This is a genomic window from Nonomuraea sp. NPDC049269 (assembly GCF_043197155.1).
In the GTDB taxonomy this organism is placed as follows: domain Bacteria; phylum Actinomycetota; class Actinomycetes; order Streptosporangiales; family Streptosporangiaceae; genus Nonomuraea.
This window is the reverse complement of the sequence record NZ_JBICSO010000004.1, coordinates 284,951-341,434: the sequence shown is the minus strand read 5'-3', so window position 1 is coordinate 341,434 and position 56,484 is coordinate 284,951. Positions and strand designations below refer to the sequence as shown.

Sequence of the window (56,484 nt, the reverse complement as noted above, 5' to 3'; positions counted from 1 at the left end):
CGTCGCGGACGTGGTCGCCGGCGCGGACCTGGTCATCGCCACCGCCGACAGCCCGCAGCCGCAGATCCGCCGCTGGACGAACGCCGGTTGCCTGGCCGCCGGGGTGCCGTTCCTGCCGGGCGGGTTCACCCAGCACCTGGGCATCGCGGGGCCGTTGGTCGTGCCGGGGAGCTCGGCCTGCCTGGCCTGCCTGGACGAGGAGCTGCGGGTCCGCAATGGCGGGCGGGAGCTGCCCGCCGTACAGAATCAGGGGCGGATCATCCCGGCGTTCGGCCCGCTCTGCTCGATCGTGGCCGGGTTCCTCGCCGCCGAGGCGATCCGGTTCCTCACCGGAGTGGTCCCGGCGGCCCTGGCCGGCCGGGTGGTCCACTTCGACCTCCTGACGATGATGACGGCGGAGCAGTCCGTCACCCGGCTTGACACCTGCCAGGTCTGCGGTGCTCCGGCCGAGAGTGCGTAACGTCCTGCATCAGGCACGTGACGTGGCGGCGCGCGCTTGAGAGGCTTCCCCCATGCGCGAGATCCCGACCATTGACGACATGGCCGCGTTATTGCGGGAGCTGTGCGAGCGGTTCCCCGCGATCTGCAGGAGACGCCTCATCGGCGCCTCCCGCAAGGGCGAGCCGCTGGAACTGGTCTCGATCGGAGACGGCCGCCAGAACGCCCTGGTGTTCGGCGGTCCGCACGCCAACGAGCCCGTCGGCTTCCTGACCGTGCTCCGCCTCGCCTCGGCGCTGTGCGAGAACGCGGCCGAGCGGCAGGGGTTCACCTGGCACTTCATCGCGTGCGTGGATCCGGACGGCGCCCGGCTGAACGAGGGCTGGTACGGCGGGCCGTACACGATCAGCCACTATCACCGGCACTTCTACCGCCCGTCCATGAGCGACCAGCCCGAATGGACCTTCCCCATCCCCTCCGGGCGCAAGCGGTTCGACCGGCCGCTGCCGGAGACGCTGGCCCTGATGCGGGTCATCGACGAGCTGCGGCCGGCGTTCATGCTGTCGCTGCACAACGCCGACTTCGGCGGCGCGTACTTCCAGATCAGCCGCGACGTGCCCGGCCTGCCCGCCGAACTGGCCGCGATCGCCGCGGGCCAGGGAGTCCCGCTGGACCTGGGGCCCATCGACACCGTCGGCTACCAGGTCGCGGGGCCGGGCGTCACGCTGCTGCCACCGGCCGAGCACATCGACTTCGTCGAGACCGGCGGTGACGCGCGCACCCCTCGTACGTACGGGGCGTCGAGCTGGCACTACGCCGACCGCTACGGCACGTTCACACTCATCGCCGAGGTGCCCCTGTGGACCACTCCGGGGTGCGACGACCCCTCGGACGCCGGGCTCTCCTTCGGGCACCTGGTCAAAGCGGCCGCGGTACGGCTGCGCGAGGAGCTCGAACCACTGGCCCGGGCGCGTACGGACATCCGGTCCCAGTGCGTCGCGCACAGCCCGTTCCACGCGGCGGTCGACGACACGCTCGCCGTCTCCCACCTGCTGATCGCCTCGCTGGAAGGCGCCGTGGACCGGGAGGACGCCGCCAGGACCGTCACGCGGGCCGAGGCGAGCGGCATCCACGACACCGTGCGCCGCCTGCCGCTGCGGGCCTGCGCCATGTTCCTGCGGCTGCTGGAGGCCGAGACGGCGGCGGGCAACCACCAGGCCGCCCTGACGGCCGTCCGGGCCACGCTGGAGGAGCGCCTGCGGCGCCTCTGCGCGGCTGCGGAGGAAGAACTCGTCCCGTCCGCCGATCCGATCGGCAGGATCGTCACGATCCAGACGGAAGCGGCGCTGGCCACCGCCCGCCGCCTGCGCTTCGCCCAAGGGTGAGGGGCGAAGGGTGCCGATGCCCTCCGCCCCTCCGGCCCCTGGGAGTGCGGACCGGCCGTCGCGCCAGGCCAGGTGGGGGACCAAGGTCGACCGTGCGCGACACCCCTGACGCTAACCCGGCGCCACCTCCGGGTCTGCGCATGATTACTCAGAACGGCCCGCGGATGGGGCCGGTCAGATCTTCACCGAGAGTGAAGCCGGTGGAGGCGGCAGCATGTGCACCCTCGCGGAGCTGATGTCGAAGTACAGTCCCACCAGTTCCAGTTGCCCGGCTCGTACCTGTTCGTCGACCTTGCGATAGGTCCGCAGGTTCTCCAGTTGCTGCTGCACGTTGACCTTGCACAGCCGGTCCAGCGCCCCGGCGTCGAGCGGTTCGTCCGCCGTCTCGATGAACGTGGCCAGGCTGTGGTAGCCGTGCCGCAGCCAGCGCCGCAGCCCCGGCAGGCTGCCCGCCTTCACCCCGCCGCTGAGCAGCCCGGACATCGCCCCGCAGCCCGAGTGCCCGCACACCGTGATCGTGTGCACGCCCAGCACCTGCGTCGCGTACTCGATGGCGGCCACGACGGAGTCGTCATGCGGCTCGGCGCCCCTGCGCGGCACCAGGTTGCCGATGTTGCGCACAGTGAACAGGTCGCCGGGGCCGCTCGCGGTGATCAGGCTGGGGATGACCCGTGAGTCGGCGCAGGTGATGAACAGGTGCGTGGGCTGCTGCTTGCGGGCCAGCTCGGTGAAGATGGGCCGCACCAGCGGAGCCGTACGCCGGTGATACTCCCGCGCACCCGCCGTCAGCTGGCACTCCACGCTGGCCGGACGGGGGCCGCCCGGAACGGGCATGCCGTGCCGGGCGGGGCGGCTGTGGCGGTGCGACCACGGCAGCCACCACCGGTCCGGCGCCCTCGGCGGAGTCTTGGACCGGGACCGGCGGGTTCCGCTGGCCGCCATGGCGTACCACTCGTCGTGTATCTCGTCGATGTCGACGCTGCCGCCCAGCCGCTCATGGTTCAGCCGCCAGGAGTGGATGGCCTCGAAGGCGGCATTGTCCATGAAGTCGATGTTCAGGTCGAGGTCCACGGCCGCGCCGGGCGGGATGGCGCGCAGCTCATGGGTGAGCCGGGGCACACCCAGGAAGGTGAGCGAGCCGGAGATCGTCGCGTGGAAGCGCCCGTCCTGCTCCGGCCGCGTCTTGACGGTGACCCAGGTCAGCCGCCGCAGCGCGAGCAGCGCGGCCAGCGCGAGACCGGCCAGCACGCCCTCGGCGAGCCCGAGGACCAGCACGCCCCCCATCGTCACCAGGTAGACCGGCACCTCGCCGTGGCCGTGCACCTTCCTGACATGGCCCAGGTTGACCATCTGCACGCCGATGAAGACGAGCAGCGCCGCCAGCGCCTCCATCGGGATCAGCTTGATCATCCAGCCGAAGCCGAGGGCGAACACCAGCACCCACACCCCGTGCAGGAACGCCGAGAGCCGGGTGCGCCCGCCCGCCTGCACGTTCGCGGTGCTGCGGACGATCACGCCCGCCACCGGCAGCCCGCCGAGCGCTCCGGAGACCATGTTGGCCACGCCCTGCCCGCTCAGCTCCTGGTCGAGGTCGGCACGGGGGCCGTTGTGCATGCCGTCGACCGCGACCGAACACAGCAGCGACTCGACCCCGGCCAGCAGCGCGACGAGCAGCACGGACGCCACGATCCGGTGCCAGTCGCCGGACGGCAGGACGGGGACGGTCCATGAGGTGACGCTGTCGGACAGGTCGATGCGGGTGACATCCCAGTTGAACGCCCACGCGGTCACAGCGGCCACCAGCAGCGCGGCCAGCGGCGCCGGCACCGCCTTGACTCGCTTGGGCAGGCGCGTCCACAGCGCCAGCATCGCGATCGTGAGCAGGCCCACCACGACTGTGTGGCCCTGCATCTCGGCGAGCTGCGCGGGCAGCTCCACGATGTTGGCCAGCGCCGAGCGCTGCGGCTGGCCGCCCAGCACGATGTGCAGCTGGGAGAGCGCGATGGCCACGCCGACGCCCGCCAGCATGCCGTGGATGACGGCCGGTGAGACCGCCAGCGCCGCCCTGGCCGCCCGGAACACCCCGAGCACCAGCTGCACCAGCCCGGCCATCAGCGTGATCATGCAGGTGGCCCGCCAGCCGTACGTCTGCACGAGATCCGCGACCACCAGGGACAGGCCCGCCGCGGGCCCGCTCACCTGTACGGCGGAGCCGCCGAGCGCGCCCGCCACGATGCCGCCCACCATGGCGGCGATCAGCCCGGCGGCGAGGGGGGCGCCCGAGGCCATCGAGATGCCCAGCGAGAGGGGCACCGCGATGAGGAACACCACGAGTGAGGCAGGCACGTCGTACCTGAGCGTGCTCAGCACGCGACGCAGAGTGTCGCCGATCATACGGCAAACCCTATTGCCCCGCGCGCCGGGGCCTTGAGGGGTCCTTGGCGGCTTTACAGATTAATGAGTGGCCGCCTCACTCAGCCGCTGGTCAGCGGTAGTAGTCGGGGAATTCCTGCTCGGGGGTGGTGGCGCGACGACGCCCGCCTTGGCTGCCGCCACCGGGGGCGCCCTGCCGGGCGCCTGCGTCGGGCGCGCCGCCGTAGTTGGGCCAGGCGCCGCTGCCCGCCGGCGGATCATTCCAGCCCGCCGGGAGCTGGCCGGGCGGAATGCTGGTGATGTCGCCGGTCTCGTACGCGAAGGTCTGCGCGATCTGACCGGGCGGGAGGCTGGTGATGTCACCCGTCTCGTACGCGAAGGGCGCCGGCTGCACGGGCGGGGCCGACAGCACGTCGTCGTAGGCCGAGACCGAACGCGCGGGCGCCGTGGGGGTGCCGGTCGCGGGGGAGGGGCCGGTCAGCGGGTCGGAGTCGTCGGCCACGGCCCAGCCCGCGCGGACCTCGTAGGACGCCGGATAGGAGGCGCGGGGGGCGGCGGCGGGCTGCTGCGGCTCGAACGCCGGCCAGGAGTCGCTCGACGGGGCGCCGGGCGCGGGGTCGTCGAGGATGTCGTGCTGCTGAAGCGCGGGCCACGAGCCTGACGCCGTCGGCACGATCGGCGGGTTGGTCCAGGTGGTCTCGAGCGGGTCGGTGTTGGCGCCGTAGATCGTGAACGGGGCGCTCGTCGGCGCGCCGTTGATGGGCGAGACCGGCGTGGCGGGGAACGAACCGCTGTTGGCGGCCGGAGTCGCGGGGAAAGCTCCGCTGTTGGAGGAGGCCGGCGTGGCGGGGAACGAACCGCTGCCGACGGCGGGGAACGCGCCGCTGGAGGTCGCCGGGCTGTTGGTGCTCAGCGACGTGGCGCTGCCGACGGCCGGGAAGGAGCCGGTGCCGGATCCGGGCTGAGGCCGGTTCGGCGGCGGCACCTGCTGGGCGCCCACGCCGAGGATGCTCATCACGTCGGGCGGGGTCGGGGCCGAGAACGTCACCGTGCGCTGGTCGGCCATCTCGGCGGCCGTCGGGGCCGGACGCTGCGCCGACTCCACGAGATCGGCCAGGCCGGACGAGGCGGCGGCGGCCGCGGGGGTGGGCCGCTGGGAACGCGAACGGTTGGGGCGGTTGGGCAGCGGTGCCTGGACGGTCGCCGCGTTGGGGTCGGCGGTGACGGGCTCGCGCTTGGCGGGCCGCTGCTCACGCTTGGCGCCGGGCCGCTGCTCGCGCTGGGCCGCCGTCGGCTGCTTCTCGCGCTCGGCGGGTCGCCCGGCGGGCCGTTCGGAAGGACGTTCGACGGGGCGAGAGGCGCCCTTGCGCGCCGCGACCGTGCCGCCGGCGCCGAAGCCGCCTTCTTCCGCGTCGCTGCGGATGTTGGCCCAGAACTCCTCGTCCTCGACGTCGGTGTGCGGGTTGCCCCACTCGTCCACGCCACGCTTGCCGCGCTGACCCGTGCGTACCGGCTTCGCCTTGGCCTCGCCGATAGGACTGAAGTCAGGGCTGAAGTTGTTCATGCGCGGTTCGCTCTTGGAGAACTCGTCCGTGGAGCGCGTCTGTGTCCTCTCATCCTTCTCGGCCATCTGCTTCAGCCGCTCAGGAGGGAGAGAGCTCTCCCGACGGTTCATAGAACGCATGCCCAGTGCCACGACGACGAGCACGAGGAGCACGACAGCGACCAAGCTGACTACGACCGCGATCATTGCACCACCCTCAAAGCCATGGCCTCCCTGCGGCACCGGTGAGATCGCGCGGCCATCGACGCGACCTTCCCCCTTTGATCACCAGCACCTAGCAATTGGATCTGATTGTGTCGGACCACTATGAGCGTTGTCACACCCTACGTGAAGAATTGGTAACTATTACTACGTTTAGTGATTGGTGTCTCACTGGATGTTCACCACCGTGAGCCGGCCGCGGGCGATGGTCAAGTCCGCGATCTTCTTCAAGACATCGGAGAGGGGGGAGCCCTCCGGGAGATCGACCTTGCCGCTCAGCGAGTAGACGCTGAACCGGTAACTGGCGTTCTTCACACATGGCGGCTGATAGCCCGCCTTGCCGCTGGTCACCTTCGCCTGGCTCGCGCCTTCCGGCGGGCTCGCGGCGGCGTTCGGCCCCAGCTCGGTCGTCGTCGCGGGGATGTTGTAGAGCACCCACTGGACGGCGGATTCTGATGGTGAGTGAGAGTCGACCACGATGGCGATCGACTTGGCGTCGGACAGGGGTTCGCTGGACCAGCGCAGCGGCGGGCTGCCCTGGGCGCCATCGCAGGAGAACTCGCTCGGCAATGGTTCGCCCTCGCGCAACTCCGGACTCGAGACGTTGATCTCAGCGATCTCCTTGGCCTGGGACCTTCCGACGAGGAAGTTGCAACCGGACGACGCGAGCATGACGGTCACCACTGTCACAGAGACAGCGATGCGTCTCACGCGTCTTGCCGTGTTACACAGCCCCATGCCGCATGATGCTACGCGGCTATCGGCCGTGCGCCGACCGTTTCGCGAGGGTCGGCGGTCGGTAAAGGACGGCAAAGCCGCCACAAAGCGGGCATGGGGGAGTGAACTTCGCCACATCCTGAGCGCCGCTGTTCTCGGCCCGCAGGCGGTTCGCCGGGGCGGGGTGGTCGCGGACGGCGCCGGAGAATCCTGCCGCGGCCTGCTGGTTCTCGAGGCCGGGGAGGCCGGGGCGGTTCGCCCGGCGGTTCGAGAGGTGCGGGGATCGCGAGTGTGGGCACCGTGTGCGGGGGTTCCGCCTCCGCCACCCCGGCGAAATCGGGGCGCCAGGTCGTCAGCCGCGGACCCGGCCTTTACCTGAGACGGCCTGTGCGCGGTGCCCGGTCAGGGCGGGAACACCTCGTCGAGGCTGGACATGCGGCAGCGCTCCCACTGTGGCCTACGGCACCGACACTTCTCCGATGACATCCGCCGCCTCTGGGAGATCACTGACGCGGGCGGGAGTCATAAGCTGGCCCTGTGACGACTTCTGGCCCGTTGCGTGATCCGGAACACCGTGTGTCGCCCAAGGCCGTCCGGCTCTGGCTGGCCGAGGCGTTGTTCGGGTTCGTGCTGCTGGTGGGCTGCTCGATCCTGGTCGCGCGCTGGGTCGGGGGGAGCGGGTGGGCGTGGGTGCCCGGCTGGTTCGCGGACGATCCGTGGCTGTTGCCCGTGGGGGTGGGGGTGCTGACCACCCCGTTCCTGATCGCTGAGCCGTTCGTGCGCTATGCGGTACATCGGTGGGAGTTGTCGGGCGATGTGGTCTACACCCGGTCGGGGTTCCTGACCCGGGAGTGGGTCTTCGTGCCGATTAGCCGGATCCAGACGGTCGACAAGGCGCAGGGATGGGTCGAACGGCTGCTCGGGCTGGCGACGCTGGAGATCCGTACGGCGTCCCACGCGGGGTCGTCGACGATCAAGGGGCTGGACTACGAGGTGGCGGCGGGGCTGGCGGAGGAGCTGGCGCGCCGGGCGGAAGAGCTCAGGGACGATGCCACATGACCGAACCTCCCCCCCACCCCACCGCACCACCTGGTCCCGAGGGCCCGCCTCCACCACCCTCGGCACCCCCGGTGCCCGGGCGGGCGCCGTTGCGGCTGAGTCCCAAGGTGCTGCTCATCCAACCGGTGCGGATGATCCCGTCGCTGCTTCTCCCGCTGGTCGGGCTGCTGTTCGTCGGCGGGTTCTCCGGCAGGTCGTACCTCTGGGCGGCGGTCGGGGTCGGCGTCACCTTCGCCTTCGCCGTCGTCCGGTGGGCGGTGTTCAGCTACGAGATCGTGGGCGACCGGCTGGAGATCAAGCGTTCCCTGATCAGCCGGTCGGTCCGTACCATCCCCCTGGAACGGGTACGCGGCGTGGACGTCTCCACCCCGCCCATGCACCGGCTGCTCGGCCTGGCCGTACTGAAGATCGACACGGGGGCGAGCGGCGACGCCGAGGAGGGCAAGCTCGACGGCGTCACCCTGGAGGAGGCCGAACGCCTGAAGTCGGTCCTGCTCCGCCGCACCCGCGCGGCCCGCGCCGCCGAGCACCCCACCGCCACCGGCCCGGCCCCCGCGTCTGACGGCGCCTCCCACTCCGTCGCCGTCACGGATTCGGCCGGCCCACCGCGCGCCACCGCACCTGGGCACACGGCGGAGGCCGATCGGGAGATCATCAGCGTTCCGTGGACCTGGCTGCTGTACGGCCCGCTGTCCGGCGCGTACCTCCTGACCCCGTTCGCGCTGGCGGGCGGCGCCGTGGGGTTGGCGTTCCAGTGGGGGGACGACCTCGGCTTCGGCCGGGACGCCGCGCTGACAGTGGGGGAGTGGCTGTGGGAGCACCCCTACCTGCTGCTCGCCGTGGTGCTGCTGCTCGTGGTGGCGATGCCGGTGGTGGGCGGCGTGATGTACGCGGTGTTCAACTGGAACTTCCGGCTCACCAGCCGCGACCGCTACCTGGTGGCGGAGCGCGGGCTGATCAACCGGCGCAGCGTGTCGCTGGAGGCCCGGCGCGTACGCGGCTACGAGATCGTCGAGGGACTCGCCGAGCGCTGGGCGGGCGTCGCCCGCGTCTGGGCCATCGTGACGGGACTCGGCGACACGCAGACGCGCGGTCAACTCCTGCCGGACGTCCCGCGCGCGGTCGCCTTCAAGGTCACCGGCGACGCCATCGGCTCCTACCAGGCCGAACTCCGCCCCCACCCACCCATCGCCCGCAACCGCCGCCTCTTCCGCGCCATCGCCCCATGGCTCCTGCCGGCCGCCGTCACCGCGCTGACGGCTCTGCTGACCGCCCAGTCGGCCTGGTGGATCGCGGCCGTGATCGCCCTCCTCCTGGCGGGCGCGGGGATCCCCCTGGGCCTCGACCGGTACAGGTCTCTGGGACACGGATACGACGGCGTACGCCTGGCGGTCCGCTCCGGCTCCCTCCGCCGATCACAAGCCGTGGTCGAACGCCGCGCGGTGGTGGGCTGGCACCTGAGGCAGACCTGGTTCCAGCGGCGGGCCGGCGTGTATACGCTCACGGCCGGGGTGGGAGCAGGCAAGGGCGGCTACTCGGCGATCGACGTCTCCCAGTCCCAGGCGATCGGCTTCCCGGCCGAGGTGACGCCGGAATGGCTGGCTCCGTTCATCGAGAAGGGGGAGTAGGCGGGCGCGCGTTGCGCACCGCCGCTCCCGGGGGGCTTGCCGCTCACCGGGCCGTGGAGATCCTGCCTGGTTTTGAGACCACCGACGAGCCGCCGGGCGACCGGTGTCGGTTCGGCGACGGCGGGTCCCAGCGTCGGCAAGGGGCCGGGGCCGGGTAACCGGCGTGGTGGGTCGGCAGGGTCGGTCACGACGGCGCCTGGGTGGCGCTCGGGCAGGTGTGATGGCGTGTCCAGCCGTCAGTGCGGGACGGCGCGTTCCGGCGTCGGTACAGGAACGGCGCGTTCAGGCACTGGTACGACGGGGCGAGGCCGGGGCCGGGCGCCGGTGCGGTCGGTGGCTGGTCGGTTAGTCCTGGCGGCGGGCGCCGAACATGATCTCGTCCCAGGTCGGTACCGAGGCGCGACGCCCCCTGGAGCCCTTGCGCGGCTGACGGGCCGCAGGGGCAGGCGGGGGAGAGGGCACCGGGACCGGGGGCTCCTCCTTGGCCGCCGGCTGCTCGGGCTTCGCGGTGCCGTCCTTGCTCGTCCTCGCGGCCGGCACGGCGGGCTCAGGCGCGGCCGGCTCAGCCTTGGCCGCCGCCGGTTCAGCCTTGGATTTGGCCACTGCGGGCTCGGGCTTGAGTTCGGCCGCTGCGGGCTCAGCCTTGGGCACGGACTTGGGTTCCGCCGCTGCGGGCTCAGCCTTGGTGGCCGGTGTTGGGGTGGGTGCGGGTGTCGCGGAGTCGGCCTTGGGCTCAGGCTTCGTGGGCTGAGGCTTTGGCTGTGGCTTGGGCGCGGCTGCGGTGGGTGCGACTGCCGACTGCGACGTTGCCTCGGGCGCGGCCTTGGAGGGCTGCTTGGAGGTGTCGGTTGCCGTTGCGGGGGCGCTGGTGTCCGTCGCAGCCACCGCCTCGGGGGCAGGCGGTGTCGTGACGGCGTCCGTCTTTGCTGGGGTCTCGACCGCTGTGGCGGCTTCCTGCCCAGCGGCTTCCTGCACCGGGGCTTCGGTCTTGCCCTCCGTGGCCGGGGACGTTTGCGGCGTGGTCACCGTGGCGGGGCCACCGGACTGCGACTCGATAGCGGTGTCGCTGGACTGCGACGCGATGACGGCCTCGTCGGACTGAGGCTCAGCGACCGCCCCGACGACCTTCGACTCGGTGAGTGCGCTGCTGGTTGGCGTCTCGGGGACGGCGATGGTCGCCTGCGACTCGGCCGTGACACCCAGGGCGGGCTGCGACTCGGCCGTGACTCCCGTGGCGGGCTGCGATTTGGCCGCGACCTCCGTGGCGGGCCGCGACTCGGCTGGGGGTGGTGTGGCCGGCTCCGGGACAGTGCTGGGCTCCGGAGTCTCGGAAAGGCGTGCGTTCTCCGCTGCCGGGGTGTCGGTGCGTGCCACCGTGGGCACGGCAGACGGTGAATCCGCAGCCGAGGACGCATCGGTGGTGGGCGCCGACTGCGCAGAGGCCTGCGCGGCGGATGCGGGCGCCGAGTCTGCGACATCGGCGTCGGTAACGGCAGCGTCTGAGACGGCATTACCCGTGATGGCAGTCTTCGGGACAGAAGTGTCCGCGACAGCAGCGTCCGTGACTGGGGCGTCCGAGATGGCAGCCTTCGTAGCGGCGGTGTCCGTGGCAGGGGTGTCCGAGACACGGGCGGTCGCTGTGGCGGGTTCGGCTATGGCCGGGGCCGTTGTGGCAGCGGCGTCAGACGCGGGGGCTGAGGTAGCAGGGGCAGGCGGCGCGTAGTTCGCCGGCTCTGTAGCGCGGTCAGCCGCCGCAGGAGCGCTCGAAGCCGGGTTTCCGACGGCGGGGGCGCCAGTGGCCGGGCCGTCTACGGCGGGTGCGTTAGCGACCGAGCTGTCCACGGCGGGCGCGCCGGCGGCAGGCCCGTCCACGGCGCGGGCGCTGGTGGCCGGGGCCTCAACAGCGGGCGCGTTGGCGACCGGGCCCTGTACGGCGCGGGCGCTGGTGGCCGGGTCTTCAACGACAGGCGCGTTGAAGACCTCGCCCTGCACGCCGGCTGCGCCGGTGGTCGAGCCCTGCACGGCGGGCGTGCTGGCAATTGGCGTCTCTACGGTGGGTGCGCCGTAGGCCCCAGCACGCGTACCAGGGGTCGTGGCCGGGGGCAGCGTGAAAGCGTCCTCGGTGGGACGGTTACCCGAAGGCGCGACGTCACGGGTCGCCGGGGCGTAGATGGCCTCGCCGTCCCGGCCCGCCGGGCGGTCGGGAGTGCGGGGAGTGTCGTAGCCCGGGAGCCAGGGCGAAGGCTCGCCGGGGCGGCCGGCGTCCTGTGCGGGCGGCTCGGCACGGTAGCCGGTGTTGTGCGCGGGCGGCTCGGCGCGATAGCCGGGGTCCTGCGTCGATGGCTCGGTACGGTAGCCGGTCTCCTGCGCGGGCGACTGGGTACGGTAGCCCGTCTCCTGAGCGGACGGCTCGGCGCGGTGGCCGGTTTCCCGGGCGGCGGGCTCGGTGCGGTAGCCGGGCTCCCCAGCGGGCGGCTGCGAGCGGTAATCCCGAGAGGGAGGGTCTGAGCGGTGGCCGGGCTCCGCCGTACGGCCCGAAGGGTCGGCCGGGGCACGGTCGAAAGGGGCCTCGCGGGCGGGGGTGAAGGGGGCCTCGCGGGACGGGGTACGGCTGTAGGACGGCTCCGTGCCCCTCGGCTGGTAGCCGACCGCCGGCTCCTGCGACTCGGGCTCGTGCCGGACCATCGCGGGGAACGGCAGCGGGTCCGACGCGAGCGGTGGCACCGGCTGCAGCTTGGCCACGCGCGGCGTGAACGGCGTGACCGTGGTGTCCTCCACCACGGGGCTGGGGTCGAAGTCGGCGGCCGAGAGCCGCATCGACTCGTCGTCGTGCGGCGTGACGTGCCGCCTGCGCGGGTCGAAGAGCCACTCCGCGTGCCTGGTGTGACCGTTCCAAACGTAACCGAGCTTGACGCGCCAAAGGCCGTCGTCGCGCTTGGCGGAGTCCCAGTCGATCTCGTCGGTGGGCACGCCGCGCCGGGTCAGCCGTTCGGCGACGAGCTCGCCGAGCGTCGGGCCGGCCGAAGATTCTCCGGGCATGCGTACGGACACGCGCTGCGCCTGTTGGGCCACGTACTCGCGCTCCTGGAGCACGGGGCCCTCGAACCAGCGGACGCGTTCGACCGGGATGCCCGCTGTCGCGGCGATCTCCTCGGCCGTTTCTCCGGCGCGAATGCGGGCCTGGATCTCCTTGGGGCGCAACGGACTCTCCACTTCGATCTCGTACTGGCCGAGACGGGAGAAGTTGCCGCGGACGGCAGCACGGAGCCGGTCGTCCACGGGAAGCGTGAACCGAGTACCTCGCCCTGCTGTCGCCAGCACGAGATAGGTACCGTCCTCACTTACCGCGACGAGTCGGAGCTCCTGCATGCGAGTCCCTTCGTCAGCGTGCTGCTCATTCTTCCCCCGGACCCTTGAGTCTCTCGCGTGTGCCGGTTGCCTGCCAGCACCGTACCCGGCATGTCCGAACATCGCCTTCATGGGATAGCCCAGTGGCGTTGTGACGCCGGTCACATTTGTAGATTCCATCATGTTCAGGGTCTGCCGGTGCGCATTGCCCTCGACGGATTCTGGCGAATAGTGTCCCGCGCCGCCGTGCACTTCAGCCAAGACGCCAGAACGGATGGGTTGGCACCCGGATGGAGCTCCAGGTAGCGGGCGGCGGCTCCGGCCAGGTAGGGGGATCTGGTGGAGTACGTCTCGCCGGTGGGGGCCAGCCGGCACCCGCCCGTGTCCGCGGACGCGACGACGAAGACGCCGGACCGCGCCAGGCGGGCCATGGCGGTCCGCAGGGCCGGGGAGCGGGCGCCGTCGATCGAGAGATTGGCGACGGCGGAGCCATGGGCGTGTCGGCGTACCCAGTCGAGACCGGCCAGGACGTCCGACAGGCTGCCGGAGCCGCCGCAGCCGAGCACCCGTACGGAGGCGATGCGGGCCCGCGGCGCCACGCCGTGTGACCGGCCGGCTATGACGCGCGCCACCCGCGTGCCGTGGCCGCCGCAGTCGTCGCCGGTACGACCGGTGGCGTCGAAGGCCCGCCAGGCCCGATCTCCGAACCCGCCCGCCCTGCGCGGGCCACCCATCGGCTGCCCACTGACGCCGCTGTCCACGATATAGACCGTGACACCTCTCCCGCGGGCCCGGGAAGGCCCGGTGATCGGCCTGGCGTGGATCGGGCGGGCGGCCCCGGTGATCGGCATAGGGTGGATCTCGCGGTCGGGTTCGATCGCCAGGACCCGCGGATCCGCGCGGAGCTCCGCCAGTTCGGTCGCGTTCACCCAGGTGGCGAAGCCGGGGATGGCCGCGGTGTAGAAGCGGCGCACCCGCCATCGCATCGCGCCGACCAGGTCACGGGCCGCGGCCCGGTTACGGGCGGTGACGATGTACGGGCGCGTAGGCTCGATGACCGGCGGCCGGAAGGCGAGACCGGAAGCGGGCGCCATGGCGAGGGGAATCGCGGTGGTCACGGCCGTCGCCACGGCCGCGGCGAGGTACAGGGAGGGCAGGCCGATTCGTCGGGGCACGAGCGACGAGGGTGTCTGTCGCACACGTCACAGGAACAACAGGACACGCGCTCGCGTCTATTCACGAGAAAGCTCTTTACCGAACACAGGCGAGCACAGGCGAGAAAGGACTGATCCGAGGGGATGAGCGGCGAGCAGCGGAAGTTCGAGCTGAGCGTGCCGCAGATCGCGGGTAGTGCCCTGGCGGCCGTCACGGCCGCGGTCGCGGCCTCATACCTCGGTGTGGGGGGAACGGTGATAGGCGCGGCACTGATGAGCGTGGCCAGTACGGTCGCCACCGCCGTCTACACGCACTACCTGAAGCGCACGGGCGACAAGGTCAAGCAGCACACGGTGATCGCCTGGCGCGAGTACGGCCCTGAGCGGCCGCCACTGGAGCGGGACGAGGGCCAGGGCGAGCTGGCGACGGCCGTACTGACAACGGTGCGGGAAGGCGAGGAGAGCCGGGGCGAGTCCACGCTGGTCATGGCGCCGATCGAGGTGCCGGCGCCGAGGCGCGTGCCGTGGGCGAAGACGGGCGTGGCCGCGGCGCTGGTGTTCGGGGTGAGCATGGGCGGCATCCTGGCCTACCAGACGATCGCTCAGACGACCGTGCACGACCAGCTCACCGGCGCCAAGCCGGGGACCAAACGCGACGAGGCGCCCGCCAAGGAGAAGAAGCGTTCCGAGGAGCCCGCGTTCCAGCCTCGGACGACGTTCTCCGGCACCCCGGCGACACCCAGCGACACGCCGACCGGATCGCCCACGCCGACCGCCTCGCCGACCCGCACGTCCCAGAGCCCGACGCCGGCGCCCACCGCCACGGGCAAGCAGACGAGCAAGAACACGGTGGAGCCGTCCGCCCCGTCCGCGACCACGACGGCCCAGGACCCCGGCGACCTGACCGAGGAGACGTCCGTGCCGACCGAGGTGCCGCAGTCGCCACCGGTGCAGCAGGACAAGGAGACGCCGTGATGGTGGGCCCCTATCCCAGCACCGTCTCCAGGTAGGCGTTGCCGAACAGCCGCCCGGGATCCAGCCGATCCCGCAGCGCCACGAAGTCCGCGAACCTCGGGTACACCTTCTCGAGGTAGGCCGCGTCCCGGGTGTGCAGCTTGCCCCAGTGCGGCCGCCCGTCCAGCCGCGTCATGATCTCCTCCACCCCGGCGAAGTACGCGGGGTTGGGCGTGGGCCGGTACATGTGACAGGCGATGTACGCCGACTGGCGGCCGTACGCCGTGGACAGCCAGGCGGTGCCGGGCGGCGTGACCCGCACCTCCACCGGGAACGTGATCCGCCACCCCATCCGCTCCACCAGCGCCCGGGTCTCCCGCAGCGCCTGGCCGAGGTGCTCGCGCGGCACCGCGTACTCCATCTCCAGGAAGCGCACGTCCCGCCGGGAGGTGAAGATCTTGTACGACGCGTCCACGGCCTCCGACTCGCCGAGCGCGGCGGCGCTGACCCCGTTGATCCGCGGGATCAGCCCGGGAAATCGCGCCCCCACGGCGCAGGCGGCGCCGAACAGCGTGTTCTCCAGGAACACGTTGTCCAGCCAGTACTTGACCGCGCCAGGCGGCCGGGCCGGGCCGGGATCGCGGTTGTTGGTCTTGACCAGGCAGGCGTCGGTGTGCGGCAGCCAGAAGAAGTCGAGATGCTCGTTCTCCGAGGTCAGGGAGTCGAGCGAGTCGAGGATGGCGCTGAGCGTCATCCTGCGCCGCCGGTTGCGCAGCAGGAAGGCGGGCTCCACCCGGAACGTCACCGAGGTCAGCACCCCGAGCGCGCCCAGCCCCACCCGGGCCGCGTCGAACAGGTCCTCGCCGGGGCCGGCCGTCACCACCGAGCCGTCCGCGAGCACCAGCTCCAGCGCCACGACCTGATCGGCCAGGCCGCCGCTGTCGCGTCCCGTGCCGTGCGTGCCGGTCTGGATGGCGCCCGCGACCGTCTGCTCGGTGATGTCGCCCATGTTGGCCAGCGCCAGCCCGCGCGCGGCGAGCAGCGAGTTCAGCACCCGCACCGGCGTGCCGGCGAGCACGGTGACGCGGTCGCCGGTGACGGACGTGAGTCCGGTCAGCGCGGAAGGGCGGAGCATGATGCCGTCGGTGAGGGCCACCCCGGTGAAGGAGTGGCCCGTGCCGATCATGCGCAGGCGCCGGCCGCCGGCGGCGGCGTCCCCGACGGCGCGTACGACGTCCTCGGTCGACGCCGGGGTACGCACCTCGGCGGGCGCGGCCGTCTGGTTGCGGGCCCAGTTCGTGAAGGCCATGGCCGCCCTTGCGCTAGAGCTTCGTTCCGTTAAACGTGAACGATACTCAGTTCTCCCAGCCTTCGGGAACCGGGAAGGCGTCCCCGGGCTGCAGGTTCTGCGACTTGATGACGTCGGAGACCTTCACCAGCGTGTAGCCGCGGCTCTGCAGCAGCTTGACGAGCGACGGCATCACGTCGACGGTCTGCTTCACCCAGTCGTGCATGAGGATGATGCCGTCGCGCTTGGCCACGGCCAGCGTCTGCTTCTTGATCTCCGCGGAGTTCTTGGTCGCCCAGTCGCGCGAGCCGGCGGTCCACAGGATCATCGGCATGCCGAACTCGGCCGCGACCTCCGAGGTCTGCACGTCCAGCATGCCGTACGGCGGGCGCAGCAGTTTGGGCTCGACGCCCGCGGCCTTCTTGACGGCGTCCTGGGTCTTCTGGATCTCGTTCTTGACGGCGTCCGGCTCGATGGTGGTGAAGTTCGGGTGCGAGTAGCTGTGATTGCCGAGCTCGTGGCCCTCCTTGGCCATGCGCTTGACGAAGGCGGGGCGGCTCTTCACGTACTGGCCTTCGAGGAAGAACGTCGCCTTGGCGTTGTACTTCTTCAGCGTGTCGAGGAGCGTTCCCGCGTACTTGCCCGGCCCGTCGTCGAAGGTCAGGGCGATGCACTTGAGCTGCGCGCAGTCGACTGCCTTCGCCTTGGCCTGGGCGACGGCAGCGGCCTGGACGGGCGCTTTCGGGGTGGGGGCGGCGGATGCCGCCGTTGGTGTCAGAGTGACGGCAACAGTCGCGATAGCAAGAAGTGAAACGATTTGTCGGGACATGCGAAAGCTTTCGTGTGTGAAGGGTGTTGCGAGGGTTGTCCCGACGGTAGCGGATCAGTTCCCGGCAGGTGAAGGCGCCTCGGGAAGTCTCAGCAAACCCGAACCTCCGATGCCCACGACGACCGCGACCGCCGCGGCGGCGAGCGTGAAGCCGTACGCGTTGGACGCCCCGAACGCCTCCGTGAGCCGCCCACCGGCCCAGGCCCCGATCGCCACCCCGAATCCGATCGAGGTGGAGATCCACGCCAGCCCCTCGGTGAGCACCGCGGACGGCACGAGCCGCTCGGTGAGCGAGAAGCCGGTGATGAGCGTCGGCGAGATCGACAGCCCGGCGAGGAACAGGCCGAAGGCCATGATCCGCGCGTCACCGATGAACATGATCGGCAGCAGTCCCACCACGAGCAGCCCGAGCGCCCGCACGAACCGGCGGCGCAGCGAGAGCCGCCAGTGCCGCGAGCCGAACCAGAGCCCCGACACCATCGACCCGCCCGCGATGGCGGCCAGCAGGAACCCGGAGGCACCCTTGACCCCGTGCTCCTCGGCGAAGGCCACCGTGATCAGGTCGATCGACCCGAACACCGCTCCCAGTGCCAGGTAGACGCAGGACAGCAGGGCGATCCCCGGGATCAGGATGGCCGCCCCACCGCCGCCGTCACCCGGCCGCACCGCCGGCTGGGTGCGCCGCTGCGCCGCGAGCGCGAGGGATCCGCCGAGCATGCAGATCAGCGCTACGAGCAGTCCCATGTACGGGTTGACCGCCGTGGCCAGCACGGTGACCAGCGCGGGCCCGGCAACGAAGATCATTTCGTCGGCGACGGACTCGAACGCGAACGCCGTGTGCAGCTTGGCCGAGCCGGCGTGCAGGGTCGACCAGCGTGCCCGCACCATCCCGCCCAGGGACAGGGAGGTCGCGCCGACCGCCAGCCCGGCGGCGTACAAGGTCCATTCGGGCAGCCCGAAGCCCGCGGACAGCATGAGCGCGGCCAGCGAGAGCCCGTTCACGATCGAGAAGGGCACGATCACCCGGGCCTGCCCGAACCGGTCGACCAGCCGCGCGGTCAAAGGGGCGGCCACCGCGAAGGAGACGTTGGTGGTGGCCGCGACGGCGCCCGCGGTCGCGTAGGACTCGGTGAGGCCGGAGATCAGCAGGACGATGCCGATGCCGAGCATGGACATCGGCATCCGGCCGATGAAGCCGGCCAGCACGAATCCCTTGACGCCGGGCCCGTTGAACAACCCCCGGTAAGGCCCGACCACGTCTGTTCCCCTCCCCAAGTGCGTCCCAACCTTTACGCACGCGCTGACCGGACAGCAAGTGATTTTTCCGGCAACTCGGCTAACGTGTGCCGGGTGTCCGGTCTTCCCTCCTTCCGTGCCGTCCTGATCGTGATCGCCTCGGTCATGGCCGTTTCGGTCGTGGCCGTGGGGGTGGCGCTGTCCACGCGGGACGACCTTTTCGCCAGTACGGCCGACAAGCAGCCGGTACGGAAAGCGCAGAAACCAGCCCAGAAGCCGCAGCAGCAGACCGCCGGTCTGGACAAGATCGTGCCCACCACCGAGCCGGTGAAGGACTTCGGCGAGGGCGGCCCCAGCGTCACCCCGACCCCGCCCCGCGTGCTCGCGATCGCCCGCGCCGAGGTGCCCAAGCCCACCCGCTTCGCCCTGGCGAAGCTCAAGCACGTGCAGAAGGTGGCCGTCGTCGACGCGGGCTCCGTCAAGGTGTCCGGCACCGGCCTGAACCTGCTCGCCGTCGACCCGGCCGACTTCCGCTCCTGGACGCCCAAGGCCGTCGCCGACCAGCCCGCCGTGTGGAGCGCGCTGTCCAGGGGCGAACTGGTCGCCGACACCGCCACGGTCCGCAGGCTCGGCATGATCCTGGGCGCCGAGTACCAGGTGGACGGCGGCCCCCGGCTGCGCGTCGCGGCCTCGGCCACGCTTGGCCTGACGGGGATCGACGGCCTGGTGGGCGCCGACATGGGCAAGGCGCTCGGCCTGGCGCCGGGCGTCGCGGTGCTGCTGCACGGCAAGTCCGCCATCAGCGAGCCGGGCGTACGCAAGCTGCTCGGCAAGGGCGCCCAGGTCGTGACGCTGGGCGCGCGTCCCAAGGCGAAACCGAAGCAGACGGCCACGGCCACTCCGCAGCAGCAGGTCAACGTCGGGCGGCCGAGCAGCTACCTCGACCTCTACAAAGCCTCAGCCACCCACTGCCCCGGCCTGTCCTGGACGGTGCTGGCGGCGATCGGCCAGGTGGAGAGCGGGCACGGCCGCAACAACGGCCCGTCGAGCGCGGGCGCGCTCGGCCCGATGCAGTTCATGCCCGCCACCTGGAAGCACTACGGGGTGGACGGCGACGGCGACGGCAAGGCCGACATCTGGAGCCCGTACGACGCGGTGCCCGCGGCGGCCAAGTACCTCTGCGCCAACGGCGCCGGCCAGGGCGGCCAGAAGCTCCGCAAGTCGATCTGGTTCTACAACCACTCCTGGGACTACGTGAACAAGGTGATGGGCATCGCCGAGGCGTACGCCCGCGCCTACACCTGACGCCGCCGGGGCGGCGGGCAGCAGGTGAGCGCGCAGGGCTGCGGCTCGGGCTCGTCCATCAGCTCGCGGACCATGCGGACGAAGGCCGGGTGGACGCCCGCCGTCGCGGCCCGCTCCATGGGCAGGCCCAGCTCGGTGGCGACCTGCCTGGCCTCGGTGTCGAGGTCGTAGACGACCTCCATGTGGTCGGAGACGAACCCGATCGGCACCAGCACGACCGACCGGGCGTCGGTCTTGCGCAGGTGGTCACAGACGTCCGGCTCCAGCCACGGCACCTCGGGCGGCCCGCTGCGCGACTGCCACACCAGGTCCCAGGGCTGGGTGCGGCCCAGCGCCGCGTTGACCAGCTCGGCGCTCCTGCGCAACTGCGCCTCGTAGAGGCCGCCGTACGGGCCCGCGGTGCGCGCCATCGAGACCGGCACGCTGTGCGCGGTGAACACCAGCCGGGCGTCGTCGCGGCCGAGCCGGTCGAGCGCCTGCCGGACGTGGTCGGCCATCGCGGCCACGAACCCCGGATGCTCCCCGAAGTGCCGCATCTTGACCAGCTCGGGGCCGCCCTTGACGGAGATCCTGGCGATGTCCTCGTAGTACTGGCGGCAGCTGGAGTATCCGGCGAAGGCCGAGGTGGCGAACACCGCCGCCTTGCGGACCCCGTCGTCCTTCATCCGCAGGACGGTCTCCTCGCCGAACGGGTGCCAGTTGCGGTTGCCCCAGTAGACGGGCACACCGACCACGGGTCGCAGCGCCTCGATGAGCTCGCGGTTCTGGCCGTTGATCGGGCTGACCCCGCCGAACCCCTGGTAGTGCTCGGCCACCTGCAGCAGCCGCTCACGCGGCACCCCTCGGCCGCGCACCACATTCTCCAGAAACGGCAGCACGTCGTCAGGACCCTCGGGCCCCCCGAACGACAGCACCAGCAGAGCGTCGTAAGTCCCCACGTACCAACCCTATTCCCGCTAGGGACCGCCCTCGCCCGCGAGGGAGGAAGTGCCGTCGCTTGGCTCACGGAGGGGGGCAACAAGCAGGTAGGTTCGATGGAGTGAGCGCATTCGACGATATTCGTGATTACGTTGCCATCCCCCGGGTTCTCTCGCTGAAGCTCTCGCCCGACGGTTCCCGGTTGGTCTCCGCGGTCCAGTCCCTCAATCCCGACGGCAAGTCGTACGGCACCGCGCTCTGGGCGATCCCAGTCGACGGCGAGCCGTACCGGCTGACCCGCTCGGCCAAGGGTGAGAGCGCGGCGGAGTTCACCGGCGCGGGCGATGTGCTGTTCACCTCGGCCCGTCCCGACCCGACCGTCAAGGACGCCACCGACGAGGTGGCCGCGCTGTGGCTGCTGCCCCGCTCCGGCGGCGAGGCCCGGCAGGTGGCCGCCCGGCCCGGCGGCATCGGCGCCTTCCGTACGGCCGGCGACGTGGTGGTGTTCGCCTCCGACGTGCTCACCGGAGAGGAGGCGGCAGAGGAGGAGCGCCGCAAGGCGCGCAAGGACGCCGGCATCAGCGCGATCCTGCACGAGAGCTACCCGATCCGCTACTGGGACCACGACCTCGGCCCGGGACGTACCCGGCTGTTCGCCGCGAAGCTCGGCGGCGACCGGCTGGAGGACGTGCGCGACCTCACTCCCGACCCGGGCGAGGCGCTGCGCGACGTCACCTTCGCGCTCACACCTGACGGCGCCACCGTGGTCGCGACCTGGCGTACCTTCCTCCCGGGCGGCGAGCAGCGGGTCGACCTGGTCGCCATCGACGTGGCCACCGGCGAGCGGCGCACGCTCTTCACCGACGAGGGCCACGACTTCGGCGGCCCGCTCGCGATCTCGCCCGACGGCACCCGCGTCGCCTGCGTCCGCGAGCGCGTCGGCGGCATCGAGGTCTCCGTCCGCAACGAGCTGTGGATCGGCGACCTGGCCACCGGCGAGGCCCGCGGTTACGCGCCCGACCTGTTCCCGATGGACGTCGAGTGGGCGCCCGACTCGTCGGCCGTCTACCTCGTGGCCGACCACCAGGGCCGCCGCCCGATCTTCCGGGTGCCGCTGGACGGGGAGGTCGCCCGGCTGACCCAGGACGACGCCGCCTATCTCGGGCTCAACCCCTCGGCCGACGGCCGGTTCGTCTACGCGCTGCACAGCGGCGTCGACCGCGCCCCCGGCCCGGCCAGGATCGACACCGCCACCGGCGAGATCACCGACCTGCCCTCGCCCGCCCCGCGCCCCGAGGTGCCCGGCACGCTGACCGAGATCTCCGCGACGGCCGACGACGGCGCCACGATCCGCGGCTGGCTCGTGCTGCCCGAGGGCGCCTCGGCCGCCAGCCCGGCGCCGTTCCTGCTCTGGATCCACGGTGGCCCCGTCGCCTCGTGGAACGACTGGCAGTGGCGCTGGCAGGCCTGGATCATGGCCCAGCACGGCTACGCCGTCCTGCTCCCGGACCCGTGCCTGTCCACCGGCTATGGTCAGGAGATGATCGAGCGAGGCTGGGGCGACTGGGGCCCGCGCACGCTCGCCGACCTTGACGCGATCGTGGACGTGGCCGTGGCCAGGGACGACATCGACGGCGAGCGGATCGGCGCGATGGGCGGCTCGTACGGCGGCTACATGGCCAACTGGATCGCCGGCCACAGCGACCGCTACAAGGCCCTCGTCACCCACGCCGCCCTGTGGAACCTCGACCAGTTCGCCGGCACCACCGACGCGGCCATGTACTGGCAGCGCGAGTTCGGCGCGCCCGGCTCCGAGCGCTACGCCAAGCTCTCCCCGCACCACGGGCTCGGCGACATCACCACCCCGATGCTCGTCATCCACGGCGACAAGGACTACCGGGTGCCGATCGGCGAGGCCCTGCGTCTGTGGTGGGACCTGCAGCGCAGCAACGTCGAGTCGAAGTTCCTGTACTTCCCCGACGAGAACCACTGGATACTCAAACCCGGCAACGCCGTCGCCTGGTACGAGACCGTGCTGGCCTTCCTCGCCCAGCACGTGCTCGGCCAGGAGTGGAAGCGCCCGGACTCGGTGGCGTGATGAACGATCGACGGGCTCTGCTCGAACTGGCCGAGGACATCGCGCGCGAGGCGGGCGACATGCTGCTCGCCAAGCGGCCCACGATGTCGGAGGTCGTCGAGACCAAGTCCAGCCCCACCGACGTGGTCACCGCCCTGGACACGGCCTCGGAGCGGCTCATCCGCGCCCGCGTGCTGGAGGCCAGGCCGGACGACAGCATCCTGGGCGAGGAGGGCGGCGAGGCGGCCGGCGGCTCCGGCGTGCGCTGGATCGTCGACCCCATCGACGGCACGGTCAACTTCCTGTACGGCCTGCCCGAGTGGGCGGTGTCGATCGCCGTCGAGGTGGGCGGCGAGATCGTCGCGGGCGTGGTGAACGTGGTGCCGCGCGGCGAGGTGTTCACCGCCTCGCTCGGTGGCGGCGCCTGGCTCGCCGGCGAGCGGCTGCGCTGCAACACCGGCGTGCCGCTGTCACAGGCGCTGGTCGCGACCGGCTTCGGTTACCTGCGCGAACGCCGGGCCGTACAGGCCCAGGTGCTGGCGTCGGTGCTGCCGCGGGTACGCGACATCAGGCGGGGCGGCTCTTGCGCCGTCGATCTCTGCTCGGTGGCATCGGGCCGGGTGGACGCCTACTACGAGCGGGGCACCAACTACTGGGACTTCGCCGCGGCCGGGCTGGTCGCGACCGAGGCGGGGGCCAGGATCGGCGGGCTGAACGGCAGGCCGTACAGCAACGACTTCGTTCTCTGCGCGGCGCGGGGGCTGTTCGAGGAGCTGCACGACCTGCTCGTACCGCTGGATCCGCAACGCGACGCCTGACGCCGTGACGTGACGGCGCGAAACGGCCGGAGCCCCTCTCCAGGGCTCCGGCCGTTCTGTCACATCAGGCACCGATCAATGAGGCAACGAGACGCCGTTGTCATCCGCCAGGCGGCGCAGGTCCTCGATCTCGGCGGTGAGGGTGTCGGCGAGGAAGTCGTCCCCGGCGCACCGGGCCTCCCGGAGGCCCTTGTAAGCCTGGTCGAGGCGGCTTTCGATCGTGGTCGTGAACTCGCCCATCTCACCTACTCTCTTCAGGGGTTGCGGGGCGAAGCGCCCAGCGCGCGTGGCACCCAACGAGGCACACGGCGATGGGTGTCCACCAGGCATACCCCGGCCTGTCGCATACCAAAACATGAATTTGGCTGTGCCTTGCAGCACAGCCGCCGCACATGCCTTACCGTGCGCTTATCGCAGGTGTGGGCAGAATGAGGCAGCGGATCCGGAGAGAGGTGCCAGTCGTGCGAGTGCTGGTTGTAGAGGACGAGCGAGTGCTCGCCGACGCGATCGCGACCGGTCTGCGGCGCGAGGCCATGGCGGTGGACGTGGCCTATGACGGTGGTGGCGCGCTGGAGCGCACCTCCTACATCGACTACGACGTGATCGTCCTGGACCGCGATCTGCCGGTGGTGCACGGGGACGAGGTCTGCCGCCGTCTGGTGGAGCAGCGTACGGCCTCGCGCATCCTGATGCTGACCGCGTCCGGTGACGTCGACGACAAGGTGGAGGGGCTCGGCCTGGGGGCCGACGACTACCTGGCCAAGCCGTTCGTCTTCGTCGAGCTGGTCGCCCGGGTGCGCGCGCTCGGCCGCCGATCCGCGCCCGCGCTGCCGCCCGTTCTGGAGCGGGGCGGGGTCCGGCTGGACCCGGGCAAGCGGCTGGTCGAGCGTGAGGGCAAGGAGATCGTCCTCACGAAGAAGGAGTTCGCGGTCCTGGAAGAGCTGATGCGGGCGGAGGGCGCCGTCGTCAGCCAGGAGGACCTGCTGGACAAGGCGTGGGACGAGAACATCGACCCGTTCACCAACGTGGTGCGGGTGACGATGATGACGCTGCGCAAGAAGCTTGGCGATCCGCAGGTGATCGAGACGGTGCCCGGAGTGGGATACAAATTGTGACAGAACGGCCGGAGCGCGAGGCTATGCCGACGCACCCGATGATCAGCCCCCATTCGGAGCGGGCGGTGTCGCGGAGCAAGCTGATGCCGCCGGTCCCGCCGCCGAGCGGGCCGCCCGTCTGGGACGGCCCGCCGCCACCGTCGTACACCCGGCCGCAACGCACCACGATGGAGCGGGTCAAGGCGCTGCCGGGCAGGCTGAGCATTCGATGGCGGCTCACCATCACCTACGGCTCGCTGTTCTTCGTGGCCGCGGCCGTGCTCCTCGTCTCCATGTACGTCATCGTCGGCACCGCGATCAACGTCGTGTGGCCGGAGCTCAACACCGACAACATCGACGCCATCGACGCGGCCATCGTGCACGCGCGGTGGTACGCCGCGAAGGACCAGACCGTCGCCAGCGCCCGTGACGCGCTGCTGCAGAGCTCCTTGATGGCGCTGGCGGGCGTCGGCATCCTCGCGGTGATCCTCGGCTACTTCGTCGCCGACCGGGCGATGCGGCCGGTCAGCCAGATGACGGCCACGGCCAAGAAGCTCTCCGAGAGCACTCTGGCCCATCAGCGCATCGACCTGGAGGGCCCGGACGACGAGCTGAAGGAGCTGGCCGACACCTTCGACGCCATGCTCACCCGGCTCAATCTCGCTTTCGACACCCAGCGCAGGTTCGTCGCCAATGCCTCGCACGAGTTGCGGACCCCGTTGACCATCAACAGGACGGTCCTGGAGATCGCGCTGTCGGATCCCGAGGCGTCGCAAGATCTCAAAGCGCTGGGGCGTACCCTGCTCGAAGTCAACGCGCGCAACGAGAAGCTCATCGAGGGTCTGCTGCTGCTCGCCAGGAGCGAACGCGAGCTGGCGGTACGCAAGCCGCTGGACGTCCAGGAGGTCGCCCAGACGGCCGTCGAGCAGGTGACTCCATTCGCCGAAGATAACTCTGTAACCATCACCACCGAACTGGTCAGCGCGCCTACCATAGGCGATCCGGTGCTCTTGGAGCGCTCGGTGAGCAACCTGCTCGAGAACGCCATCAAGTACAACATTCCAGAAAACGGAAAAGTATGGATCCGAACGGGAATGGTGGACGGGGCACTGGTTGTTCAGGTGGCCAACACGGGGCAGCACGTCCCGGCGTACGAGGTGAACACCCTGTTCGAGCCCTTCAGGAGGCTCCACGCGGACCGCGTGGATTCGGCCAAGGGATCAGGGCTGGGGCTGTCCATCGTTCGTGCTGTTGTGCAGGCTCACGGTGGAAATGTGACCGCCGTGCCTCGGGAGGGCGGAGGACTTGTGGTGACCATTCGGCTGCCGAGCCGCTGATCCGGCGTGTTGCACCACGGCGGGCGTCTCGTTCTCGCCGCACATGTGGTTGGATGTGCCGTCGAACACGGTGGTGCATGCCGCCAAGGCTGTGGGTTTGGCCATATTTGGCTAACCATTGGCGATGGCAGCAGGCCCTGACGTGTTGGGAGGTTCGTGCTTCCTTCCTGCTGGGTACCGATGCAAAAATTCCCCCGGCGGAACGGGCACAAGATGAGGCTCCTGGACGTTAGAAGACGCGCGATGAGCGCGAAGACTTATAGATGAGGGGGATGGAGCAAGCACAATGGCTACCGATTACGACAGCCCGCGCAAGACGGACGACGACCTGGGGGAAGACAGCCTCCAGGAGCTCCAGGCGCGGCGTACCGACAAGTCGTCGGGCAGCATCGACATCGATGAGACGGATCTGGCCGAGTCGCTCGAACTACCCGGTGCAGACCTGTCGAACGAAGAGCTGAGCCTGCGCGTGATCCCGCGCCAGGCTGACGAGTTCACCTGCTCGCGTTGCTTCCTGGTGCATCACCGCAGCCAGCTGGCGTCTGAGAAGAACGGCCAGCAGGTGTGCCGGGAGTGCGCCGCCTGACGAAGGAGGCTCCGCGTGGCCGCACCTGAGAAGGACCGGCAACCAGGAAACGAGATCGCCGACCCCGATCAAGAGGTCGGCGAGCTCGTAGGCAGGCTCGCCGACCCCGGTGAGCTGGAGCCGGCCGAGCGGCGTCGGCTGCTCGGCCGTCTAGCCCGCACTCTGGCCTCTGGCGCGAACAAGGCGCGTGAGACCGGGGTCGGGCGCGGACGCTGGCTGGCGGATGTGTTCATGAACATCGCGCCCCGCATCCCCATCAGAGATCTGCACACGCTTTCCGAGCATCATCACGGACTGACCGGCGAGCAACTCGCCGACGACCTGGTGCGCACCGCCCAAAAGGCGACCATGACGGTAGGCGCCATCGGCGGAGCGCTCGCCGCGGCCGAGTTCGCGGCACCACCCCTTCTCCTCTCCGCCCCCGCGCAGCTCGTCGCCGAGACGATCGTGGTGGCCGCCATCGAGGTCAAGCTGCTGGCCGAACTGCACGAGGTCTACGGCGTGCGCGTCGAGGGCACCGGCACCCAGCGCGCGGCCGCCTTCGCCGCGGCCTGGGCCAAGCAGCGCGGTGTCGACCCCCTCAGCCCCGCCTCCGTCTCACTCGCCCTCGGCGCGGCCACCAAGACCGCCGTGCGCAACCGCCTCCTGCGCACCCTCGGGCGTCACCTGACCACGCTGGGCCCGTTCCTCACCGGCGCCGTCGCCGGCGGCGCGCTCAACCGGATCGCGACCAAGAAGCTGGGCCAGGCCATCCGCGAGGACCTACGCGGCAAGCTGCCGCCCGGCGGCCGGTCGCGGGAGCTGGACCAGGGTTAGACCCGCAACCCGTCGAACGTCATCTTGAGCAGCGCGTCGGCCAGGTCGTCCGCCGATCCGCCGCGCGGCGGCCGGTACCACTCGGTGATCGAGTTCACGGTGCCGAACAGCAGCCGCGTCACCAGCGACGGGTCCACGTCGGGCCGGATGCCGCCGGCCGCCGCCGCCTCCTTGACCAGGTGGCTGACGAACCTGTCGATCTCCCGCCGCCGCTCCAGCGCCGCCTGCTCGGTCGCGCTGTTGCCCCGCACGCGCAGCAGCAGCGTCACGTACGGCAGGTGGTCGACGAGGATGCGGACGCTCTGCCGTATCACCCATTCCAGGCGGGCGATCGCCGGGCCCGAGGTGGCGCGCTCGTCGGCGATCATCGCGAACAGGCCGCCGAGCGCCCGGTCCAGCGCCCGCGCCAGCAGCTGCTCCTTGCCGGGCACGTGGTAGTAGATCGCCGACTTGGTGACGCCGAGCGCCCTGGCCAGGTCCTCCATGCTGGTGCCGTCGTAGCCGCGCTCGTTGAACACGTCCACGGCGATGGCGAGCACGGACTCGGGATCGTGTCCGCGTTTTCCCCGGCGGGTCGTACTGGTCGCCATATGGCTAAGTATCCCGCTCATCCATGACTCGCCGGAGTTTGCCCACCGAGCGCTCCAGCGTCTCCGGGTCCACCACCTCGACCTCGACCTGCACGCCGATCGTGTCCTTGACGGCCCGGCGCACCGCCTCCCCGGCCGCTGCGCGGGCCTCTGTGCCCGCCTCAAGGCCCCGCCGCGCCTCGACCTTCACCGTCATTACGTCGAGCCGCCCCGGCCTGGTGAGGTGCACCTGGAAGTGCGGCGACAGTCCCGGCACGCGCAGCACGATCTCCTCGATCTGGGTCGGGAAGACGTTCACCCCGCGCAGGATGATCATGTCGTCGGTACGGCCCGTCACCTTCTCCATCCGCCGGAACGCCGGCCGCGCGGTGCCGGGCAGCAGCCGGGTCAGGTCGCGGGTCCGGTAGCGGATGATCGGCAGCGCCTCCTTGGTGAGGCTGGTGAAGACCAGCTCGCCCGTCTCGGCCGGGGCCCCGGTGAACGGGTCGACGGTCTCGGGGTAGAAGTGGTCCTCCCAGACGTGCAGGCCGTCCTTGGACTCGACGCACTCGTTGGCCACGCCGGGGCCCATCACCTCCGACAGGCCGTAGATGTCGACGGCGTCGAGGTCGAAGCGGTCCTCGATCTCCGCGCGCATCTCCTCGGTCCACGGCTCGGCGCCGAAGACGCCGATCCGCAGCGAGGACGCGCGGGCGTCGAGGCCCTGGCGGTCGAACTCGTCGAGCAGCGCCAGCATGTACGACGGCGTGACCATGATGACGTCCGGCCGGAAGTCGGCGATGAGCCGCACCTGGCGGGGCGTCATGCCGCCGGAGACCGGTATCACCGTGCAGCCCAGCCGCTCGGCGCCGTAGTGGGCGCCCAGGCCGCCGGTGAACAGGCCGTAGCCGTAGGAGATGTGCACGATGTCGCCGGGCCGCCCGCCAGAGGCGCGGATCGAGCGGGCCATGACCTCGGCCCAGATGTCGAGATCGTTCTTCGTGTAGCCGACCACCGTGGGCTGCCCGGTGGTGCCGCTGGAGGCGTGCACCCGCGCCACCCGCTCCCGTGGCACGGCGAACATGCCGAACGGGTAGCAGTCGCGCAGGTCCTGCTTCGTGGTGAAGGGGAACTTCGCCAGGTCGCCGAGCTCCTCGCAGTCGGCGGGGTGGACGCCGTGCTCATCAAACTTCTGCCGATATTTCGGTACATTTTGGTATGCGTGGTGGAGTGTCCATTGGAGGCGCTCCAGCTGGAGCGCCATGAGCTCGTCGCGCGACACCCGCTCGATCGGGTCGAGCTCTCCGGGCCGAGGGGCGGCGCCGAGTCTCATCGCATCTCCCTGCTGCGGCCACGGAACTCCGCGACCACCTCGCCGTCATCCTTCTTCACCGTGATGTCGTAGATGCCGCTCCGCCCGTAGCGAGTGCGTTCGGCGGCCTCGGCCACCAGCACGTCGCCCGCGTGGGCCGGCGCCACGAAGGTGATCTCCGCGCCGGCCGCGACCGTCACCGGGCCGTGGCTGTTGCACGCGCAGGCGAACGCGGTGTCGGCCAGCAGGAAGACGTAGCCGCCGTGGCACAGCGCGTGCCCGTTGATCATCCGCTCGGTGACCTTCATGCGGCACACCGCCCGGCCGGCCCCCAGCTCCGTCAGCTCGATGCCCAGGGCCGCGGAGGCGGTGTCGGCGTCCATCATGCGGCGCGCGCTCTCCAACGCAAGTCTCCCTTGTCAACTGACCGAATGTTCGGTAAACACTTCACCGTCCGGCCCGATCCCTGTCAAGAGACGGACGGAACCCCCCGAGGTACGCCTGAACGGGAGGAAACCATGGTCAAGCCGTTCGCCTCGTCCGCCGATCGCGGCGAGAAGCGGCAGTCGCTGGAAGTGCTGGCCGAGGGCGTCTACGCGCTCACCGCCGAGGGCGACCCGAACGTCGGCGCGATCGAGGGCGAGGACTTCCTGGTCTGCTTCGAGGCGCTGGCCACCCCGGTCGCCGCCCGCGAGTGGCTCGCGCGGCTGCGCGAGCACACGGACAAGCCGATCAGATACCTCGTGCTGTCGCACTATCACGCGGTACGGGTGCTGGGCGCCTCGGCGTTCGGGGCCGACGTGATCGTCACGCACGACAAGACCAGAGAGCTGATCGCCGAACGCGGCGCCGAGGACTGGGCCAGCGAGTACGCCCGGATGCCCCGGCTGTTCAAGGAGCCCGGCTCCATCCCCGGCCTGACGTGGCCCACGGCGACGTTCAGCGACCGGTTCACCATCGCGCTCGGCGGCGGGCGCGGCGACCTGGTGCTGGCCTACTGCGGGCGCGGGCACACCGAGGGCGACCTGGTGGCCTGGCTGCCGGAGCGGCGCATCATGTTCGCCGGCGACCTGGTCGAGTCGCAGGCCGCCCTCTACACCGGCGACGCCTTCCACCGCGACTGGTCCACCACGACGCTCGACCGGGTCGCCGCGTTCGGCGCGGAGACGCTGGTGGGCGGCAGGGGAGCCGTGGCCCGCGGCGCGCGGGGGGTGGAGGCGGCCATCGCGCAGACCCGCGACTTCCTGGCCGTGATGCTGCGCGAGGTCGGCCGGGCCCACGAGGGCGGCGGCACGCTGAAGGAGGCGTTCGCGAACACCCACCGGGCGCTCGAACCCCGTTACGGCGCCTGGCCCATCTTCGAGCACTGCCTGCCGTTCAACGTCTCCCGGCTGTGGGACGAGCTCGACGGCGTCGAACGACCGGTCATCTGGACGGCCGAACGCGACCGCGCGGTCTGGGAGCAGCTCCAGTCATGACCGGCACCGGCTCTGGGATCGGTCCCGGCGCTGAGAGCGGGACGAGCGTCGGGGGCGGGGACGCGACCGCCGCGGTCATCGTCATCGGGGCCGGGCCCGTCGGGCAGACGGCGGCGCTGCTGCTGGCCCGCTGGGGACTGCCCGTGCTCGTCCTCGACCGGAGTCCCGCGCGCGCCGCCACGGGTTCCAGGTCCATCTGCCAGCAGCGGGACGTGCTCGACATCTGGTCGGCCGTCGGCGCGGGCCGGATCGCCGAGGAGGGCCTGGCCTGGACCACCGCCCGCACCTACTACCGGGACCGCGAGCTGTTCTCGTGGACGTTCGGCGGCCAGGGCCCGCTGCCGCCGTGCGTCAACATCTCGCAGTCGCGCACCGAGCGGATCCTGGACGACGCCATCGCCGCCCAGCCGCTCATCGAGGTGCGCTGGGACCACGAGGTCACCGGCCTGACCCAGGACGCCGAGGGCGTCACGGTCCGCTGCGGGGAGCGGGTGCTGCGCGCCCCCTACGTGCTGGCCTGCGCGGGCGCCAAGGCCCAGCCGGTACGCCGGGCGCTGGGCGTCACCTTCGACGGGGAGACCTTCGACGACCAGTTCCTCATCTGCGACATCAGGGCCGACCTGCCCGGCTGGGAGCACGAGAGGCGCTTCTACTTCGACCCCGAGTGGAACCCCGGCAGGCAGGTCCTCATCCACCCCTGCCCCGGATCGACGTTCCGCATCGACTGGCAGGTCCCGCCGGACTACACCCCAACAGAAGCCGATATTTCGCGAAAAATCAGGCAAATCATTGGTGAGCGGGACTATGACCTGCTCTGGCGGACCACGTACCGCTTCCACTCCCGCATCGCCTCCCGCATGCGGGCGGGCCGGGTGCTGCTGGCCGGTGACTGCGCCCATCTGGTGGCCCCCTTCGGCGCCCGGGGCCTCAACTCCGGCGTGCCCGACGCCGAGAACGCCGCCTGGAAGCTGGCCTTCGTCGCTCACGGCTGGTCCCCGGAGGAGCTGCTGGAGACGTACCACATCGAGCGGCACGCGGCCGCGCTGGAGAACCTGGAGGTGACCGGCGCCACCATGCGCTTCCTGGCGCCGAGGACCGAGGGGGAGCGGGCGCGCCGGCGGGCGGCGCTGGAGAGCGGCGTGCCCGAGGAGATCGACTCCGGCCGGTTCGCCGAGCCGTACTGGTACGTCGACTCACCGCTCACCACGCCCGACCCGAGGCGTCCGTTCGGGGGCCGGCCCCCCAAGGGGGCGAGTCCGGCGCCCGCTCCCGGGGTGGTCCTGCCCGATGTTCCGCTTCCGGGCGGCGGCCGGCTGCGCGAATTCTGCCGGGCCGGAATCCTTGTCCTATTGGGCGATATGTGCGATTCACGTTTGTTTGCGCAGGTCCTGGGCAAGGTCACTACGGCGCCGCTCGCCGTGCGGGAGTTCGCGGCATTGGACCGCTCCGGAGACCTGGCGGAGACGCTGGGTGTGGAGCGGGGCGAGGTCTGGATCGTCAGGCCGGACGCCCATGTCGCGGCGATTCTCTCCCAAGCGAAGCCCGAGCGGGTGGGCGCCGCCGTGAGCCGCGTCCTGCGGCTCGCGAAGGATGGAGTCTAGGAGGACCTGGGTGAGTGGCCGTAACTCGTTTATGATCGTCGCGAACCGGTTGCCGGTGGATCGAACGGTCGAGCCGGACGGGACGGCCTCATGGCGCAGGAGCCCAGGCGGGCTCGTGACCGCCATCGCTCCTGTCATGCAGCGCCGGCACGGCGCCTGGCTGGGCTGGCACGGCGCCGCCGACGAGCGCCTGGAGCCGTTCGACCAGGACGGCATGAGCCTGATCCCGGTGCCGCTCTCGGCCAGTGAGGTGGAGCTCTACTACGAGGGCTTCTCCAACGCCACACTCTGGCCGCTCTATCACGACGTGGTGGCGCCGCCGGTGTTCGAGCGCGGCATGTGGGACGCCTACCGCGCCGTCAACCAGCGCTTCGCCGAGGCCGCGGCCGAGGCGGCCGAGGAGGGGGCGGTCGTCTGGGTGCAGGACTACCAGCTCCAGCTCGTCCCCGCCATGCTGCGCAAGCTCCGGCCGGACCTGCGCATCGGCTTCTTCCTGCACATCCCGTTCCCGCCGGTCGAGCTGTTCTGGCGGCTGCCCTGGCGCAAGGAACTCGTCGAGGGGCTGCTCGGGGCCGACCTGGTGGGCTTCCAGCTGCCCGGCGGCGCCTCGAACTTCCGGCGGCTGTGCCGCAGGCTGCTCGGCCTGCCGTACAAGGGGAACGAGATCTTCCTGGACGACCGGATCGTGACCACGCAGGCGTTCCCCATCTCGGTGGACTTCGGCGAGCTCGACAGCATGGTGCGCGAGGAGCACATCATGACCCGCGCCAAGGAGATCAGGGCCGAGCTCGGCGACCCGGAGCACGTGCTGCTCGGCGTGGACCGGCTCGACTACACCAAGGGCATCGGGCTACGGCTGGAGGCGTTCGGCGAGCTGCTCAAGGAGGGGCGGCTGAAGCCCAACGAGGCGGTGTTCGTGCAGATCGCCACGCCTTCGCGCGAACGGGTGGAGGAGTACCGCCGGTTGCGCGACGACATCGAACTGCAGGTCGGCCGGATCAACGGCGAGCACGCGATGCTCGGCCTGCAGCCGATCCAGTATTTCCACCAGTCGTACGGGCGAGAGGAGCTCGCCGCGCTCTACCTGGCCGCCGACGTCATGGTGGTCACGCCGCTGCGTGACGGGATGAACCTGGTGGCCAAGGAGTACGTCGCCTGCCACCACGACCTGCGGGGCGCGCTCGTGCTCAGTGAGTTCGCCGGGGCGGCCGATGAGCTGCGGCAGTCGTACCTGGTCAATCCCTATGACGTCGAGGACGTCAAGCGGCAGATGATGACGGCGATGCGGGCCACGCCGCACGAGCTGTCCCGGCGGATGCGGACGATGCGCCGCCGGGTCGCCACCTACGACGTGGACCGCTGGGCCGGAGAGTTTCTCAATGCCCTGGAGTCACCTGCTTCACCGTCTTCCACGCCTCATAACGCTTCTTGGCGGTCCGGTTGACCACGATCTGCGCCACGGACATCCCGACGCCCATCACCACGGCGTAACCGATCGCCTCGCCCATGCTGACCTCGGGTGAGTCGGTGTCGATCGGCGGCTCCTTGCCGGTGGCCTTCACCCAGACGAACCCGAGGATCTTGCGCGCCGCCCAGGCGGTGACCAAACCGACCAGACCGCCGATGACCCGCCAGGCGAGGTCGGGCTTGTCGTCTGCCATCCGAACGTCTCCTTCCGCTTTGTAACGAACACTAGTCTGCAACGCCTCCCAGGCCGGTGAAGCCGTACCATATGGAGGCATGAATCAGCAGCGACTACGCCATGCCGCCATGCCGGAAAAACCCACTCTCGACGGCTTGGAGCAGGTATGGGTAGCGCGCTGGGAAGAGGACGGTACCTACCGGTTCGACAGGTCCAAGACGCGCGAGCAGATCTACTCGATCGACACGCCGCCTCCCACCGTCTCCGGCTCCCTCCACGTCGGTCACGTCTTCTCCTACACGCACACTGACACCATCGCCCGTTTCCAGCGGATGCGCGGGCGCGAGGTCTTCTATCCCATGGGGTGGGACGACAACGGCCTGCCCACCGAGCGCCGGGTGCAGAACCACTTCGGCGTCCGCTGTGACCCTTCGGTGCCCTACGACCCCGACTTCACACCTCCGGCCAAGCCCGACCCCAAGCGGCAGGTCTCCGTCTCGCGCGGCAACTTCATCGAGCTGTGCGAGCGGCTGACCGCCGAGGACGAGAAGGCGTTCGAGGAGCTGTGGCGGCGGCTGGGGCTGTCCGTCGACTGGTCGATGACGTACGCGACCATCGACGCCGGGGCGCGGGCCGCCTCGCAGCGGGCCTTCCTGCGCACCCTTTCGCGCGGCGAGGCCTATATGGCCGAGGCGCCCACGCTGTGGGACGTCTCCTTCCGCACCGCCGTCGCCCAGGCCGAGCTCGAAGACCGTGAGTGGCCGGGAGCCTTCCACCGGGTCTCCTTCTACGGCGAGAAGGGGCCGGTCTGGATCGAGACGACCAGGCCCGAGCTGCTGCCCGCCTGCGTGGCCCTGGTGGCGCACCCCGACGACGAGCGCTACCAGCCGCTGTTCGGCACCTCGGTGCTGACGCCGCTGTTCGGCGCCGAGGTGCCGGTGCTGGCCCACCACCTGGCCGAGCCGGACAAGGGCTCCGGCATCGCGATGGTCTGCACGTTCGGCGACATCACCGACGTCACCTGGTGGCGGGAGCTGGCGCTGGAGACCAGGCCGATCATCGGCAAGGACGGCCGCCTGCTGCCCGAGCCGCCCGAGGGCGTCGAGCAGGAGCCGTACAAGGAACTGGCCGGCAAGACCGTGCACAGCGCGCGCGAACGCGTCGTGGAGCTGCTGCGCGAGTCGGGCGACCTGGACGGCGACCCGCGCCCCACGCGGCGGATGGTGAAGTTCTACGAGAAGGGCGACCGCCCGCTGGAGATCGTCACCACCCGTCAGTGGTACATCCGCAACGGCGGGCGCGACCCGGAGCTGCGCGAACGGCTGCTGGACCGGGGCGCCGAGCTGCGCTGGCACCCGCCGCACATGAAGGTGCGCTACGACAACTGGGTGCGCGGGCTGGCCGGCGACTGGCTGATCTCCCGGCAGCGCTTCTTCGGCGTGCCGATCCCCGTCTGGTACCCGCTGGACGAGTCGGGCGAGCCCGACTACTCCCGCCCGCTGGTCCCGCCGGAGGACCTGCTGCCGATGGACCCCTCCTCGCAGGTGCCCGACGGCTACACCGAGGACCAGCGGGGCGTGCCGGGCGGCTTCATGGGCGATCCCGACATCATGGACACCTGGGCGACCTCGTCCCTCACGCCGGAGATCGCCGGCGGCTGGGAGCGGGATCCCGACCTGTTCGGCCGGGTCTTCCCGATGGACCTGCGGCCGCAGGCGCACGAGATCATCCGCACCTGGCTGTTCTCCACCGTGGTCAGGGCGCACCAGGAGTTCGGCACGCTGCCGTGGCGCGACGTGGTCATCGCGGGCTGGATCCTCGACCCCGACCGCAAGAAGATGTCCAAGTCCAAGGGCAACGTCACGACGCCGCTCGGGCTGCTGGAGGAGTACGGCTCCGACGCGATCCGCTACTGGGCGGCCAGCGGGCGGCCCGGCACCGACACGGCCTTCGACACCGGGCAGATCAAGGTCGGCCGGCGGCTCGCCATCAAGATCCTCAACGCCTCGAAGTTCGTGCTCGGCTTCCCGGACACCGAGGCGGCGGTCACCGAGCCGCTCGACCTGGCGATGCTGGCCCAGCTCTCGGCCGTGGTCGAGGAGGCCACCCAGGCGTTCGAGGGCTACGACTACACCCGGGCGATGGAGGCCGCCGAGCGCTTCTTCTGGGCGTTCTGCGACGACTACCTGGAGCTGGTCAAGGCCAGGGCCTACGAGAGCGGCCCGGCGGCCGCCTCGGCGCACGCGGCGCTGCGCCAGGCGCTCGACGTGCTGCTGCGGCTCTTCGCGCCGTTCCTGCCGTTCGTCACGGAGGAGGTCTGGTCCTGGTGGCGTCCCGGCTCGGTCCACCGCGCGGCCTGGCCGTCGGTGCCGGCGGGCGCGGGTGACCCGGCGGTGCTCACCGTGGCCTCCGACGTGCTCGCGCGGATCCGCAAGGCCAAGTCCGCGGTCAAGCTGTCGATGCGCGCCGAGGTCTCCCGCCTCACCGTGTCCGGCCCCGAGATCGCCCTGGTACGGCTGGCGCAGGACGACCTGTGCGGCGCGGGCAACGTCGAGGAGTTCGTCCTCGACGACGGTCCCGAGTTCGCCGTCGAGGTCACGCTCGAGCAGTAGCCGCTAGTAGTCACAGACCCCCGAGGGGAAGATCGCCTCAAGGCGGGACCGCTCCTCGGGGGAGGGGCGCCACGAGCCGTACAGGCCGCGGGCGATGGCCCTGGACACCGGCTGCAGGCGGCACTTGTAGACGCCGCCCTCCAGCGGACCGCCCGCCACGACGCGCGAGGTGGAGTACAGCGGGAAGCGCGCGGTGCAGGCGCCGGCGGCGTGGTGGTCCAGGATGCCGTCCCACACGTGCGGGCCGGCTGCGATCTGCGCCCCGGTGGTGCTGAAGCAGCGGTCCACGGCCGCGGCGGGCTTGTTGCCCGCCACCCCGCGCCACGGGCGGGCGCGGAGGTTGGCCATCCACTGGTCCATCACCCGCAGCGCCTCGGGCGTCTGGTCGAACGCCGGCCCGTCGGGGCGGGCGTCGGTGAACCAGATGACCTGGTTGCCGGCGTTGCCGTCGTAGTTCAGCATCCGCTGCCGTGAGACGAACGACTGGTGCGCGTCGTGCATGTCGAGCTGGTCTTCGAGGTAGTGGCGCCAGTCGATGACCGGGATGGCGATGTCGCCCTTGAACACCAGCCCGCTGCGCTCCACGTTCTTGATCGCGATCGGGTCGCCGGTACGCCGCGGAGCCGGGTCCCCCGTCTGCTGGTTGCGGGCGCTCCACGGGTCGAACTGGGCCGGATCCTGGCAGAGGGAGGGGGTGAACGGGCAGCCCTCCTGCACCATGTCCTTCGACTCCTTCCAGGAGCCGGCACGCGCGTTGACGTCGAGGAACTCCGCGGGCGTGATCAGGCCCTTCACCAGCGAACCCAAGCCGTACTGGACGCCGACGTTGTCCCAGGTGGAGCGGGCGTAGCCGTCGGGGGCGACGCCGTAGACCTCGCGCAGGTCGTCCCAGTGCGTCCACTGGACCGTGTCCTTGACGCCGGGCGGGTCCATCTTGGCCCACTCGGGATCGTTGCTGGAGCTCCACAGCGGGTTCATGGTCAGCGGGGTGAGCCCACGCCAGCCCTTGACGCACTCGTCGGAGCCGGGCTTGCCGGTGTAGGGGTTGTCCACGGTGTCGCTGGCGTTCATCCCGATCAGCGCGGTCCGCGAGTCCCAGGACGCCCAGCGCGGGTTGTGGTCCATGTACCGTTCGAGCAGCTCGCAGTCGCCGACGTGGATGGTCTGGGTGACCATGTCGGGATAGGAATACTGCGGGATCGCCGCGTCGATCACCTCGGTGCCGTAGTTCTGCCCGTAGATGTACTGCTGGAGTGCCCCGCCCGAGCCGCCCACGCCGACCGTGTAGAGCGGCACGCCGTACCGCTCGATGAACCGCTCCTTCACCATCAGCGCGGTCTCGCCGCCCAGGATCAGGTTGTAGTGCGTCGAGGTGCGGGTGCCCGACGAGTACAGGATCGCGTAGCCCTTGCCCAGGCCGTACACGTCGAGCGCGCTGCCGCCGAGCGTGCCCTGGTCGTGGCCGATCCCCACGCCGCCGTCGAAGCGGTAGATCGCCCGGCCGTTGTAGCCGTCCTCCAGCATCGCGATGGAGTAGAGGAAGCGGTTGATCACGCCGCGCTCGCGGCGCACCACGAAGTCCACCGTCCGGCCGTCCATCGTGGTGGTGGTCGACATGTCCGCGGGACGTTCGGCGGGCATCGTCTTGAACGTGCCGTCCGTCGAGCGGTAGAGCCGCTCCGTCAGCACCGGCGCGAAGCAGTCCCTGCTCCACCCGCCCGTGGTGCGCATGCCCTGGCCGTCCTGGTTGTCGGCGACCGGCGGGCCGAGCCCGCTCCGCTCGGTCTTGCACAGGAACGGGTACTGGTGCGGCCCCGAGAAGATCGGTCCAGCGATCGGGTGGTTGCGTAACTTCAGGGTCTCTTTGAACGGCCCGGCCAACGCCTTGATCGTGTTGTCGCCGTCGATCAGCCCGGTCACCAGGCCGCTGAACGACGCACCGCCGGGGTCCGGCTTGAACGCCGCGGTGACGTCCTCGCCGTTGCGCAGCACCTTGAGCCGCATGCCCTGGCTCACCTGCACCCGGATCAACGCGTCGCCGCCGCTGACCCGGTCGGCGCGGCTGGACAGCACATCGAGGGCGGGCTCGCCGCGCGAGGCGAGGGCGGGCACGGGGGCCGCGACGAGACACGCGATCACGGCGGTGATGGCGCTCACCTTAACCAGCGCGACGGTCTTCATGTGCATGACGTTCGCATGTGATCATGCCGTTGCCCAGACCCGATCTTTTATCCGCGCGCATCCATTCCGCTCACGTGCCAGTCTTGAACAGTGCTGACTGACCGCCCAACCAAGCTCGTGCCACCCGTGCTGGCCAAGATGGCCGCCTGGTGCCTGTGCCTGATCCTCGTCGGCGTGGTCGTCTACTTCTTCGTCCAGGGCATCGCGCGGCTCAGCTTCGTGGCCCTGCCCGTCGCCATCGCCCTGTTACTGACCGCGCTGCTGTTCCCGCTGACCAGGAGCCTGCGCGAGGCGGGCATGCGCCCCATCTACGCCACCTGGATCACCATGCTGGTGGCGCTCGCGGTGCTCATCGGCACCGGCTGGCTGGTCGGCGCGCGGGCCACCGAGGAGTTCCCCAACCTGGTCGAACAGGTCCAGTCCACCGCCCGCGACGTCCAGAACTGGCTGATCACCGGCCCGCTGCATCTCAAAGAGGCGCAGATCACCAGCTACGTCGACGAGATCGCGACGATGGTCAACGCCCAGCGCACGGCCATCACGAGTACGGTCCTGACCGCCGGAGCCGTCGCCTTCGAGGTGCTCGCGTCCCTCGTGCTGCTGCTGTTCGTCACGTTCTTCCTGCTCAAGGACGGGGACCGGATCTGGTCGTGGTTCCTGCGGGGGTTCGGCTCGATGTCGCCGCGGGTCGACCGGGCGGGCCGGGCCGCCTGGACCACGCTCTCCCACTACGTGCAGGGCACCGTCGCGGTCGCCGCCGTGCACGGTTTGATCATGGGCATCGTGCTGGCCGGCATGGGCGTGCCGCTCTGGGCGCCGCTGGCGGTGCTGATCTTCTTCGCCAGCTTCATCCCGATCGTCGGCATCTTCTTCGCGGGTACGATCGCCACCCTGGTCACACTGGGCGCCAAGGGGCCCGTCTACGCGCTGATCTTCATCGGCATCCTGATCGTCGAGCAGCAACTGGAGAACCACGTGCTCCAGCCGCTCATCGTCGGCCGGGCGCTCAACTTCCACCCGCTGGCCATCATCCTCGTGCTGGCCGTCGGCGGCATCCTGGCCGGCATCGCGGGAGCGGCGGTGGCCGTGCCCGTGGCGGCGGTGATCTACCGGGCGCTGCCCGAGCTGGTGCACAAACCGATCGCCCTGCCGCCGGCCCCTGCCCGGCCACCCGACTCCCCGATCCCAGCCCCGACCGAGGCCCCGATCCCAGCCCCGACCCCGGGCTCGGGCGGCAAGGACGATAGTCCGTCTGACAGCGAGTAATCTCGTCACCCGTGACCACCTCACCGAGGGACGCCCGAGTTCGGGGGTCTTCTCCCTTTTCCCGGTGGCCCGACACTCCACCCGCCTGTCTGGTGCGACCGGAGCGCGGGCGGAAGGGCGTACCTTGAGGCTGAGGGGGCGCATCGCCGCCGAGCACCACGACCGTGAGGTGAACCCTTGACCGACGTGCAGGTCCTCATCCAGCGACTCGACGACGGGTTGCCGGTGCCGTCCTACGCCCATCCGGGCGACGCGGGCGCCGATCTTTACGCGGCCGAGGACGTCGAGCTGCTGCCCGGCCAGCGGGCCGTGGTCGGGACGGGCCTCGCGATCGCGCTGCCCGACGGCTACGCCGCGTTCGTGCACCCTCGCTCGGGCCTGGCCGCCAAGTACGGCGTCACGCTGGTCAACGCGCCAGGCACGGTCGACGCCGGCTACCGCGGCGAGATCAGGGTGACGGTGATCAACACCGACGCCAAGGAGCCCTTCCGCCTGAGCCGCGGAGACCGGGTGGCCCAGTTGGTCATCAAACGCGTCGAGCGGGCGGCGTTCACCGAGGTGGAGCTGCTGCCCGGCTCGGCCCGCGGCACCGGCGGTTTCGGATCAACAGGACGTTAACCAGGGAGAGTGAGCACAGTGTTCCGACGTCGCCGTCGTGAGCAGCCGGATCAGGCGGCAGAGCAGAAGGCCTCCGCCGCCCCCATGCGCGAATCCGGCCCATGGGACGCCGACGAGCCCCACCCCGACACCGACAGGATCGATCTCGGCGGGCTGCGCCTGCCGCACAACCCCGACTTCGACCTGCGGCTGGCCTCGGTGGGTGACCAGAACGTCGGTGTCGTCGTGCTGTACGAGGAGAGCTCGCTGCAGCTCCAGGCACTCGCCGCGCCCAAGACCATGGGCCTCTGGGACGAGGTCCGGGCCAAGATCCTGTCGGGCGCCAAGGACCTCGCCGAGCAGGAGGGCCCGTTCGGTCCCGAGCTGCTCGGCGACATCGTCGGCGAGGGCAACGCCACCCGCAAGGCCCGCTACATCGGCATCGACGGGCCACGCTGGTTCCTGCTGGCGATGATCAGTGGCCGGGCCGCGCTCGACGAGAACGTGGCGAACGTGCTCCTAGACTTCGTCAGGGATGTCGTGGTCGTACGGGGCACCGAGCCGATGGCCCGGGAGGAGGCGATCACGCTGCGCCGCCCCAACGAGCAGAGCGCCGAGACGGACGAGAGCCAGGGGCTCAACCCGTTCAAACGAGGACCCGAGATCAGCGAGATTCGCTGACCGTTCCTATCACGTAGGCTGAGTCATCATGAGTACGGCAGAACCTCCGAAACGCGGGGGATTGCGCGGTTTCTTCAGTCGGCTGGCCTCCACCCAGTCCGAGATCGAAGCCCAAGAACTACGGGAAGACGTCGACGAGGTCGGCGCTACCCCCATCGTCTCGTGTGGCGGGCGGCGTCGCTTCTGCGTAGCCGGTACGCTACGTACCGTGACACTGCGACCCAGAGGCGGCGCTCCCGCCCTTGAGGCCGAGCTCTACGACGGGTCGGACGTGATCGACCTGGTGTGGCTCGGCCGCCGCAAGATCGCGGGCATCGAGCCCGGGCGCACCGTCAAGGCAGAGGGCCTGGTCAGCATGCAGGACGGGCGCAAGGTGATGTTCAATCCTCGCTACGAGCTGCGCCCAGGGAGTTGATCAGGTGAGTGCCGAGGCGGAAGAGGTCGCCCACGACACCGTCGAAGCGGCGGTGCGAGCCCAGCTCGCCAAGGCGTTCGGCGGCGTGCGGGGCATCATCGAGGCGGCGGTGCCGACCATCGCGTTCACGCTGTCATGGATCTTCACCGAAGACCTGAAGATGTCGCTCATCATCAGCGTCTCGCTGGCGGTTGTGCCGCTGCTGGTCAGGATCGCGCAGCGGTCGACGCCGCAGTTCGTGATCAACAGCCTGATCGGCATCGCCATCGGCGCGTTCTTCGCCAGCCGCACCGGCGACGCGAAGGACTACTTCCTGCCCGGCATCCTGTGGAACGCCGGCTACTCACTCGCGATGCTGCTGTCGATCGTCACCCGCTGGCCCGTGGTCGGGTTCCTGATCGGCTCGGTCACCGGCGACCCCACGGCCTGGCACAAGGATCCGGGCATCGTCCGGCTCTGCACCAAGCTGACCTGGATGCTGCTGATCCCGTGCGTGGTCAGGGTGGCCGTGCAGCTGCCCGTGTGGCTGTTCGGCGGCGGCGACGAGGCCGTGGCCGCCCTCGGCTTCGCGAAGATCGTGATGGGCTGGCCGCTCCAGGTGGCCGCCCTCGGCGCGATGCTGTGGCTGCTCGGCAGGGGGCGAACGCCGATCAAGCCGGTCGCCCCCGCCTAGCCGCCCACTTAGCCGCTCAGTGCTGTGAGAGCAGGTGCGCGAGCTCCTGCTCCACCTCCTGGTTGGCGACGAACAACAGCTCGTCGCCCGCCTCCAGCGGATCGTCGTTGGTCGGCACCAGCACCCGGCCCTCGCGCAGGATCGCGACCAGGGCCGAGTCGTTCGGCCACGGCACCGAGCCGGCCCGCTGGCCCACCACGGGCGCGTCCTCGGCCAGGGTGAGCTCGACCAGGTTGGCCTGCCCCTGGCGGAACGTCATCAGCCGCACCAGGTCGCCGACGCTCACCGCCTCCTCGACCAGCGCGCTCAGCAGCCGCGGCGTCGAGACCGCCACGTCCACGCCCCACGACTCGTTGAACAGCCACTCGTTGTTGGGGTGATTGATGCGGGCGACCACGCGCGGCACGCCGTACTCGGTCTTGGCCAGCAGTGACACCACGAGGTTGACCTTGTCGTCGCCGGAGGAGGCGACGACGACGTGGCAGTTGCTGAGGCCCGCCTCGTCGAGCGAGGCGATCTCGCAGGCGTCGGCCAGCAGCCACTCCGCCCGCGGCACGCTGTCGATCTTGATGGCGCGGGGGTCGATGTCGATCAGGAGGACCTCATGGCCGTTCTCCAGCAGTTCGGCCGCGATGGACCGGCCCACGGCCCCGGCCCCGGCGATGGCGACGCGCATCAGTGGTCCTCTTCCGGTGCCAGGGCCAGCACCTTGTTGATCCGCTCCATGTCGTTCTCGGCGGCGACCACGTGCAGCACGTCGCCCTCCTGGATCACGGTGTCCTCGGCGATGACCAGGGCCTCGCCCATGCGGTTGAGGTAGGCGGCGCGGGTCCTGGCCCGTGCCTCGAGATCGACGACCCGGGTGCCGATCCAGCCGGGATGCGTGGCGACCTCCGCCAGGATCACGGTGCCGGTGGGGTCGCGCCAGAGCGGCTCGGCGCCCTCGGGCAGGATGCGGCGCAGGATCTGGTCGGCGGTCCACCGCACGGTGGCCACCGTGGGAATGCCCAGCCGCTGGTAGACCTCGGCCCGCCGCGGGTCGTAGATGCGGGCCACCACGTTGTCGACGCCGAACGTCTCGCGCGCCGCGCGCGCCGAGATGATGTTGGAGTTGTCTCCGCTGGAGACCGCCACGTACGCGGCCGCGGACTCGATGCCCGCCTCGGTGAGCACGTCACGGTCGAACCCGACGCCGGTCACCCGCCGCCCGCGAAAACCGGCCCGCAGCCGGCGAAAGGCCTGAGGGTCGCGATCGATGATCGCGACCGTGTGGCCGTTGTCCTCGAGGATGTGGGCCAGGGTCGAACCGACCCGGCCACAGCCCATGATCACTATATGCATACTCCCCCGCACTTCGCGGTCGGCCGGTTGCTCGACACCAGTATGGCCCGATAGGGGAGCGCCCCGTCGGCGCCCCTGGCACGGGGGGCTAGCATTTCGTTACGTGGCGAAGGTAACGGATCTTGTCAAACGCGTGCTTGTGGGGCGGGCGCTAAGAAGCGGCCAGCTTCACGAGCAACTGCTGCCCAAACGCATAGCACTGCCGATCTTCGCCAGCGACGCCCTGTCCTCCGTGGCGTACGCGCCGCAGGAGATCCTGGTCATCCTGTCGCTGGCGGGCGTGTCGTTCTACTCCTACAGTCCGTGGGTCGCGATCGCCGTCGTGGTCGTGATGCTCACGGTCGTGGCCTCGTACCGGCAGAACGTGCACGCCTACCCGAGCGGCGGCGGCGACTACGAGGTGGCCACCACCAACCTGGGCAAGAACGCCGGGCTGACCGTGGCCAGCGCGCTCATGGTCGACTACGTGCTGACCGTGGCCGTGTCGGTCGCCAACGGCGTCGACTACGTGGGCGCCACGATCCCGTTCGTCGGCGAGCACAAGCCGGCCGTCGCCATCGCCATCGTGATCCTGCTCACCGTCGTCAACCTGCGCGGCCTGCGCGAGTCGGGGGCGGCCTTCGCCATCCCGACGTACGCGTTCATGCTCGCGGTGCTGGGGTTGATCGCCTGGGGCGGCTTCCGGCTGCTGGTGCTCGGCGACGACCTGCGGGCGCCCAGCGCCGGGTTCACCATCGACGCCGAGCAGGCGAACCTGACCAGCTTCGCCGCCGCCTTCCTGATCCTGCGCGCCTTCTCCTCCGGCTGTGCGGCGCTGACCGGTGTCGAGGCCATCAGCAACGGCGTGCCCGCCTTCCGCAAGCCCAAGAGCAAGAACGCCGCCACCACGCTGCTCATGATGGGCCTGGTGTCGATCACCATGTTCGGCGGCATCATCGCGCTGGGCCTGGCCTCGGGCGTGAAGGTGGCCGAGCCGTCGGTGGTCGCCCACGACCTGCACCTGCCGGACGGGTCGCCGGTCGGCCCCGGCTACTACCAGCAGCCGATCATCTCGCAGGTGGCCGACGCGGTCTTCGGCGGCGGCTCGCTGCCGTTCGTGGTCATCTCGGCCGTTACCGCGCTCATCCTGTTCCTCGCCGCCAACACCGCCTTCAACGGCTTCCCGGTGCTCGGCTCGATCCTGGCCCAGGACCGCTACCTGCCCCGCCAGCTGCACACCCGCGGCGACCGGCTGGCCTTCTCCAATGGCATCGTCATCCTGGCGCTGGGCGCGTGCCTGCTGCTGTGGGGGTTCAACGCCGACGTCAGCCGCCTGCTGAACCTCTACATCGTCGGTGTGTTCGTCTCCTTCACGCTCAGCCAGATCGGCATGGTCATCCACTGGACGCGCCATCTCAAGACCGAGACCGACCCCAGGATCCGGCACCAGATGCACCGCTCCCGGGTGATCAACTTCTTCGGCGGCATCATGACCGGGCTGGTGCTGGTCGTGGTGCTGCTGACCAAGTTCCTGGTCGGCGCCTGGATCGTGTGCTTCGCGATGCCGGTCCTGTTCCTCATGATGAAGGCCATCCGGCGCCACTACGACAACGTGGCGGCCGAGCTGGAGATCACCGAGGAGTTCGACGAGTCGATGCTCCCGGCGCGCAACCACGCGATCGTGCTCGTCTCCAAGATTCACAAGCCGACGATGCGTGCCCTCGCCTACGCCCGCGCCACCAGGCCGTCCACGCTGGAGGCGATCACCGTCGGCGTCGAGGGCGCCGAGGCGCGGCACCTCCAGGACGAGTGGGAGCGCCTGGGCATCCCGGTGCCGCTCAAGATGCTCGACTCCCCGTACCGGGAGATCACCCAGCCGATCCTCGACTACGTCAAGACCCTGCGCCGCCGCTCACCGCGCGACGTGGTGACCGTGTTCATCCCCGAGTACGTGGTCGGCCACTGGTGGGAGCACCTGCTGCACAACCAGAGCGCGCTGCGGCTGAAGGCGCGGCTGCTGTTCAAGCCGGGTGTGATGGTGACGAGCGTGCCGTGGCAGCTCCACTCCTCCGACCGGCTCAAGGGGCGGCGCGAGCCGTTCGCGCCGGGCGCCTCGCGCCGCGCGGGACCCCAGGTCGTCCGGAAGGACGCCAAGGCGAAGGACGAGGTCAAGGCGAGCGACCACTCTCTGTAGCAGGGTAAGCCCGGAAAGTGGCAGGGTCGGCCAGGGCATAGGGTGTCCGTGTGGAACAGGCATCTCTCGAGCTGACGGTAGGTCCGGTCGCCCATGGCGGCTGGTGCGTGGCGCGCCATGAAGGGCGAGTGGTCTTCGTACGACACGCGCTGCCGGGCGAGCGGGTCATCGCCGAGGTCACCGAGGAGACCACCCGCTTCCTCCGGGCCGACGCCGTGCAGGTGCTCGACCCGTCACCCGACCGCGTGACCCCGCCCTGCCCCTTCGCCGGCCCCGGCCGCTGCGGCGGCTGCGACTGGCAGCACGCCACCCTGGAGGCGCAGCGCGGCCTCAAGGCCGCCGTGGTCGCCGAGCAGCTGAGCCGGCTGGCCGGCATCGAGCGTGCGGTCGTGGTCGAGGAGGTGCCGGGCGCCAAGGACGGGCTCGGCTGGCGCACCCGCGTCCAGTTCGCCGCCCGGCCCGGCGGCGAGCTCGGCTTCCGCAAGCACCGCTCGCACGACATCGAGGTGGTCGACGCCTGCCTGATCGCGCACGCGGAGGTGGAGGCCGTTGGGGCCGAGCAGCGCGAGTGGCGCGGCGCGGCCGTCGTCGAGGTGATCGCCTCCTCGGCCGGCGACCGGGCCGTGGTGGTCAAGCCGCGGCCCAGGCGCAGCGTGACCGTCCCGGACCTCGACGCGTCCGCCTCGATCCTGCTCGACCAGGGCAAGGGCCACACCGTGCCGCGCAAGGGCTCCGGAGTGCTGCACGAGCAGGTGGGCGACCGGGAGTTCAGGGTGGCGGGCAGCGGCTTCTGGCAGGTGCATCCGGGGGCCGCCGAGACCCTGCTCGACGCCGTCCTGTCCTACGCCGCGCCGGAGCCCGGAGAGTGGGCCCTGGACCTCTACTGCGGGGTCGGCCTGTTCGCCGCCGGTCTGGCGGAGGGCGTGGGGGCCGAGGGCGCGGTGTTCGGCCTGGAGTCGGAGGCGGCCGCCGTCCGCGACGCCCGCGCCAACCTACGCGACCTGCCGCAGGCCCGGGTGGAGCGGGGACGGGTGGAGGAGGCGCTGGACCGGTTCCAGATCGAGCGCGCCGACATCGTCGTCGTCGACCCGCCCCGCTCGGGGCTCGGGCGCGAGGTGGTCCACCGGGTCGCCGCGCTGGAGGCGTCGCGGATCGTGTACGTCTCGTGCGACCCGGCGACACTGGCCCGCGACCTGTCCTGGCTGGGCGACGACGGCTATGAGCTGGTGGATCTGCGGGCTTTCGACGCCTTTCCGATGACGCACCATGTGGAGTGCGTGGCACTGCTGGCCAGGAAGTAGCACGTGCTCAGTTGAGATAGAAGAGGTGCTCAACCGGGCGATCGGGGCAGGAACGACACTCGAAGAGGTACACACTGCCCCCGCCCGACACCATCAGGCCGGGCGGGTTCTCCGCGGCCGCGGCTCGTTCGGACCGGGAAAGGTAGATCTCCGGCCCGCTGTCGTCGTCGGGCTGATCCTCCACCGGGAGCCAGGTCTGCCAGGACTTCCCATCGAACTCCTCATAGGCCACGGTCAGAAGATGGTGGATGGGCTGTCCGCACCTCTCGCAGCTGAACGAGGTCGTCGAGCCGTTCCATCCGCGCGGATGACCACCGACCTTGGTTCCGGGGGCTGTGCTCAGGTGGTAGAAGTAATCCCACCCGGTGGTCTCCTCGGACCGGTGCAGCCGGTCGTCGATCTCGTCGCGCAGCTCCTGCGGTATGTCGTCCCAGTCGGGGTATTCCGTCACCTGCTCTGGGTGCACCACACAGGGGATGGGAACGTGACCCTCGGGAGCGTCAGCGGGTTCCGGGGGCGTGGCGAGCACATGGCGGACATCTGCCGCGTTCCTCCAGCGCACCTGCGGCAAGGGGCAGCGCTCGTAGGGCTCATCCCCGTGGTTGAACGGGCACCATAACACTTGGAGCAGATCGCTTCCCTGCGGGAACGGCACACCGGGCGCGTCCGCCGCGTAGAGCTGCACGACCGGCACCATGGGCACCACGGCCTCGTGGCGGGTGGCGTCCTCCAGGCCGTCGTCGTTGTAGTGCTCCTCGGCGCACAACGGCCAGGGCTCATCGGCCGGCCAACTCAGCGGCCCCCCGACAGAGCTGTCCTCGTACGACGGGGATCCCGCACGCGGATGCAGCCGGAGCGCGTTTCTGCTGAGCGGCTTCAGCTCGGGAAAGAGTTCCTCCACAGCTACCGGCCGAGGCGGAGTATGACGGGCCATTACTCACTTCTCCGATGACGTTCCGTTCCGGACGCGAGGACCTTACCGGCTGGGTCCGACACTCGGCCCGGCTCACGCCGTCGGGGGCAGGTCGGCGAGCCACCGTTTCGCCGCGCGGGCCGTACGCAGGCGGATCGCCGTCACCTCCGGGTGGCGGGTGATGCGGTCGGCGGTCTGCGTCCTGCGGCGCTGGTGGTGCGTCCATGCCCACCGGATCGGGTGGTCGGGTTCGATCCAGGCGCTCCAGTCCTCCCGGTTGCCGTTCCACAGCTCGCGCCGGGTGATCGCGCGGCCGAGTGAGCGGCGTACGACCCGCCACATCACGGTGCGGCGCGGCAGGTCCAGCCAGACGGCCGTGTCAGCGCGCTCCCAGAGGAGGTCGCCCAGGAAACGGTGGTACTGATCCTCGGTCACCCACCGCTCGCCCCGGCTGAACTCGTCCACCTCGGCCTCGAACTCCGGCCGCTTGACCCAGCCGGGACCGTGATGCAGGGCGTCGAGCTCATGGCGGGGCAGGCCGAGCCGGGCGGCCAGCTTCCTGGCGAGCGTCGTCTTACCCGACCCGGAGATGCCGCAGACGATGATCCTGTTCACCGTGCCAGTTTGACGGCTCGCCCAAATGGGTGCTGGATGGGACGACAATGAACCCACCCTCCGAACCGGACGGCCGCCTGACGGCGTTCGGCAACCAGTTGATCGAGGTGCACCTCTGGCTCCGTGAGGAGCTGGCCCGGCTGCGTGAGGACGTGCACGCCCATCCCGACGCGCAGGCCCGTCCCGAGCGGCTGCGGGAGCTGCGGGCCCACTGCCTGACGTTCTGCTCGGCCGTGACCAAGCACCACAGCGGTGAGGACGAGGGGGCCTTCCCCGCTCTGGCGGAGCAGTTCCCCGAGTTGCGTCCCGTACTGGACGAGCTGGCCCGTGACCACCGGCAGGTGGCCGACATCATGCGCCAGTTGCAGGAGCTGCTCGGCGACCTGGACGCGGATCCCGAACGGGTACAGGCCGAGCTGGACGGGCTGGCCGCCCTGCTGGAGTCCCACTTCGTCTATGAGGAGAAGCGGCTCGTCTCGGCGCTCAACGCGCTGGACGCCCCGCGCTGGCGCGCGTCGGTGCCCGCCTTCCTCAGCCGAACGCCATTGGCATAGTTTCGCGGCCCTGCGGCGTCCTTGCTTGGTGACACGGCGAGGAGGGTCTGTGAACGCAGGACGTGAGGCGGACATCTGAGAGCGATCGCCTAGCCGACACGAGCCCGAGGGCCCCAGGTCCAGTTCTGGTTCGTGTTGCCCGGATCGCAGCGCGAGCCGAAGACCTGACCCTTGTCGTTGCTGTTCAGGCAGGTATCCGGCGACACGCCCTTCCACTTGATCAGGAACCGGTCGCCGAAGTTGGTCTTGATGGTGGTGAAGGTGAACCGCTGATGCTTGAGGTCGGCTCCGCAGCGGCGTACGAGCACGAGCGGCCCTTTGGGCGCACCGATGCAGAGCTTGCCGTGGAAGTCGGCGCTGGCGAGTTGGGAGCGGGCAGTGCGGTTCCATAAGTAGCCCTGGAGGCCGGGTTGGCACTCCCAGGTCCGCGCGATGTTGCCCATCCGCCGAGTTGAGCTGTCGCCGGCGATGGTGAGGCACATCAGGGTGGAGACGTTCTTGATCACGTATCCGCTGTCCGCCAGCGCGGGCGCGGTCGGTGTCAGGGTGGTCAGGACGGTTGCCGCGAGGGCCACATTTGCGATCTTTGCCGGTCTTCTCATGGATCGGCATGCTATCCAGACCGCGAGCGGCGAACGATCTTCAGAGCCACCCCATCCGCTGCGCCGTACGGATGGCTTCGAGGCGGTTCTGGGCGTTCAGCTTGGTCATCGCGCTGGACAGGTAGTTGCGTACGGTCCCCTCAGTGAGGTGGAGTTCGGCGGCGATCCGGGCGATCGTCGCGCCGTCGCCGGCCAGTCGCAAGGCGTCCCGTTCGCGGTCGGTCAGGGGGCTGTCGCCGGCGGCCATCGCCGCCGCGGCCAGTTCGGCGTCCAGGTAGCGGCCGCCCGACTGGACCTTGCGGATGGCCATGGCCAGTTCCTCGGCCGAGGCGTCCTTGCCGAGGAAGCCGCTAACCCCGGCCGCCATCGCCCGGCGCAGGTATCCGGGCCGTCCCAGGCTGGTCAGGATGACGATCTTGCACAGGGAGCTGATCTGCTCCGCCGCGCTCAGGCCGTCCATGCCGGGCATCTCGATGTCGAGTACGGCCACGTCGGGGCGGTGTTCGACGACGGCGGCCAGCACCTCGTCGCCGCGGCCGACCTGGGCGATCACCTCGATGCCCGCCTCCAGGTCGAGCAGGGCCGCGATGGCGCCGCGGACCAGGTGCTCGTCGTCGGCAAGCAGGACGCGGGTCGTCCCCTCGGGAGCGGGTACGCGCGTCGTCATGCCGGCACCGCCGCCCGCAGCAGGTACGCGCCGTCGCCCGTGCAGGCCGTGGACAGTGTGCCGCCCGCGGCGCTGACCCGCTGCGACAGGCCGCCGAGCCCGTCCGGCGCGTGGTCGTTCACCGGCCCTTCGACCCCGTCGTTGGACATCTCCAGCACCCCATCCTCGATCGTGATCGTGCAATGCCCGGCCTTGCTGTGCTTGAGCACGTTGGTCGCGCCCTCGCGGACCACGGTGGCCAGCAGCGTGCGGGTCTCGGGGGTCAGCGAGGCCGTGTCCGCGCGGACGGCGCACCGTACGTCCGCCGCCTCCAGGACCGCCCGCACGCTGGCGAGGACCTCGTCGAGGTCCAGGGCCCGATAGTTCTGTACGGTGGAGCGCACCTCGCGCAGCGTCTGCCTGGCCAGGTCGCGTACCTCGAACATCTCACGCGCGGCCGCCGAGGGATCCTCGCGTAGTGTCCGCGAGGCGGCCCCGGCCCCGGCCGAGATGTCGGCGAGGCTCTGGCCGAGCAGGTCGTTCAGGTCGCGGGCGAAGCGCAGCCGTTCCTCCGACACCGCGAGCATGGCCCTGGCCTCCTGGCCCTCGTGGGCGTCCTTGGCCACGCGCCACAGCCACAGGTTCGCCAGGATGCCGCCGGTCACGATGCCGGTGATGATGGTCTGGAGCAGGAAGATCTCGATCAGGAACCCGGTGGCCAGCGTGATGTACACGTTGACGACGACGATCGACCCGATGGCCAGGACGAGGGTGGTGCGCCTGCGGACGTACGGGGCGAGCATCCCCAGCCACACGGGGATGGCCCAGATCAGCAGGAGGACGGACAGGAGCAGCGTGATGACGCCGGAGACCGCCAGGATCACGGTCGGCCGCCGCCCGCCCCTGACGGCGATCCTGAACGGGCGGGTGGCCAGCCCGATCAGGATGAGAAGCAGGACGGCCGCCGCTGCCGCGAGCGCCCCGGGGAAGCCCTGCTGCCACCGGATGGTCAGCTCCAAGAGCCCCATCAGGGCGAGCAGGTTGGCGACGTCGGAGCTGCACAGCATCAGCCAGCGCACCTTGTCGAGCCGGCTCGCCCGCCGAAGCCGGCCCCTGCCGCGCAGGACGTGACGCACGCGGGCGACCCGCCTCGCGCGGGCGACCTGCCCCATGCAGGCGCCCCGCCTCATGCGGGCACCGCCGCGCGCAGCAGGAACTCGCCCGCGGGCGTGGGAGCCGCCGTGAACGTGCCGCCCGCGGTCGTCATCCGCTCGGCCAGCCCACGCAGGCCGCTCCCGGCCCCGCTCGCGGGCCCGTGGACGCCGTCGTTGCGCATCTCCAGCACGCCACCGTCGATGACGATCGCGCAGCGCGTGGCCTTGCTGTGTTTGAGCACGTTGGTGGCACCTTCGCGGACCGCCCAGGCGAGCAGCGCGCGGGCGGCGGGGGACAGGTCGTCGGCCCTGGCCTCGATGACGCACTGGGCGCCCGCCGCCTCCAGCGCCACGCGTACCCCGGCGAGCTCCGCGTCCAGGTCGAGCAGCCGGTAGCCGTCCACGGCCACCTGCACCTCGGCGAGCGACTCCGCGGCCAGGCGGCGTACCTCGGCCATCTCGGCCGCGGCCTTGCCCTCGTCGAGGGTGGCCAGCTTGGCGGCCAGTTCGCTCTTCAGCGTGATGACGGACAGGCTGTGGCCGAGCAGGTCGTGCAGGTCGCGGGCGAAGCGTAGCCGCTCGTTCGCCACGGCCAGCGTGGCCTTGGCCTCCCGGCCGTCGTAGGCGTCCCTGATCGTCCACCAGAGCCAGCGCCAGAGCTTCATGGTGGCGGGCAGCAGCACGGCGGACAGCGTCATGGTGATCAGGACGACCGGCCACGGCTGGTCGGTGACCGCCGACAGGTAAACGGTGATCAGCGAGACCAGCACGGCGCCCACGCAGGCCGTCGCCCGGAGCGGGAGGTAGAGGGCGAGGACGGAGAGCCAGATGATCCCGGCCATGCCCCACGACCCGTCGGCGGTGGAGGGCGGCATGAGCGCCAGCGCGCCGGCCGCGAACAGCCCGCCCGCGGCCAGCTTCACCGCGGGACGCGGCCGGTCGTCGAAGGCGTTCCGCATGACGAGGAGGCCGAACGCCAGCGAAACCAGCAGGCAGGTCTCGGTGGCCACCGCGTGCGGTACGGAGATCTTCCGCTCGTTGGCCAAGGCGATGATCGGCAGTGTGAGAAGGACGGCCATCAGGACGACCGAGCCGTCCATCCAGTAGATGAGGATCTTCTTCGCTGTCTCCGGACGGGTCGCCATCTCACCCCTCCATCGCCGACACAAGCCACGTTGCTCACAAAATCCTATGGCCGTCGTGGGGGCGGCGCGGTGTGGTCGGGGGCATTCTCCAGGTGTCGTCCCATGTGTGGTGGTACGTCAGCGGATAATGGCCTTATGAAGTTGCGGATCTTCACCGAGCCCCAGCAGGGTGCCACCTACGATGACCTGCTCGCCGTCGCCCAGGCCACGGAACGGCTGGGCTTCGACGCGTTCTTCCGGTCCGACCATTACCTGCGCATCGGGGCGGGCGACCCGGGCCCCGGTTCGACCGACGCCTGGCTCACGCTGGCCGCGCTGGCCAGGGAGACCTCCCGGATCAGGCTGGGCACGCTGGTGAGCCCGGCCACGTTCCGGCTGCCGGGGCCGCTGGCCATCAGCGTCGCGCAGGTGGACCAGATGAGCGGCGGCCGGGTCGAGCTGGGTCTCGGCACCGGCTGGTTCGACCAGGAGCACACCGCGTACGGCATCCCGTTCCCGCCGGTGGGCGAGCGGTTCGGCCGGTTCGAGGAGCAGCTGGAGATCATCCAGGGGCTCTGGACGGCGGAGAAGTCCTATTCGTTCGAGGGCAGGTACTACCGTCTCGTCGACTCGCCCGCCCTGCCCAAGCCGGTCCAGCGCCCGCACCCGCCGATCATCATCGGCGGCACCGGGGCCAAGCGCACGCCCCGGCTGGTGGCCACCTTCGCCGACGAGTACAACGTGCCTTTCAGGACCCTGTCGGACACAGGCGAGGCCTATGACCGGGTACGGGAGGCGACGGCCGAGACCGGCCGTACCGTGATCCTCTCGGCGGCGCAGACCGTCTGCGTCGGCCGTGACCAGGCCGAGCTCGACCGGCGCGCGCTCGCCATCGGGCAGGACCTGGCCGGTCTGCGGGAAGGCGGCCTCGCCGGAACCCCGGCCGAGGTGGTCGACAAGATCGGCCGGTTGGGCGAGCTCGGCGCCGAGCGCGTCTATCTCCAGGTCATGGACCTGTCCGACCTCGAACACCTGGAGCTAATCGCGGCCGAGGTCCTGCCGCACGTCTGACATATCCGTTGGCGCCCCTTCGTTGGACTACGGCACACTTGCCCCCGTGCTGCTGACCATTTCGACCACCGCCACACCCGCCACCGATCTGGGCTTTCTCCTGCACAAGCATCCAGATCGGGTGCAGGAGTTCGGCCAGTCGTTCGGTACGGCCACGGTCTTCTACCCGGAGTCCGGCGAGGGGCGCTGCACGGCGGCGCTGCTGCTCGACGTCGACCCGATCGCGCTGGTCCGGTCACGCGGCAAGAACTCGCCCGACTTCAGCCTGTCCCAGTACGTCAACGACCGGCCCTACGCCGCCTCCTCGCTGCTGGCCGTGGCCCTGGGTGACGTCTTCCGTACCGCGCGGGCCGGGCGGTGCAAGGCCCGGCCGGACCTGCCGGGCCGGCCGATGCCGCTGGTGATCGGGCTGCCGGCGCTGCCCTGCCGCGGCGGGCCCGAGCTGGCGGCCCGGCTGTTCGAGCCGCTCGGCTGGGCCGTCGAGGCGCTGGCCGTACCCCTGGACGAGGGGTTTCCCGAGTGGGGCGACTCGCGTTACGTGCGGCTGACGCTCAGCGGGACCGTACGGCTGGCCGACGCGCTCAACCACCTGTACGTGCTGCTGCCCGTGCTCGACGACGGCAAGCACTACTGGATCGCGCCCGACGAGGTGGACAAGCTGGTCAGAGCCGGTGAGGGCTGGCTGTACGGGCACCCGGAGCGCGGCCTGATCATGCGGCGCTACCTGGGCCGCCGCTGGGCGCTGGCCCGGACGGCGCTGGCCAGGCTGGCCGAGCTGGGCGACGAGACCGAGGAGCAGTTGGAGCCCGCGGTCGACGAGGACGCGGCGGCGGGGGAGACCGCGGCCGACGAGGCGGCCGCCGCGGAGGCCGAGGCGCAGGGCGATAGGCCGGCTGAGGCGCAGGGCGAGGCGCAGAGTGAGGTGCCGGAGGTCAAGCCGAAGGCGCTCAACGTCAGGCGGCGCGAGGCCGTGCTGGAGACCCTGGAGGAGATCGGCGCGACGAGCGTGATCGACCTCGGCTGCGGGCAGGGCGAGCTGGTCGGCGCGATGCTGGCCAGGCCCAGGTTCGCCAGGGTCGCCGGGATGGACGTCTCGGCGATGGCGCTGACCATCGCCGCGCGCAAGCTCAAGCTGGACCGGATGCCCGACAGCAAGCGGGCCAGGCTGACGCTGTTCCAGGGCGCGCTCACCTACACCGACAAGCGGCTGTCCGGCTATGACGCGGCCGTGCTCATGGAGGTGATCGAGCACGTCGATCCGCCGCGGCTGGCGGCGCTCGAACGCGTCGTGTTCGGCCACGCCCGGCCCCAGCACGTGCTCGTGACCACCCCGAACATCGAGTACAACCCCCGCTACGAGTTCCTGACCGGGCTGCGCCACCGTGACCACCGCTTCGAGTGGACCCGCGCCGAGTTCGGCGCGTGGGCCTCGCGGGTGGCCGATGATTACGGCTACCAGGTCACCTTCAAGCCGGTCGGCGACGACGACCCCGAGGTCGGGCCGCCCACCCAGATGGGAGTGTTCACCCGATGATCAGCGTCCCCGAGCTGTCTCTCGTGGTGCTCGTCGGCGTGTCGGGCAGCGGGAAGTCGACGTTCGCCGCCAAGCACTTCAAGCAGACCCAGGTGATCTCGTCCGACTTCTGCCGCGGCCTGGTCTCCGACGACGAGAACGACCAGTCGGCCACCCCCGCCGCGTTCGACCTGCTCCACCACATCGTCGGCGTACGCCTGGCCAGAGGGCTGTTCACCGTGGTCGACGCCACGAACGTGCAGTACGCCGCCCGCCGCAGCCTCATCGAGCTGGCGAAGAAGCACGACGTGCTGGCCGACGCGATCGTGCTCGACACCCCCGAGGAGGTGGCGATCGAGCGCAACGCCGGCCGCCCCGACCGCGACTTCGGGCCCGGCGTGGTGATCCGCCAGCGCAAGGACCTGCGCCGCTCGCTGGGCAAGATCTCCCGCGACGGCTTCAGGAAGGTGCACGTGCTGCGCGGCCTCGACGCCATCGAGAACGCCGAGCTCTCCTACGAGAAGGCGTGGACCGACAAGCGCGAGCTGACCGGCCCGTTCGACGTCATCGGCGACATCCACGGCTGCCGCTCCGAGCTGGAGACCCTGCTGGGCACCCTGGGCTGGGAGATCGAGCGCGCCGACGGCAAGGCGGTGACGGCCCAGCACCCCGCCGGTCGTACGGCGGTGTTCGTCGGCGACCTGGTCGACCGCGGCCCCGACTCGCCCGGCGTGCTCCGCCTGGTCATGGGCATGGTCGCGGCCGGCACCGCGATCTGCGTCTCGGGCAACCACGAGGCGAAGCTGGTGCGCGCGCTGAACGGCCGCAAGGTCACGGTCGCCCACGGCCTCAAGGAGTCGCTCGACCAGTTCGCCGCCGAGCCGCCCGAGTTCGTCGAGCGGGCCCGTACCTTCATGGAGGGCCTGATCAGCCACTACGTGCTCGACGGCGGCCGGCTCGTCGTCGCGCACGCCGGGCTCAAGGAGGCCTACCACGGCCGCGCGTCGGGCCGGGTCCGCGCGTTCGCCCTGTACGGCGACACGACCGGCGAGACCGACGAGTACGGCCTGCCGGTCCGCTATCCGTGGGCCGAGGAGTACCGCGGCCGGGCCATGGTCGTCTACGGCCACACGCCCACGATCAAGCCCGAGTGGATCAACAACACGATCTGCCTCGACACCGGCTGCGTGTTCGGCGGCACGATGACCGCGCTGCGCTACCCGGAACGCGAGCTGGTCTCCGTCCCCGCCGAGCAGATCTGGTACGCGTCGGTCAAGCCGCTCGGCAGCGAGTTCGCTCGCGACCCGGGCATGCTCGACATCGGC

Annotated in this window: 50 protein-coding genes (2 of these 50 only partly in view); 27 read left to right on the top strand and 23 right to left on the bottom strand. The window is 70.5% G+C overall.

Annotated features, from left to right (window positions below; all coding sequences use genetic code 11):
* Both ACGFNP_RS24110 and ACGFNP_RS24105 read left to right on the top strand, forming a co-directional pair.
* On the top strand, positions 1–460 hold the 3' end of the coding sequence (locus ACGFNP_RS24110; RefSeq protein ID WP_358314789.1) for a TOMM precursor leader peptide-binding protein. Its footprint begins 626 nt before the window's first position; 460 of the gene's 1,086 nt are visible here — the last part of the coding sequence; its start codon lies off the left edge, out of view; its stop codon occupies positions 458–460.
* Between the two features lie 52 nt (positions 461–512).
* Positions 513–1,823: a M14 family zinc carboxypeptidase gene (locus tag ACGFNP_RS24105; protein WP_393322173.1), complete on the top strand. Its 1,311-nt coding sequence runs from the start codon at positions 513–515 to the stop codon at positions 1,821–1,823.
* A 174-nt stretch (positions 1,824–1,997) separates the two neighbouring features.
* Here the strand turns inward: ACGFNP_RS24105 and ACGFNP_RS24100 are convergent, their stop codons facing one another.
* From ACGFNP_RS24100 to ACGFNP_RS24090, 3 genes are all read right to left on the bottom strand, one after another.
* Complete coding sequence (locus ACGFNP_RS24100) at positions 1,998–4,217, bottom strand: bifunctional SulP family inorganic anion transporter/carbonic anhydrase (RefSeq protein ID WP_358314783.1); 2,220 nt, start codon at positions 4,215–4,217, stop codon at positions 1,998–2,000.
* 91 nt (positions 4,218–4,308) lie between these two features.
* A complete protein-coding gene (locus ACGFNP_RS24095; RefSeq protein ID WP_358314780.1) occupies positions 4,309–5,946 on the bottom strand; it encodes a hypothetical protein in 1,638 nt (545 codons plus the stop codon).
* Between the two features lie 183 nt (positions 5,947–6,129).
* Positions 6,130–6,651, bottom strand: a complete 522-nt coding sequence (locus ACGFNP_RS24090; protein ID WP_358314777.1) for a YbhB/YbcL family Raf kinase inhibitor-like protein — start codon at positions 6,649–6,651, stop codon at positions 6,130–6,132.
* Between the two features lie 564 nt (positions 6,652–7,215).
* Between ACGFNP_RS24090 and ACGFNP_RS24085 the strand changes: the two genes are divergently transcribed.
* Both ACGFNP_RS24085 and ACGFNP_RS24080 read left to right on the top strand, forming a co-directional pair.
* Positions 7,216–7,737, top strand: a complete 522-nt coding sequence (locus ACGFNP_RS24085; RefSeq protein ID WP_358314774.1) for a PH domain-containing protein — start codon at positions 7,216–7,218, stop codon at positions 7,735–7,737.
* Positions 7,734–9,365 (top strand): PH domain-containing protein, encoded by a 1,632-nt coding sequence (locus ACGFNP_RS24080; RefSeq protein WP_393322167.1) that lies wholly within the window; start codon positions 7,734–7,736, stop codon positions 9,363–9,365. The genes ACGFNP_RS24085 and ACGFNP_RS24080 overlap by 4 nt, the downstream gene beginning before the upstream one ends.
* Before the next feature lie 345 nt (positions 9,366–9,710).
* Here the strand turns inward: ACGFNP_RS24080 and sepH are convergent, their stop codons facing one another.
* Together sepH and ACGFNP_RS24070 are read right to left on the bottom strand one after the other, a co-directional pair.
* Positions 9,711–12,734 (bottom strand): septation protein SepH, encoded by a 3,024-nt coding sequence (sepH, locus tag ACGFNP_RS24075; protein ID WP_393322164.1) that lies wholly within the window; start codon positions 12,732–12,734, stop codon positions 9,711–9,713.
* 164 nt (positions 12,735–12,898) lie between these two features.
* The gene (locus ACGFNP_RS24070) at positions 12,899–13,888 is read right to left on the bottom strand and encodes a S8 family serine peptidase (RefSeq protein ID WP_358314765.1); all 990 of its coding nucleotides are present in this window, start codon (positions 13,886–13,888) and stop codon (positions 12,899–12,901) included.
* A gap of 123 nt (positions 13,889–14,011) precedes the next feature.
* On the opposite strand from ACGFNP_RS24070, the gene ACGFNP_RS24065 reads away from it, so the two are divergent.
* Entirely contained in the window at positions 14,012–14,842 is an 831-nt protein-coding gene (locus ACGFNP_RS24065; protein WP_393322161.1) for a hypothetical protein, read from the top strand.
* Between the two features lie 10 nt (positions 14,843–14,852).
* Here the strand turns inward: ACGFNP_RS24065 and ACGFNP_RS24060 are convergent, their stop codons facing one another.
* The 3 genes from ACGFNP_RS24060 to ACGFNP_RS24050 are packed head-to-tail and all read right to left on the bottom strand — an operon-like array spanning position 14,853 to position 18,195.
* Positions 14,853–16,130, bottom strand: coding sequence for a D-arabinono-1,4-lactone oxidase (locus tag ACGFNP_RS24060; protein ID WP_358314759.1), 1,278 nt, complete (start codon positions 16,128–16,130; stop codon positions 14,853–14,855).
* Positions 16,131–16,176: 46 nt separating this feature from the next.
* Positions 16,177–16,938 carry a polysaccharide deacetylase family protein gene (locus tag ACGFNP_RS24055; RefSeq protein ID WP_393322157.1) on the bottom strand — a complete coding sequence of 254 codons (762 nt, stop codon included), beginning with the start codon at positions 16,936–16,938 and terminating at the stop codon, positions 16,177–16,179.
* 54 nt (positions 16,939–16,992) lie between these two features.
* Entirely contained in the window at positions 16,993–18,195 is a 1,203-nt protein-coding gene (locus ACGFNP_RS24050) for an MFS transporter (RefSeq protein ID WP_358314752.1), read from the bottom strand.
* A 93-nt stretch (positions 18,196–18,288) separates the two neighbouring features.
* Between ACGFNP_RS24050 and ACGFNP_RS24045 the strand changes: the two genes are divergently transcribed.
* Positions 18,289–19,479 carry a lytic transglycosylase domain-containing protein gene (locus ACGFNP_RS24045; protein WP_393322153.1) on the top strand — a complete coding sequence of 397 codons (1,191 nt, stop codon included), beginning with the start codon at positions 18,289–18,291 and terminating at the stop codon, positions 19,477–19,479.
* On the opposite strand, the gene ACGFNP_RS24040 is transcribed toward ACGFNP_RS24045, so the two are convergent.
* A complete protein-coding gene (locus tag ACGFNP_RS24040) occupies positions 19,470–20,417 on the bottom strand; it encodes a ferrochelatase (protein ID WP_214635880.1) in 948 nt (315 codons plus the stop codon). The genes ACGFNP_RS24045 and ACGFNP_RS24040 overlap by 10 nt on opposite strands.
* Positions 20,418–20,518: 101 nt before the next feature.
* Between ACGFNP_RS24040 and ACGFNP_RS24035 the strand changes: the two genes are divergently transcribed.
* Positions 20,519–22,495, top strand: a complete 1,977-nt coding sequence (locus tag ACGFNP_RS24035) for a prolyl oligopeptidase family serine peptidase (RefSeq protein ID WP_393322148.1) — start codon at positions 20,519–20,521, stop codon at positions 22,493–22,495.
* Positions 22,495–23,292 (top strand): inositol monophosphatase family protein, encoded by a 798-nt coding sequence (locus ACGFNP_RS24030; protein ID WP_393322145.1) that lies wholly within the window; start codon positions 22,495–22,497, stop codon positions 23,290–23,292. The genes ACGFNP_RS24035 and ACGFNP_RS24030 overlap by 1 nt, the downstream gene beginning before the upstream one ends.
* Before the next feature lie 75 nt (positions 23,293–23,367).
* Here the strand turns inward: ACGFNP_RS24030 and ACGFNP_RS24025 are convergent, their stop codons facing one another.
* Positions 23,368–23,532 carry a hypothetical protein gene (locus tag ACGFNP_RS24025; protein ID WP_358314740.1) on the bottom strand — a complete coding sequence of 55 codons (165 nt, stop codon included), beginning with the start codon at positions 23,530–23,532 and terminating at the stop codon, positions 23,368–23,370.
* A 221-nt stretch (positions 23,533–23,753) separates the two neighbouring features.
* Between ACGFNP_RS24025 and ACGFNP_RS24020 the strand changes: the two genes are divergently transcribed.
* From ACGFNP_RS24020 to ACGFNP_RS24005, 4 genes are all read left to right on the top strand, one after another.
* Positions 23,754–24,407, top strand: a complete 654-nt coding sequence (locus ACGFNP_RS24020) for a response regulator transcription factor (RefSeq protein ID WP_214635884.1) — start codon at positions 23,754–23,756, stop codon at positions 24,405–24,407.
* A gap of 23 nt (positions 24,408–24,430) precedes the next feature.
* Entirely contained in the window at positions 24,431–25,723 is a 1,293-nt protein-coding gene (locus ACGFNP_RS24015; protein ID WP_358314737.1) for a HAMP domain-containing sensor histidine kinase, read from the top strand.
* A 286-nt stretch (positions 25,724–26,009) separates the two neighbouring features.
* The gene (locus ACGFNP_RS24010) at positions 26,010–26,309 is read left to right on the top strand and encodes a DUF4193 domain-containing protein (protein WP_020542847.1); all 300 of its coding nucleotides are present in this window, start codon (positions 26,010–26,012) and stop codon (positions 26,307–26,309) included.
* A gap of 15 nt (positions 26,310–26,324) precedes the next feature.
* Positions 26,325–27,125: a hypothetical protein gene (locus ACGFNP_RS24005; RefSeq protein WP_358314734.1), complete on the top strand. Its 801-nt coding sequence runs from the start codon at positions 26,325–26,327 to the stop codon at positions 27,123–27,125.
* Here ACGFNP_RS24005 and ACGFNP_RS24000 read toward each other — a convergent pair.
* Genes ACGFNP_RS24000 through paaI form a run of 3 tightly spaced genes read right to left on the bottom strand, consistent with a single transcriptional unit; the run spans position 27,122 to position 29,392 of the window.
* Positions 27,122–27,715 carry a TetR/AcrR family transcriptional regulator gene (locus tag ACGFNP_RS24000; RefSeq protein ID WP_393322139.1) on the bottom strand — a complete coding sequence of 198 codons (594 nt, stop codon included), beginning with the start codon at positions 27,713–27,715 and terminating at the stop codon, positions 27,122–27,124. The two genes, ACGFNP_RS24005 and ACGFNP_RS24000, sit on opposite strands and share 4 nt — an antisense overlap.
* A 4-nt stretch (positions 27,716–27,719) precedes the next feature.
* The gene (paaK, locus tag ACGFNP_RS23995; protein ID WP_358314728.1) at positions 27,720–29,027 is read right to left on the bottom strand and encodes a phenylacetate--CoA ligase PaaK; all 1,308 of its coding nucleotides are present in this window, start codon (positions 29,025–29,027) and stop codon (positions 27,720–27,722) included.
* On the bottom strand, positions 29,024–29,392 hold the full coding sequence (gene paaI, locus ACGFNP_RS23990) for a hydroxyphenylacetyl-CoA thioesterase PaaI (protein ID WP_393323646.1): 369 nt from the start codon (positions 29,390–29,392) through the stop codon (positions 29,024–29,026). Before paaI ends, paaK begins: the two co-directional genes overlap by 4 nt.
* Positions 29,393–29,524: 132 nt before the next feature.
* Between paaI and ACGFNP_RS23985 the strand changes: the two genes are divergently transcribed.
* Genes ACGFNP_RS23985 through ACGFNP_RS23975 form a run of 3 tightly spaced genes read left to right on the top strand, consistent with a single transcriptional unit; the run spans position 29,525 to position 33,529 of the window.
* Positions 29,525–30,484, top strand: coding sequence for an MBL fold metallo-hydrolase (locus tag ACGFNP_RS23985; protein ID WP_393322135.1), 960 nt, complete (start codon positions 29,525–29,527; stop codon positions 30,482–30,484).
* Positions 30,481–32,085, top strand: coding sequence for an FAD-dependent monooxygenase (locus tag ACGFNP_RS23980; RefSeq protein ID WP_393322132.1), 1,605 nt, complete (start codon positions 30,481–30,483; stop codon positions 32,083–32,085). Before ACGFNP_RS23985 ends, ACGFNP_RS23980 begins: the two co-directional genes overlap by 4 nt.
* 10 nt (positions 32,086–32,095) lie before the next feature.
* Positions 32,096–33,529, top strand: a complete 1,434-nt coding sequence (locus tag ACGFNP_RS23975) for a trehalose-6-phosphate synthase (protein ID WP_393322129.1) — start codon at positions 32,096–32,098, stop codon at positions 33,527–33,529.
* Here the strand turns inward: ACGFNP_RS23975 and ACGFNP_RS23970 are convergent.
* Positions 33,462–33,746 carry a DUF4235 domain-containing protein gene (locus ACGFNP_RS23970; RefSeq protein ID WP_358314716.1) on the bottom strand — a complete coding sequence of 95 codons (285 nt, stop codon included), beginning with the start codon at positions 33,744–33,746 and terminating at the stop codon, positions 33,462–33,464. The two genes, ACGFNP_RS23975 and ACGFNP_RS23970, sit on opposite strands and share 68 nt — an antisense overlap.
* Positions 33,747–33,825: 79 nt before the next feature.
* Here ACGFNP_RS23970 and valS point away from each other — a divergent pair, with 79 nt between their 5' ends.
* Positions 33,826–36,339, top strand: a complete 2,514-nt coding sequence (valS, locus tag ACGFNP_RS23965) for a valine--tRNA ligase (protein WP_358314713.1) — start codon at positions 33,826–33,828, stop codon at positions 36,337–36,339.
* 3 nt (positions 36,340–36,342) lie between these two features.
* Here valS and ACGFNP_RS23960 read toward each other — a convergent pair whose 3' ends face one another.
* On the bottom strand, positions 36,343–38,520 hold the full coding sequence (locus tag ACGFNP_RS23960; protein WP_358314711.1) for a DUF6351 family protein: 2,178 nt from the start codon (positions 38,518–38,520) through the stop codon (positions 36,343–36,345).
* A 90-nt stretch (positions 38,521–38,610) separates the two neighbouring features.
* Here ACGFNP_RS23960 and ACGFNP_RS23955 point away from each other — a divergent pair, with 90 nt between their 5' ends.
* The 5 genes from ACGFNP_RS23955 to ACGFNP_RS23935 all read left to right on the top strand — a co-directional run bounded on the left by ACGFNP_RS23955 (position 38,611) and on the right by ACGFNP_RS23935 (position 42,152).
* The gene (locus ACGFNP_RS23955) at positions 38,611–39,786 is read left to right on the top strand and encodes an AI-2E family transporter (protein ID WP_358314708.1); all 1,176 of its coding nucleotides are present in this window, start codon (positions 38,611–38,613) and stop codon (positions 39,784–39,786) included.
* A 177-nt stretch (positions 39,787–39,963) separates the two neighbouring features.
* Positions 39,964–40,404, top strand: a complete 441-nt coding sequence (gene dut, locus ACGFNP_RS23950) for a dUTP diphosphatase (protein ID WP_358314705.1) — start codon at positions 39,964–39,966, stop codon at positions 40,402–40,404.
* A gap of 9 nt (positions 40,405–40,413) precedes the next feature.
* Positions 40,414–41,064: a DUF3710 domain-containing protein gene (locus ACGFNP_RS23945; protein ID WP_393322123.1), complete on the top strand. Its 651-nt coding sequence runs from the start codon at positions 40,414–40,416 to the stop codon at positions 41,062–41,064.
* A gap of 28 nt (positions 41,065–41,092) precedes the next feature.
* Positions 41,093–41,479, top strand: a complete 387-nt coding sequence (locus tag ACGFNP_RS23940) for an OB-fold nucleic acid binding domain-containing protein (RefSeq protein WP_214635894.1) — start codon at positions 41,093–41,095, stop codon at positions 41,477–41,479.
* Positions 41,480–41,483: 4 nt separating this feature from the next.
* On the top strand, positions 41,484–42,152 hold the full coding sequence (locus tag ACGFNP_RS23935; RefSeq protein ID WP_393322120.1) for a DUF3159 domain-containing protein: 669 nt from the start codon (positions 41,484–41,486) through the stop codon (positions 42,150–42,152).
* Between the two features lie 16 nt (positions 42,153–42,168).
* On the opposite strand, the gene ACGFNP_RS23930 is transcribed toward ACGFNP_RS23935, so the two are convergent.
* Both ACGFNP_RS23930 and ACGFNP_RS23925 read right to left on the bottom strand, forming a co-directional pair.
* The gene (locus ACGFNP_RS23930) at positions 42,169–42,828 is read right to left on the bottom strand and encodes a TrkA family potassium uptake protein (RefSeq protein WP_214635895.1); all 660 of its coding nucleotides are present in this window, start codon (positions 42,826–42,828) and stop codon (positions 42,169–42,171) included.
* On the bottom strand, positions 42,828–43,493 hold the full coding sequence (locus ACGFNP_RS23925; protein ID WP_358314694.1) for a TrkA family potassium uptake protein: 666 nt from the start codon (positions 43,491–43,493) through the stop codon (positions 42,828–42,830). Before ACGFNP_RS23925 ends, ACGFNP_RS23930 begins: the two co-directional genes overlap by 1 nt.
* A gap of 103 nt (positions 43,494–43,596) precedes the next feature.
* On the opposite strand from ACGFNP_RS23925, the gene ACGFNP_RS23920 reads away from it, so the two are divergent.
* Positions 43,597–45,666 (top strand): APC family permease, encoded by a 2,070-nt coding sequence (locus tag ACGFNP_RS23920; protein WP_358314691.1) that lies wholly within the window; start codon positions 43,597–43,599, stop codon positions 45,664–45,666.
* Between the two features lie 50 nt (positions 45,667–45,716).
* Entirely contained in the window at positions 45,717–46,967 is a 1,251-nt protein-coding gene (locus ACGFNP_RS23915; RefSeq protein ID WP_358314688.1) for a class I SAM-dependent RNA methyltransferase, read from the top strand.
* Positions 46,968–46,974: 7 nt separating this feature from the next.
* Here ACGFNP_RS23915 and ACGFNP_RS23910 read toward each other — a convergent pair whose 3' ends face one another.
* A complete protein-coding gene (locus ACGFNP_RS23910; RefSeq protein ID WP_393322115.1) occupies positions 46,975–47,901 on the bottom strand; it encodes a DUF1963 domain-containing protein in 927 nt (308 codons plus the stop codon).
* A gap of 72 nt (positions 47,902–47,973) precedes the next feature.
* Complete coding sequence (locus ACGFNP_RS23905) at positions 47,974–48,495, bottom strand: hypothetical protein (RefSeq protein ID WP_393322112.1); 522 nt, start codon at positions 48,493–48,495, stop codon at positions 47,974–47,976.
* A gap of 47 nt (positions 48,496–48,542) precedes the next feature.
* Here ACGFNP_RS23905 and ACGFNP_RS23900 point away from each other — a divergent pair, with 47 nt between their 5' ends.
* Positions 48,543–49,049: a hemerythrin domain-containing protein gene (locus tag ACGFNP_RS23900; RefSeq protein ID WP_358314679.1), complete on the top strand. Its 507-nt coding sequence runs from the start codon at positions 48,543–48,545 to the stop codon at positions 49,047–49,049.
* Positions 49,050–49,138: 89 nt separating this feature from the next.
* On the opposite strand, the gene ACGFNP_RS23895 is transcribed toward ACGFNP_RS23900, so the two are convergent.
* From ACGFNP_RS23895 to ACGFNP_RS23880, 4 genes are read right to left on the bottom strand one after another with little or no spacing between them, the layout of a single operon-like run.
* Positions 49,139–49,651: a ricin-type beta-trefoil lectin domain protein gene (locus ACGFNP_RS23895; RefSeq protein ID WP_393322109.1), complete on the bottom strand. Its 513-nt coding sequence runs from the start codon at positions 49,649–49,651 to the stop codon at positions 49,139–49,141.
* 40 nt (positions 49,652–49,691) lie between these two features.
* Positions 49,692–50,318: a DNA-binding response regulator gene (locus ACGFNP_RS23890; protein WP_393322106.1), complete on the bottom strand. Its 627-nt coding sequence runs from the start codon at positions 50,316–50,318 to the stop codon at positions 49,692–49,694.
* Complete coding sequence (locus ACGFNP_RS23885) at positions 50,315–51,487, bottom strand: sensor histidine kinase (protein WP_393322103.1); 1,173 nt, start codon at positions 51,485–51,487, stop codon at positions 50,315–50,317. Before ACGFNP_RS23885 ends, ACGFNP_RS23890 begins: the two co-directional genes overlap by 4 nt.
* Complete coding sequence (locus tag ACGFNP_RS23880) at positions 51,484–52,596, bottom strand: sensor histidine kinase (RefSeq protein WP_393322100.1); 1,113 nt, start codon at positions 52,594–52,596, stop codon at positions 51,484–51,486. The genes ACGFNP_RS23885 and ACGFNP_RS23880 overlap by 4 nt, the downstream gene beginning before the upstream one ends.
* Positions 52,597–52,731: 135 nt before the next feature.
* Here ACGFNP_RS23880 and ACGFNP_RS23875 point away from each other — a divergent pair, with 135 nt between their 5' ends.
* The 3 genes in view from ACGFNP_RS23875 to ACGFNP_RS23865 are tightly spaced (at most 46 nt apart) and all read left to right on the top strand, a layout consistent with a single transcriptional unit that may run on beyond the window.
* Complete coding sequence (locus ACGFNP_RS23875; RefSeq protein ID WP_358314653.1) at positions 52,732–53,646, top strand: LLM class F420-dependent oxidoreductase; 915 nt, start codon at positions 52,732–52,734, stop codon at positions 53,644–53,646.
* Between the two features lie 46 nt (positions 53,647–53,692).
* A complete protein-coding gene (locus ACGFNP_RS23870; protein ID WP_393322097.1) occupies positions 53,693–55,180 on the top strand; it encodes a 3' terminal RNA ribose 2'-O-methyltransferase Hen1 in 1,488 nt (495 codons plus the stop codon).
* Positions 55,177–56,484, top strand: partial view of a polynucleotide kinase-phosphatase gene (locus ACGFNP_RS23865; protein ID WP_393322094.1) — the 5' portion only. The gene runs 1,182 nt beyond the window's last position; the window shows 1,308 of its 2,490 coding nt (coding positions 1–1,308); the start codon lies at positions 55,177–55,179; the stop codon falls past the right edge of the window. Before ACGFNP_RS23870 ends, ACGFNP_RS23865 begins: the two co-directional genes overlap by 4 nt.

What these genes read in the sequence shown, in the direction of transcription:
- ACGFNP_RS23900 (WP_358314679.1), top strand. Translation starts at nt 48,543, where the DNA reads ATGAACCCACCCTCCGAACCGGACGGCCGCCTGACGGCGTTCGGCAAC.
- ACGFNP_RS23940 (WP_214635894.1), top strand. Translation starts at nt 41,093, where the DNA reads ATGAGTACGGCAGAACCTCCGAAACGCGGGGGATTGCGCGGTTTCTTC.
- ACGFNP_RS23930 (WP_214635895.1), bottom strand. Translation starts at nt 42,828, where the DNA reads ATGCGCGTCGCCATCGCCGGGGCCGGGGCCGTGGGCCGGTCCATCGCG.
- ACGFNP_RS24055 (WP_393322157.1), bottom strand. Translation starts at nt 16,938, where the DNA reads ATGTCCCGACAAATCGTTTCACTTCTTGCTATCGCGACTGTTGCCGTC.
- ACGFNP_RS24000 (WP_393322139.1), bottom strand. Translation starts at nt 27,715, where the DNA reads ATGGCGACCAGTACGACCCGCCGGGGAAAACGCGGACACGATCCCGAG.
- paaK (WP_358314728.1), bottom strand. Translation starts at nt 29,027, where the DNA reads ATGAGACTCGGCGCCGCCCCTCGGCCCGGAGAGCTCGACCCGATCGAG.
- paaI (WP_393323646.1), bottom strand. Translation starts at nt 29,392, where the DNA reads ATGATGGACGCCGACACCGCCTCCGCGGCCCTGGGCATCGAGCTGACG.
- ACGFNP_RS23970 (WP_358314716.1), bottom strand. Translation starts at nt 33,746, where the DNA reads ATGGCAGACGACAAGCCCGACCTCGCCTGGCGGGTCATCGGCGGTCTG.
- ACGFNP_RS23890 (WP_393322106.1), bottom strand. Translation starts at nt 50,318, where the DNA reads ATGACGACGCGCGTACCCGCTCCCGAGGGGACGACCCGCGTCCTGCTT.
- ACGFNP_RS23875 (WP_358314653.1), top strand. Translation starts at nt 52,732, where the DNA reads ATGAAGTTGCGGATCTTCACCGAGCCCCAGCAGGGTGCCACCTACGAT.
- ACGFNP_RS24030 (WP_393322145.1), top strand. Translation starts at nt 22,495, where the DNA reads ATGAACGATCGACGGGCTCTGCTCGAACTGGCCGAGGACATCGCGCGC.
- ACGFNP_RS24015 (WP_358314737.1), top strand. Translation starts at nt 24,431, where the DNA reads ATGCCGACGCACCCGATGATCAGCCCCCATTCGGAGCGGGCGGTGTCG.
- ACGFNP_RS23910 (WP_393322115.1), bottom strand. Translation starts at nt 47,901, where the DNA reads ATGGCCCGTCATACTCCGCCTCGGCCGGTAGCTGTGGAGGAACTCTTT.
- ACGFNP_RS24100 (WP_358314783.1), bottom strand. Translation starts at nt 4,217, where the DNA reads ATGATCGGCGACACTCTGCGTCGCGTGCTGAGCACGCTCAGGTACGAC.
- ACGFNP_RS24065 (WP_393322161.1), top strand. Translation starts at nt 14,012, where the DNA reads ATGAGCGGCGAGCAGCGGAAGTTCGAGCTGAGCGTGCCGCAGATCGCG.
- ACGFNP_RS23925 (WP_358314694.1), bottom strand. Translation starts at nt 43,493, where the DNA reads ATGCATATAGTGATCATGGGCTGTGGCCGGGTCGGTTCGACCCTGGCC.
- ACGFNP_RS24060 (WP_358314759.1), bottom strand. Translation starts at nt 16,130, where the DNA reads ATGGCCTTCACGAACTGGGCCCGCAACCAGACGGCCGCGCCCGCCGAG.
- ACGFNP_RS23885 (WP_393322103.1), bottom strand. Translation starts at nt 51,487, where the DNA reads ATGAGGCGGGGCGCCTGCATGGGGCAGGTCGCCCGCGCGAGGCGGGTC.
- ACGFNP_RS24095 (WP_358314780.1), bottom strand. Translation starts at nt 5,946, where the DNA reads ATGATCGCGGTCGTAGTCAGCTTGGTCGCTGTCGTGCTCCTCGTGCTC.
- sepH (WP_393322164.1), bottom strand. Translation starts at nt 12,734, where the DNA reads ATGCAGGAGCTCCGACTCGTCGCGGTAAGTGAGGACGGTACCTATCTC.
- ACGFNP_RS23960 (WP_358314711.1), bottom strand. Translation starts at nt 38,520, where the DNA reads ATGAAGACCGTCGCGCTGGTTAAGGTGAGCGCCATCACCGCCGTGATC.
- ACGFNP_RS24025 (WP_358314740.1), bottom strand. Translation starts at nt 23,532, where the DNA reads ATGGGCGAGTTCACGACCACGATCGAAAGCCGCCTCGACCAGGCTTAC.
- ACGFNP_RS23985 (WP_393322135.1), top strand. Translation starts at nt 29,525, where the DNA reads ATGGTCAAGCCGTTCGCCTCGTCCGCCGATCGCGGCGAGAAGCGGCAG.
- ACGFNP_RS23895 (WP_393322109.1), bottom strand. Translation starts at nt 49,651, where the DNA reads ATGAGAAGACCGGCAAAGATCGCAAATGTGGCCCTCGCGGCAACCGTC.
- valS (WP_358314713.1), top strand. Translation starts at nt 33,826, where the DNA reads ATGAATCAGCAGCGACTACGCCATGCCGCCATGCCGGAAAAACCCACT.
- ACGFNP_RS23980 (WP_393322132.1), top strand. Translation starts at nt 30,481, where the DNA reads ATGACCGGCACCGGCTCTGGGATCGGTCCCGGCGCTGAGAGCGGGACG.
- ACGFNP_RS24010 (WP_020542847.1), top strand. Translation starts at nt 26,010, where the DNA reads ATGGCTACCGATTACGACAGCCCGCGCAAGACGGACGACGACCTGGGG.
- ACGFNP_RS24080 (WP_393322167.1), top strand. Translation starts at nt 7,734, where the DNA reads ATGACCGAACCTCCCCCCCACCCCACCGCACCACCTGGTCCCGAGGGC.
- ACGFNP_RS23880 (WP_393322100.1), bottom strand. Translation starts at nt 52,596, where the DNA reads ATGGCGACCCGTCCGGAGACAGCGAAGAAGATCCTCATCTACTGGATG.
- ACGFNP_RS24105 (WP_393322173.1), top strand. Translation starts at nt 513, where the DNA reads ATGCGCGAGATCCCGACCATTGACGACATGGCCGCGTTATTGCGGGAG.